Genomic DNA, 57671 nt, shown 5'->3' on the forward strand with positions numbered 1-57671 from the left:
AAGTCCTATTCTATCCCTTATTTGACTGGAGTATCCGCCACTAATTCCATTTCATTAATCGCATTTTTTGGATTATTCGAAGCGATATCCGTACTATAATATTTCACTCGTTTATTCACAGCGGTAATTTGATTCCCAATTAAAGTTGGGAAAACAAATGCTTGATCATGAACATATTTTTGCCATTCTTTATAATACTCAAAATTTTTAGCATCATCGAATGCACTTTCAGAATTAATTTTATTGAAGATAGCTGTTTGTTCTTTACTTACAAAACGAGTATAGTTATACTTCGCGTCTTCCCCATATAACCCTGTTGGATCTGGGTCAAAACCAGTATTCCATCCTGCAGTAAACATATCAATTTCTGGGTCATTTGCTTCTACCTTATCATAGAAACTATTCACTTCCATTGTACGTCCGTTTACTAATTGAACATCTAATCCAATTTCTTTCCACCATAATAAATATTGTTGAATTAATGATTCATTCGCATCATCACGCGTACGAGCCACAAAGTTAATCGTTAATTTAGAACCATCTTTATTTTCTCTTAATCCATCACCATCTACATCTTTATATCCTGCATCATCTAACATTTTTTTAGCTTTTTCTGGATTATACGTAAATCCTTCTTGATCTTTGTTATAAACATCTTTGAAGAAAGGGATGATTAAAGAATTCGTTCCTCTTTGCAATCCGTTATACAAACTCTTTCCTGCTTGATCAATATCTAATGCATAAGCAATCGCTTGACGTAAAACTGGGTCAGACATTTTGGCATTTGGATTCATGACATTTTTACTAATTGATTCATCCCATTTTCCTAATTGGAATGCAATATATTCATAAGCAGAATCCTCGCTACCTAATAAAGTAACATTCGTTAAATCTTTATAAGTATCAAATTGAGCTCTTGGCATAGAAGCAATATCATATTTTCCTGCTTTCATTTCAGAAACAATACTATCTGGAGAAACAAGTTCTGCTACTATCTTATCTAATTTTGGTCTTCCTTTATAATAGTACTCATTTGCTTTATAAGTCACTGATTCACCTGGAACAATCGATTCAATGGTAAAAGCGCCTAAGCCTACTACTTTTGTTCCACGAACATAATCACTTTGTTCCCAATCTTTTACAGGAATCGTTGAAAAAATATGTTTAGGCATAATGTAAGAACTAATTGGTCCACCTGCTAATTTCATGGATGGAGTCATTTCTTTATAATGAATTTTTACTGAATAATCATCAATTTTTTCTAACCCTGAAATACTAGATGCTTGTCCATTATGAAATTCTTCCATTCCTTCGATATTTTTATAATTCGCATCATAACGAACACCTGTATAATCTTTATCTCCAATCCCTTCATAAGCAAAGATATAGTCATCTATAGTAACCGGTTGCCCATCAGACCATTTATAATCTTTAGAATTTAATGTTACTTTAACAGTCTTACCTGGAACATCAAATTCTAACGATGCTAAACCTGAATTGACTAGTTTACGATTTGCATCATATTCAAACATTGTTCCATCAACATAGCCTGTTAAAGCCGCATCTGTTGAATCTGAAGCTAATTCATCAATAAAAAGTCCACTAAAAGGAGATGCACTTACGATGGCATATTTTAATGTTCCACCTTTTATTGGTGTTCCTTCATGAGTAACTTCCTTCGCAAATATTCTATCCTTTGCGTTTGAGTCATTTACCCCATCTGTAGAGTTCTTCGGAGAACATGCTCCTAAAACAGCAACTACTGCAAGTGAGGATAAGATTGCCTTGCTTTGTTTTTTCATGATTTTCCACCCTTTTTGGTTTATTTTTTATCACTATTATTTTAGCACACTGACCCACCATTTCAACCGCTTACAAATATTTCTTCCCAAATTCTAATAAACTCCTCATCGATTTCTATGAAAATCTCATATAAAATTCTCTTACAATACGAACAAAAAAACTCGACTCAATATCTTTCATTGAGTCGAGAAAAAACGTGGGCTTATTTAACTGGTTCATTTGCAGTTAATTGCAATTTAGCCATAGAAGATTTTTCGTTGTTTGATCCAAGTTTTGTATCAAAGTATTTCACACGTTTGTTAACAGCAGTAACTTTCTCACCAGTAATAGTTGGGAAAATAAACGCATTATCGTGTACATATTTTTGCCATTCTTTATAGAATTGAATATTCTTAGAATTATCAAATGCTTCAGTAGAAGAAATTTTCTCCATAAGGGCATTTCCTTCAGCACTTGTATAACGTTGGAGATTGAACTTAGCTTTTTCTCCGAATAATCCTGATGGATTTGGATCGTAACCAGTTGACCAACCACCAGCAAACATATCAATTTCAGGATCATCAGTTTGAATTTTTTCGTAGAAGCTGTTTACTTCAATTGTACGTCCTGTATACAATTGAACATCCAATCCAACTTCTTTCCACCATAATAGATATTGTTGAATTAATGATTCGTTCGCATCATCACGCTTACGAGCTGCAAAGTTAATGGTTAATTTAGAACCATCTTTGTTTTCACGTAATCCATCGCCATCTACATCTTTATAACCTGCATCATCTAAAAGTTTTTTAGCTTTTTCTGGATTATAAGCAAATCCTTCTTGATCTTTGTTGTAAATATCTTTGAAGAATGGGATGATAATTGAGTTTGCACCATGTTGTAATCCATTATACAAGTTTTTACCTGCTGTATTTGGGTCAATCGCATAAGCAATTGCTTGACGTAAAGCTACATCACCCATTTTTGGATTTTCACTTAACACATTCTTACCTTGTTCTTGATCCCATTTACCAAGTTTAAATCCAATATATTCATAAGCTGATTCTAAAGAACTTACAAAAGTAACATTTGTTAAATCTTTAAATGAATCGTATTGAGCTCTTGGCATCTCGGCAATATCGTATTTACCAGCTTTCATTTCTGATACGATACTATCTGGAGAAACTACTTCCATCACTAGTTTATCAATGTTTGGACGACCTTTGAAGTAGTTAGGGTTAGCGACCATTGTTACAGATTCACCTGGTACCATTGATTCAATTGTAAACGCTCCTAGACCAACGAATGATTTACCACGAACGGCATCACTTTGTTCCCAATCAGCTACAGGAATTTTAGAGAATACATGTTTTGGCATAATAAAACTACATACTGCACCTCCTGCTAATTGCATTGAAGGTGTCATTTCTTTGTAGTGAATTTTCACTGTGTAGTCATCTAATTTTTCTAAACCAGAGATTGTTGAAGCAGAACCATTGTGGTATTCATCCATTCCTTCAATGTTTTCATAATCTCTATCATAACGTACACCTGTGTAGTCTTTGTGACCAATTCCTTCATAAGCGAAGATGTAGTCATCGATTGTTACTTTTTCTCCATCTGACCATTTATAGTCTTGAGAATTTAATTTAACAGTTGCTGTTTTACCTTCTACATCAAATGAAATAGAAGCTAATCCTGAGTTCACTAATTTACGATTATCATCATATTCAAACATTGGTGCATCAATCATATCTCCAACAATTGAATCTGTAACATCTTGTGATAATTCATCCATAAACACGCCCTTTAATGGTGATGATGAAACAATCGCATAATTTAATGTTCCACCTTTAATTGGTTCACCATCGTGAGTAATTTCAGAAACAAATTTTGATTTATCTGCTCCCTCTGTTGTTGTAGTTGGTGTTGTTGTTTTCGAACCACATGCTGCCATCGTCAATGCTACTGCTGCAGTTGGTAACCAAAGCCATTTTCTTTTCATCGTTTTCATCTCTCCTTAATAAAATCTTCTTTAAAAATTCATTTTTTAATTAAGATATTATTATATTAACATAAAAATAGGATTTTGCAAGACTTTTTTAATCTTTTTTTAATTTGTTTTCATTTTATCTCATTTTTATGCAAAAAAGACTTCTCTCATCGGCATTACCGATAGAAAAGTCTTAATAAATATTATCATTTAACTTGAGTATCCGATACTACTTCTAATGGAGTTAAAGCGATAAATGCATCGATTGACTCTGCTACTTCTGCTAATGCTTTCTTCCAAAATTCTGGAGTACTTACATCTACTCCTAAAACTTTAGCAGTATCTTCTACACTTGATACAGTAGTTGCACGAAGTAATTCTTGATATTTTTCTACAAAGCCTTCTGGTTGTTCTTGGTAAATGGCATATAATCCTTTAGAGAATAATCCACCAAATGCATATGGGAAGTTATAGAAACTTAATCCAGTACTATAGTAATGCGGTTTACATGCCCACATATATGGATGTAAGTAAGATTGATCTAGTCCGTCACCATACGCTTCTTTTTGTGCAGACAACATCATTTCTTCTAAATCTTTAGAGAACATAAATGATTGTTCACGATTTTCAAAAACAGCTGACTCGAATAAATAACGAGAATAAATATCGACAATAATTTGTGTTGTATCTTGTAATTGAGATTCAATTAATGCAATTTTTTCTTCATCACTTGCTTCTTTAATCGCTGTATTCATAATGATGTTTTCATTAAATGTTGAAGCTGTTTCTGCAACTGGCATTGAATAGTCTTGGTTTAATGGACGATGGTTTTCAATATGTAACCCATGATATGCATGTCCTAATTCGTGCGCTAATGTTACAACGTCACTTAATGAACCAGTGAAGTTTGTTAAAACACGTGATTGCTTAATCATTGGTAAGTTTGAACAGAATGCTCCACCAACTTTCCCTTTACGAGGGTAGAAATCAATATAGTGTTTATCAAAGAATTCTTCTGTCATTTCTGCTAAATCAGCTGAGAATGTCTTGAAGTTTTCAATTAAGTAATCTTTTGATTCTTCCACTGTAAATGTACGACTGCTGTTTCCAACTGGTGCAAATAAATCATAAAATGGTAGTCCATTTTCATGACCTAATAAAGCTGCTTTATGGCGTAAATATTTTCTAAAGTTTGGTAAATATTCACGGATTGCTTCTAATAATGCCTCTAAAGTTTCACGACTCATACGAGAAGCTTCTAACGTATGCGCTAATGGCGATTCAAATCCACGTAAGCTAGAAGTTGTTAATACTTCTTTTTTAATATGGTTTAATGAAAACGCAATTGGTTCTTTAATCGCATCATACATTTTCAACTCTGCTTCATACGCTGATTTACGTACTTCTGCATCGCTATCATAGGCTTTCCCACGAATTTCACTTAAAGTAACTACTTCGCCTTTATATTCGCCTTGAGCGCTCGACCACATAAAGTCAAACAATTGAGACCAAGCTTTTCCGCCACTAATGGACATTTTTGCTAAAACTTCTTCTAACTCATCACTTAATAAGTGAGCTGCATCTTTTTTAGCTTCTTCAAAATAATAACGATATTCTGCTAAGAAAGGATCGGTTGTAATATCTGTTTGAATCGTTCCTAAAAATTTTGAAACTTTTGCATAAGTAGCTTGTAAATCAGCTGAAACTCCTGCTAATTGTACTTCTACTTGTGTCGCCGTTTCATGCGTTGTATCTGTCGCTAATGTTAAATGAATATAATTATATAAACGACCTGTTAAAACTGTTGATTCTTCTAATAATTTTACAACCTTTGTAATTCCTTCAATCGAATCTTCTAGTGTTAAACTTTCAAATTTACCTTTTAACGCTTTATAAGCTTCTACATCTTGTTTAAATTCTTGACTTTCAAATGATGGGTATAAATCTTCTAATGTCCATTCATACATCTTTCATTCCTCCTCTTTTTGTGTATCTTTCATTATACTATATCTAGTACACTTTTTCCATGATAGGATTAATTTTTCAATGATTGTACAGGAGCTGGAATACGTCCTCCACGGTTGACAAATAAGTCACAATTTCCCTCTTTTACTGGCATAATTGGAGCATAACCTAACAATCCACCAAACTCTACAGAATCTCCGACTTTTCCACCAGGAACAAGGATTATACGTACAGCAGTTGTTTTTGTATTGATCATACCAATAGCAGCTTCATCCGCTATAATTCCTGAAATCGTAGTAGCAGAAGTGTCCCCAGGTACAGCAATCATATCCAATCCAACGGAACATACTGCTGTCATCGCTTCTAATTTATCTAATGTTAAAACACCGTTGGCAGCCGCTTCAATCATTCCTTCGTCCTCAGAAACTGGAATAAATGCTCCACTTAATCCACCAACTGCAGAACTAGCCATCATACCACCTTTTTTCACAGCATCATTTAATAATGCTAAGGCTGCTGTTGTTCCATGAGTTCCTGTCACTGACAAGCCCATTTCTTCTAAAATACGAGCCACTGAATCCCCTACTGCAGGAGTTGGTGCAAGAGATAAGTCTAAAATCCCAAATGGAATTCCTAACATTTGACTTGCTTTTTGACCAATCAATTCTCCAACACGAGTAATTTTAAACGCTGTTTTCTTAACGATTTCTGCAATTTCTGTTAATGTTTCAGCTTCATGATTTTCAAGGGCTGCTTTTACAACCCCAGGTCCAGAAACTCCAACATTAATCACGGCATCTGCTTCTCCACTACCATGGAAAGCTCCCGCCATAAATGGATTATCTTCTACTGCATTACAGAAAATTACGACTTTGGCACAACCAAATCCTTCTGGAGTAATTTCAGCTGTTTCTTTAATGATTTCTCCGACTAATTTTACAGCATCCATATTAATTCCGGCTTTTGTAGATCCAATATTCACAGAGCTACAGACAATGTCGGTAACCTTCATCGCTTCTGGAATCGAACGAATTAACACTTCATCTGAAGGACTCATTCCTTTTTGAACTAAGGCAGAAAATCCACCAATAAAAGATACGCCAATGGCTTTGGCTGCTCGATCTAATGTTTGTGCAATAGATACATAGCTATCTGCTTTTGTAGCTGCTGCAATTTGAGCAATCGGTGTTACAGAAATTCGTTGGTTTACAATTGGCACACCATATTGCAACGATAATTCGTGAGCAGTTTTCACTAAATCTTTTCCGATACGAGTAATTTTGTTGTAAATATTTTGATTTAATACATCGATATCTGGATGAATACAATCATGTAAATCAATTCCAATTGTAATTGTACGAACATCAAAGTTTTGTTCTTTTACCATCGAAATTGTTTCTAAAATTTCACTATGTTGAACCATTCCTTCACCTAACCAATCCGATGCATCGCTTCAAAAAATTCATGATTTTGAATGCGGATATCTAATGCTAAATTTTTTCCATGTTCGCGAATATAAGGAACCAATTCTACAAATGGCATTTTGCTTGCTGATACATCTACTAAGATTAACATGGTAAAATATTCATCCATAATTTCTTGAGAGATATTTACAATATTAATATTTTGTTCTGCTAATAATTTTGATACTTCATAAACAATACCGACACGATCTTTGCCGACAACTGTTACGACTGCTTTCATTTTCTCACTCCTTTTATAAAGTTGTTTCTATTGTATCGAATTTTTCAAAAAAATCCTAGTCAAAACTGTATTTTTCATTTTCTTCTTTTTCTTTCCAAGCTCTTTTAGTGTATACTACAAGAGAAGAATGAAAAAGGAGACGCTTATGAAATACGAAGAATGGTTACATTTATTTCCAAATTCTAAAATCATGCATCATATTCCACAAGATACGAAGGATTATGTTATTTCTATAGAAGAGAAGACTTATTTACAAATTCCATATGAAGAATTATCCAGTCGTGAATTAGCTTTAATTGAAACCTTAACAAAAATGCCGGTAAAAATGGCAACCCAACTTCCACCTTGGCAACAGTATTTAGAACAAGGAGGGCAATGCCCAGTTCAATTGGAAAATATTCAATTCATTCACGTTTGTTTAATTCAAAAAAATAATGATTTTAATGAACAAGAATGGGTGGAAATGATGCAAGAGATTTTCGGAGATGTCATCACGAGTTTTTCTTGTTTTCCAAAGCATTATACGATTGTGAGAAAGACGGATGTTGAGAAGATTTCGACTCAGGAGTTGCAAGCAATCCATGCAACGGTTGAGGAAGATTTTGCGGTTTCTATGAAGATTTTGATTGGGAATGTTTGGAAAATGTCAGAGGAAATTCCGGGGATTTATCAAGCGGAGAAAGCTTTATTTGTGGCGTATTTGCATGAGTCGAATAAGCAGACTTGTTTGGCATTTGCGCCAATGGTTTTATGGGGATTCACTCAGAAAAAGTTAGATTTTTCACCCATTCCTGAGACTTTGTATGCGCAAATGGTTCAGGATGAGTTTCCGGATTTAATTGAGGCGTTGTGGCAAGAGCGTGGGACTTTGACGAAGGCGGCTACTCGTTTGTTTATTCATCGTAATACGTTGCAATATCGGATTGATCGGTTTGGGCAGTTGACGGGATTGGCATTGAAGAATATGGACGATCTGACTCTCTGTCATTTTCTTTTGATGCAACAGGAATACTAAAAAATATAAATCCTCTCACCATTTCTTTGATAGTGAGGTCGCAAGCAGCCACCGATGGTGTCTCATTGCTAAAAATAATTTAAAACAACACTAGCCTCGCTTTCGCGAGGCTATCCATTACTTTTCATCCATCATTACACAAGAACAGGAGTTTTTACAGCTTTTTCTTTTTTCTCTTTCCCTTTAATGGTAATTTTCCCTTTTGTGGCACCAATAGTAACTTGTTGTCCGAAGCGGATTTCTCCCCTTAACAATGCTTCACTTAATGGATCTTCAATTTTCTTTTGAATCGCACGGCGAATTGGTCTTGCTCCGTATTCTGGATCAAACCCTTCATTTGCTAGTACATCTAATACTGCAGAAGTAATTTTCACTGTAATATTCAATTCTTGTAATCTTGAAGTAATTTCTTTTGCCATAATGCCAACAATTTGTCTTAATTCTTCTTTTTGAAGTTTATGGAAGACAATTGTTTCATCAATACGGTTTAATAATTCTGGTCTAAATGAATTTTTCAATTCTTCACGAATTCGTTTTTCCATTGCATCATGGTTTTGTTGAACCGTTTTCGCACCGAATCCTACCGATTTTTCTTCACGAAGAGCGACAGCACCAAGGTTTGACGTCATGATGATTACTGTATTTCTAAAGTCCACTTTTCTTCCTTTTGAATCAGTTAAATGTCCATCATCTAATACTTGTAATAAAATATTAAACACATCTGGATGAGCTTTTTCAATTTCATCTAGTAAAATCACGGCATAAGGACGTTGACGAATTTTTTCAGTTAATTGACCACCTTCATCAAATCCAACATATCCTGGAGGCGAACCTACTAAACGGCTAACGGAATGTTTTTCCATATATTCAGACATATCAATTCTGACTAATGCATCTTGTTCTCCAAACATTGCTTCTGCTAAAGTTTTCGCTAATTCTGTCTTCCCAACACCAGTTGGCCCTAAGAATAAGAAGGAACCAATTGGACGACGTGGATCTTTTAAACCACTTCTTGCACGACGAATCGAACGAGCAACCGCACTAACGGCTTCCGATTGTCCAATGACACGTTTGTGTAAGACAGATTCTAAGTTGATTAAACGTTCGCTTTCTTTTTTCTCCATTTGTTGAAGAGGAATTCCTGTCCATTGAGAAACAACTTCTGCAATATCCCCTTCTCCAATCGAAGCAATATAATCTGTTTTTGGTGAAGCTTCTAATTTTTCGATTAATTTTTCAAGTTTATCTCTTTTCGCTAATTCTTTTTTACGGAATTTGGCTGCTTCATCAAAGTTTTGGTGTTGAATCGCTTGGTTTTTCAATTGTTCAAACTGTAAAATTTCTTCTTCTAATAATACGATTGGAGAAACTTTTGTTGTCACATCTAAACGTGCTTTTGCAGCCGTTTCGTCCATTAAGTCAATGGCTTTATCTGGAAGACGTCTTGAAGTGATGTAACGAACGGATAATTGTACAGCTGCTTGAATCGCTTCATCTGTAATTTCAACATGGTGATGCGCTTCATATTGTTTTCTCAAGCCTTTTAAAATTTGAATACTATCTTCAGCAGTTGGTTCTTCTACATGAATAGAAGCAAAACGACGTTCTAAGGCAGCATCTTTTTCAATGTATTTTTGATACTCATCTAAAGTCGTTGCACCAATGACTTGTAATTCACCACGAGCTAAGGCAGGTTTTAAGATATTCGAAGCATCAATGGCTCCTTCTGCTCCACCTGCACCAATAAGTGTATGTAATTCATCGATGAATAAAATCACATCTTGCTGCGTATAAATTTCTTCAATGATTTTCTTCATACGTTCTTCAAATTCACCACGATATTTTGTTCCTGCTACTAAAGCACCCATATCTAACATCATTAAACGTTTGCTAGCAATTTCTTCAGGAACTTCACCATTGACCATACGTTGAGCTAATCCTTCTACAATAGCAGTCTTACCAACACCAGGCTCCCCAACTAATACAGGATTATTTTTTGTACGGCGGCTAATCACTTGAATCATACGACGAACTTCTTCATTTCTTCCAATTACTGGATCTAGTTTCCCTTGTCGAGCTAAGGCTGTTAAATCTCTTGATAAGCTATCCAATGTTGGGGTTTTATCTTTGGCATTGCCACCAGACACTTGACCTTTTGTTGAACGAGCTTTTGAAGGTTGAATGCCAATTTTTTCATAAATTGTCTTCATTAATTCTTCTAATTCAATTTGATGATCACGCATAATTTTCGTTGCTAATACTTCTTCTTGAAGTAAGCCTAATAATAAATGCTCTGTTCCTACTTGAGGAATTTTCAACCGTTTTGCTTCTTCTGTCGCTGCAACCACTACTTTTTTAGCTCTAGGAGAATAAGGCATTAAATAGGGATCGATTTCTTTACGATTGCTTCCATATCCTGTTAATGCTTCAATTTCTTGACGAACACTCTCAGCTGTTAACCCTCTTTCTCTTAAAAGGATTCCGGCAATCCCTTCTTGTTCAATGACTAGACCTAATAATAAATGCTCCGTACCCACTGCTTGATGCCTAAAAGAAATTGCTTCTTGAGCAGCGAATACCATAGCATTCCGTGCTTTTTCTGTAAACATTTCACTCATTCACGTCACCCCTACTTATACTTTAAACTGGTTAATATATTTTTCATCATATTACTACGAAGTTGATTACTACATTGCTCTGCTTCTGTTAATGATTCTTTCGACATTGCAATAGACAATAATTGTGCTTCTCTTTTTGAGAGGAGCTCATTATCATACAGATTTTGTAAAATATGATTGGCTTGTTTCATCGATAATTCTTCTGGAACTACTTCCAATAAGGCATCAATCATATCCATATCATCTACTAAATTGACTTTCATAATACGGATATACCCACCACCACCACGCTTACTTTCCACAACATATCCTTGTTGAACCGTAAAACGTGTATTAATCACATAATTGATTTGTGATGGCACACAATTGAAACGATCCGCAATTTCACTGCGGCGAATCTCAACTTTTTCTTGTGCTAATAAGACATTTTTTAAATATTCTTCAATAATATCCGACATATTTGACGGTTGCATACAAACGCTCCTCCCTTTTGACTTTCTTTGACTTTCATTATACAAAATAAATTTCTCTTTGCCAATAAAAAGTACTCCATCTGAGAAATTTTGTTACATTTATTTCAAAAAATCCTGCCAGTGATTTCTCACCAACAGGATGTAACTATCTCCATCTATCCAACGATCCTACTTTAAATTTGGAAACAGACGTCCCGCTTCAATTAACCCGTCAAGTACTGCAAGGATATTTATTGGACTGATTTTCTTTTCTTGTAAAAAATGCCTTAACTCATTCGTAGAAACAATTGGTTTGTTACTCATATATTCCAATGCCATCGAAAGTGCAGATTGTAACTCTTCTAATTCACTTTCTATAAAGGAAGCTTTTTTAGATTTTTCATGAAAATCTCTTCTTTCACGAAGTGCTTCAGATAAGTTGAAAACATTACAATCATCAAAATCATCAAAATCATCGAAATCATCGAAATCATCATACGGAACATCAGAAGTCATCAAGTGAAACAGCTCTTCATGAGAATACAGATCAATAAGAGATCTTTCTGTACTAATTGTAAACGGAATTTTAAAAAATTCCATCATTGGATCTAAGCACTCCTTCAAGAATGGGGCAAAAATTCCTCTTGTCACCCATCTTTCCGGAGTCATTGGTGCATCATTATAAAAACCTAATAACGTATTTTGGATAAATTCAGGATCTAATTGATACATTGGCTCAATAAGCGCTATTTCCATATCCGTTGTAATGATTAAAATATATTGAGGTCCATTTTTCTCATCATCACCATAAAAATGAGATGGAGAAAGCATTAAACGGATTTCAAATGTGTCCGGTATCGAAAATTGAATGCTTTTTTTCGTACGATAAAGAGATAATTCCGGCACATACAGTTTTGGTTTTTCTCCTTTATACCCAATAAATTCTTCGTAAGTTAGTTCTTCCTCAAAGGGAAGAATATCTCCTTGTTCATAGACACTTTCTTGTTTTTTTGGATTGTACGTAATCTTTGGTAACGTATTTCTTTCAGTTGGTTTTGTAGTAGAAGCAAGTAAGGCAAGATTTCCTTCTTGTGTTAACCAATCTAATACTTTTTTACAGAAATTCACTTCTGACACTTTTAAATCTCTCGATAATAATTTAGAATCATTTAAACTAAACATTAATGGATATAATTTCTTTCTTTTACGAGTAATCCCTAGGTCTCTTAATGTCATTTTTTGACTTTTCGGAATCAACTCTAATGGAACAAAGACAATTTGAATGCCTTTACGTAATCCTTCAATTTCATCTAACTCTTCTTCCGTTTCCGCTATTGCAACAATAGCCTCTTCTGCTTTCATTCTATGTTGATATTCACGAACAGTTTTATAAAAAAATGCCGAAAATTGCCCTTCCTTATGATGCATCAATTGGACAATAAACTGTACTTTCCCAGCTTTATTACAAACTGCTGCTACCATTGACTCACAATCAATCTCCGCTAACGCTGCTTGAACTTGATATAATCCATTGTAAATCTCTTTCATGTTCACCACTCCCATTTTTGTATACACTTACATTGTACTATGCTTTGATTAAAAAGACCATAGCTTCCTTATAAATTCAAATAATCGAAAAAATTTCTGCGATACTGCTAAAACAAAAAGTGCATCAGATGAATCCGATACACTTCTCTCTCTATTTAATGGATATACTTCTAACTTCTCCATGAGGAGTAACTTGCATTTCAACCAGTTGTTCTTTTTGTACAAATGGTAATCGATTTTGAATCGTAGCTGGTGCACGATAAACGTTATCACCCACTAATAAATAGTAAATCGTATTTCCATTGATAACAACTCCTTGAATATCTTGAACTTTACCCGTCACACTTGTTAGATGATCATCACTTTCAGTTCCAACTTGTTCCGTTGGTGCAGATTGTTCATATTTTTGAATTAAGCGACTCACGCTTGTTTCAACATAAACGTTTTGATAATTTTCCACATCGATTAAGGCGTATTTTTTAATCAAACCTGAACCATCTTTTAAGGATAGAATATACATCGGTTTGCCATTTAAACTAATCAGTAGTGGGAAGGTTGCTTTATAGCCTGTTTCTTGGACACTACCTTCTGCTGAGCTCATTGCTGAGAATTCTTCTGCTGCTGATACTGGATACATTTTTGCTTCTTTTGTACGTGTATTGACTAAGACGAATCCAATATTTGAATTGTCTGAAGCTACTGAAGTAATTCCTGTATATAGGTAAATATCATCATTCATTGGTAAGTAATTATACCCTTTTGTAGGAACAGTTACTCCTTTTTTAGAAAAAATCGTATTCCAGAATCCTAATTTATATTTCCCATTCATTTCTAACTGATGTAAAATTAATTCCGCACTATACACACGGTCTACCCAATTAGGAATTTCTTGTAAATTATAATGCTTACTTTCACCTGTTAAAGCGTTCACCGTAATTAAACCATTCACTTCAGGTTCTCTTAAGAAAAAGTTACGACGATAAGTTGAAGCAATATAATAAGGTGTCCCTTCATCATCTACTTCAAAACTTGGACTACCAAATAATGTAAATGGATGATTGAAACGTAAATGACGATGAATATTACGGTTGAAGTACTCTGCTTCACTATAACGAATCGGTTGATCCGGTTTCTTCACTTCTACATCCCCAGTCACCATATCGACTTGCATATAATTTGGAATTCCATCTTGATGATTGGAGAACCATTTCCAAAATCCAGCATATTTTAATGGAGAAACACGATACGGATGATTTTGAATATTGATTTGTGTATAATCTTCTGCCACTTCGAATTGAGAAACTAAATCTGTTAACGCACCAATGCGACGATTCCCTAATCGTGAAGCTGTATCACGATCAATCAATGGAATTTGGTTGACATCTGTTTTCGGAAAATCTGTCGCAAAATCCGCATTTTTCACTTGAATCATGTTAGAATAAGATGCCGCAAAAAATAATGGCGATAAAATAAAGTAACTTGCCGCAGCAATAATGACTAAAAATCCAACAATAGAGAGTACAATTTTAGAAACAAAGTGACTTCTAGACTGATTCGCTTGTTCCCATGAAAACTTATTCGTTGTCGTTTTAAAAGCAATACTACCGCCTGTCACCCATTCAATTGCTCCAACTAATCCTAAAATCAACGCTAAAAACACCCAAAAAGCAGGTGAAGCGTAGTGAATTGGTGGTAGATTTTTATAATAGTACAGTGCAATAATCATTACTGCAACAACATATAAAATTGACTTTGAAACATTCAACCGAAGGATCTTCCCTTGTTGATTGCTCGCACTTCGATTGGCACTATTCGTTACATCTTTCATTTAAATTCCTCCTTTTATTGTCTTCATTATAAGGTTCTCTTTCAGAACTGTCCATACAACTTTGGGATGATTTTGCTGTCTGACGGGAATTTTGGAAAACAACGATTCATTGATAAAAAATACCGCCTCTCAAAATGATCATTGGAAAGCGGTATTTTCTATACTTTGACATATTGAGCGATGTCATGCAATGATGATACAAAAAATTTTTCAAAGGTCAAACAATGTGATTTTCTGCGCATTGCACTGTTATTTCCATTTCGTTTATGGTACACTCTCACCGTAGAAAGTTTTAAAGCGGTGGCAATCTCTATAAAGGTAGGTGATGCTTATGAGCATCTTTTCAAAATCTATCGAAAGGAGGTTGCATTTTGTCAGTCTATGAAGCTTTGACATTGCTGTGTTCTTTTGCGACTTTACTTGTTGCATTAGTGGCACTCATTGTTAAACTGATAGAAATCAAGACAAAAAAATAACACCGCTCTAACTTTGGAAGGTTAGCGGCGTTATTTTAACGTCAAAATCTTGCCACCGTCTTTTCAACGGTCTACATCAGAGTCGAGTTGACGCTCGGCTCTTTTTGTATCTTTATTATATCAGAACTCCATAAAAATTCAAACAATGTGATTTTCTGCGCATTGCACTGTTATTTCCATTTCGTTTATGGTACACTCTCACCGTAGAAAGTTTTAAAGCGGTGGCAATCTCTATAAAGGTAGGTGATGCTTATGAGCATCTGTTTAAAATCTATCGAAAGGAGGTTGTATTTTGTCAGTCTATGAAGCTTTGACATTAGTGTGTTCTTTTGCGACTTTACTTGTTGCATTATTGGCACTCATTGTTAAACTAATAGAAATCAAGACAAAAAAATAACACCGCTCATAACTTTGGCAAAATGAGCGGCATTATTTAATGTCCTATAATTAGCCACCGTCTTTTCAATGGTCTACATCAGAGTCGAGTTGGCGCTCGACTCTTTTTGTATCTTTATTATATCAAAAACAAAATGAATTGCAAACTTCAACAACCATAAAAAACTTATTTAATTGGATACTCCCAACCACATTATCCCTTGTTGAGAAATCTTACGATTTGTCTATCTCTCACCACTAACCGTTGTAGTTGTAATTGAATCCGTATTCGAACCTACTTCTTTTTCTACACTTGAACTACCTGCAGCTATTTCTGGAGTTCCAAAAGTCGTAGGAGTCACTTCCTCTACTGAATGTTTCGGATTACTTGAAGAATGATTTTCTTCATTCGCTTGTTTTTCCAGAACTGATGATGTATTCGCAGCTTCTTTACGATGATCACTTTCAGTGTGAGTGTATCTCTGCGAATTCTCAACCGTTGTTCGCGCTTTTTTAGTCTCTTTTTGAACTTTCTTCACTTCTTGAGGGATATCTTTTAGCCATACACCTTTCGCATCGACTGTGTATCCATCCGGTGTTTTTCCACTCTTCACTAATTCTCCATTTGCTTTGAAGTAATACCATTGACCATCGATTTCAGTCCAGGCATCTTTTGCTTTCTCTCCTGAAGCTCTATAATAGTAGTTTCCATTCCAACCTGTTAACATATGTCCATCATTGGCTAGTACGTACTCATGTTTCTCTAACTGTAATTCTCCAGTTTTCATCTTGCCATCACTATCTAGATAGTACCAATTATCCTTATATTTGACCCAACCTGTCTTCATCTCACCTGATTCAGCTAAATAATACCAAGCCTTGTCAATCCATTTCCAGCCTTTTTGCATATCACCATCTTTGGATAAGTAATACCATTGACCATCAGAAATAGCCCAATCTGTTTCCATCTGACCATCGTTATTGAAGAAATACCATGAATCATGAATAAACTTCCATTTTGTTACCATTTCTCCAGAATCTTGGAAATAAAACCAACGATTACGCCATTTCTTCCATTGACTTTCTAACATTGCTCCATTCCCTTTGAAGAAATAATAGCGCCCACCGATTTCACTCCAAGCAATCGCATGTTCGCCTGTTGCATATCGATACTTCCAAACATCATCTTCTATATACCACTTCGCAGTAAAACTAGGAATTCGAGGATATTGTGTTGAAATATTCGTAAAACCATCCGTACGAATATCAAAAACTGTTGCTTCATATTCTGCACTACTCGCCTTAATCAGTTGTGCTCCAAAAGATTTTAACTGATTGATAACATCCGTAGCTACATGATGATTCTTCCAAGGATCATTGCAAGACGTTAATACCACAATAGAAGGATGTAGATTTTGTAGGAAATTCGTTGTATTCGAAAATTCCGCTTCAAAATGATGATTAAATTTCATCATATCGACTTTTCCAATCATTGGACCATAACGATCTTCATTCCCATAATCTAAGTTATTCAAATCTCCTGCAGTAAAAATTCTCTTACCATTCACTGTAATGACACTAATAATCGAATTCGAATTATCATCTACAACTGGAGTTAACTGTCCGTTCGTATACTGATTTTCATAATTGTAAAGTTGAATATCCATATCCCCTAAAGAAAAATGGGCTTGTTCTTTTGAAATATCCTGAATCACTGGAATTCCTTTTTGGCTCGCAACAGCTAACACTTTGTCATAATGATATTGACTATCCCAAAGTCTCTCCTTATCAGTAATTCGACTATCACTATAACGCTTCATATAGACTTTATTGACATTAAAATTCTCCATTAACTCATCTGCATTCCCAATATGATCCGAATGAGCATGCGTAATTAAAATAAAATCTAATGTTTCTACGCCTATATTTTTCAGATGACGCATCACACGTTCTGTCATGACATTACGATAATCGGTATTATCCCCATCACGATATGGATAACGAGAATCACTTCCGTCCGGAAAATCATAATCTTCCCCCGTATCAATCATCGCATAATGCCCATTACTTTCTAATAGAATCGCATCACTACCTGGATTCGTTGGGGACACATTTATAAAATGAATCTTGTTTCCGTTTCCTTCTTGTGCATGAATCGGATTCACAATACCAAGAAATCCAAAAATTGATACTAGTACTCCTACTTTCCACTTGTTCATTGAATATACCTCCCTTATGTAGTTTAGTATATACTATTATTACTGAAATCTCAAATATTCTTAAAAAGTTAAGCAAAAAGCGGCTCATCGACAGGATTTGTCGAACAACAAAAAAAAAGAGAGCTTTCGCTCTCTTTTTTAAGTTCGTTTAAATATTAAACCCATTCACCGTTTTCGTTTACGTTGTATTCGCCAACAGTTGTGTTTACTGATAATGCACCTGATTCATTAACGTGGTACCATTTTCCACCAACTTCGAACCATTGGTTAGCTTTCATAGCACCTGATTCTTCTAAGTAGTACCAAGTTCCGTTATCTTGTAACCAACCAGTTTCCATTACTCCTGAACCGTTTAAGAAGTACCAAGTTCCGTCAACGTTTACCCACCATTTTTGCATTACGCCTTCTTTGTTTAGGTAGTACCAAGAACCACCATCGTTAATCCAACCTTTTTTTGTAGTACCTTTAGAGTCTACAACGTAAGTCCATTCGCCTTTATCGTTTTTATTCCAACCGAATTTTGTAACTGGTTCTTGAGCTGGTTCGTCAGCTACTAATAACTCATCTAAATTAAATGCTACATTTTGTTTTGCAAATAAATCTTTTGTTTCTTTTAATTTTGTTTCATAAGTACTTTTCGCAGTTCTAGCTTCTAATCTTGCATTAGTATAGGCTTCTTGTGCAGTAGTCACCGCAGCTTTTGCAGTATTCACATTTGCTTCTAACTCAGCTAGTGTTTTTCCATCAATTTTTCCATTGTCTGCTAAATCTTCTAAATCTTCACTTGCTTTTTTTAGAATATCAAGTTCTTTTTCTGCAGTTTTTTGTTTTTCTTCTAATTTTTTAATTTCTTTTTCTTTATCAGCAATTTCATCTTTTTTATCAGTTACTTTTTTCTCGGCATCTTTAACTTTTTTTGCTAAACGAGCAAGTTCTTTTTTATGAGATTCTTTTTCTTGTTCATTTGCGCCATCAAGTAATTTTCTGCCAAGTTCTGCTTCATATTGATCCTTCGCTGTTTCTAATTCACCTTCTAAAGCTTCTAATTGTTGTTTCAAGCCATCTGGTGCTGCATTAGTACTATCATTTTTTTGTCTAATGCAATTTTAGCATTTTTCAACTCTGTATCTTTTGTACCAGGATGTGCAGAATCTCCTGAAAATTCAGCTTTTATTTCAGCAATTTTAGCATCGATTAATGCTTTTTTGCTTTGTGCACTCATTTGAGAATCTTTTGCTGCTTCAGAGATTTTTAATGCATCATAATATTCTTTTTCTGCTTTTTCAAAATCTGCAAAAGCTTTTTCAACTTTTTTGTCTGCTTTTCCTAATGCTCTATGCGCATTACGCAATTCATTAACTTTATTTTGACGTTGAACATAATTCTCATGCGCAACTGTTGCTTCTGGTGCTCCGTTCGCAATATTTAAAGCTTCATCTACAACGTTGTCCTCAGCACTAGCTGTATTGTACGCTGCAAACAATGTTAAAGCTGCAACGCTTGATAATAATAATTTTTTCTTCATAATATTCTACCTCTCTTTATTTTTTTTGGTTTTTATATTATAAGATAATGCTACCTCACTGATTGTCCATTGTCAAGCTATTTTACGAAAAAAGTTGTTTATTTTACTTTTTAGTGATGGTTATGATGGTCATCCGTTCATAACTTGTCATAGCAACCTGTGTATTCACAATACTTACAATATTGTTTTTTAAACACATACATCATAACACTTCTCTATAACTGGTGCAAGTCATGTTATATTACATTTTTTTTACAAATATTTTGTTCATTTATTACAATATAGATACTATAACTGATTCTGAATGAATAAGTTGTTTTATGATCTTTGTATATTTTATTTTCAGTCATTTCATGTGTCTTATTGAACCCTGCTTTTTCAGCGAACACATGAATGAAACCTAAGCGCCGTTCTAAGCAACTGAACTTCTTCCATTGTTATTTCTTCTGAACCAGCTGCTTTTCCATTCTGACTCTAAATCTAACAAACGTCTATACGCTGTTGATAGCACAATAAATACTACAATTCCAGAAATAATTGGCTTTGTAACTATCTAAAATAAAAACCAAAAACTCGATCGTGATCCATTAAAAGTTATGATAAACTATCTGTAGCAATGGAAAGGGCAATCATATTAATCTCAAATTTCATAACATCAAAAAAGAACAGCCTCTCTATAATGACTGTTCTTCCTGTCACTCCTATTCCATTTCTTTCCTAAACGCTTCAATTTCTTCCACTGACAATCCTGTATGCTTTTGGATTTCTTCCATTGGTAAGTTCATTTTGAAGCAGATCATGACTTGCCCTTTTCGTTCTCCGAGAGCTACGCCTTGTTGACGTCCGATTTCAATTCCTTCTTCCAATTGGTGTTTCATGACTTGATAGTATACATCTTCATATTTTTCCATTAGTGTCGCAAGCCTCCGTTCTTCACCTGATAGATTTGAGAAGTTCACTATTTTTTGTGCTTCTTTTAATCCTTTGCTTGATTTCGATGTAATTGTACCATTTTTTAGAAAGTCTCGCCACTCTGATAAATCTGTATTTTCTCCTTCTATAATAGCTTTATCTGTTAAGTTTACTAAATAGATTCGCCAATAAGGTTGATGTTTTTTATTTTTAATTTCTCTATGACAAGCCAAGTTGGTTAATCCAATCTCTACTCGTGCTTCTTGAAATTCTGAAAATACTGTAAAATTGGTAACAACAATAGAAATAATTGATTTTGCAGTTTCTGCTTTATAATTTTGCGTATAAGTGGTTGCCATGTAGTTAAAGATACGTTCAAAAAAATCTTTATGCTGATAGAGTTGCATTTCTATCATAATTTCCATTCCATCGTCTGTAGTAGCTACTACATCAACAATCGTACTATACATAACAGGATTTAGATTTTCTATCTCTTTTTGATAAGATTCTATCTGATACGGATTTGTTGGTCGAACATTTGTTAGTTTCATTCCCGTAACTGCCTCGATAAATTCTTCGAGAATATATTCCTTTCCTGTTGTTGTCATCATTTTTTTGAAGAGTAGGTCATTGGTTGGTTTGATTTTCATATTGATTCCTCCTTTATTTGTCTCTCCACCTATATATACGCAAAAAATGGCGAAAAATATTTTTCTAACGTGACAAAAAAGCCGAAGAGTTTCCCCTTCGACTTCTTACGCTCGTTCTATTTCAATCTATTCTTCTGTTTTGAACACTTTTGTCACGGTACGATCAACATAGGATGCAGATACAACACCTTCATATTCTTTCTTACCTGCTTTTTCAAAAGCATGTGTGTTAACGATTTTTTGCATCGCTGCTTTAATGGTTGCTTCATCCAAGTTTTCTACTGGTTTTGCAATGACCAAGTTTTTGTGTTTTCCATCTGCATTTTTGAAGACTAATGTTAATTCTTTTGTTGTTGTCATAGTTTTCCTCTCCTTTTCTTATTAAGCCATTGTGTGACGGTAATGTGTAACAACTGTTACGTAGCTCACTGGATCTTTCATCAATGTTTTTAATGCTTCTCCAATTTCTTTTACTGATTGTTCGTCAGCTGTTTCGATAAGGTTTGGTAAGCTTTTAATACGTTTTGCCTTTCCTTTATCCTCATCCATATGAAATACTTCTAATGTTGCTTTTTGAAATACTTTTGCCATTTTCTTTTTCCTCCTGTTTGTTTTCTTTTTTGTAGTGTCATGACTTCCTACACTATATAAAGAATTTTCTCGATTATTTTTACCCCTATTCGTTTAATGTTTGATTGACGATTTCTTGAATGGCATCATAGTCGTATCCCGCTTCTTCTAGGAGGTGTTTTCGTTCTGCTCCGTTTCCCCATAATCCAAGGATTACTTCCTTAGCTAGTGATTCATTTGTGGTAATAGCATCATTATTAGTAAGTTCTGTATCTCCTTCATCTGCAGATGGGACTGTTTTTTGAAAGTTCTCATCCACTGCTTCAGTAGATCCTTTTTGTTCGCTAATTGTTTCGAGCATTTCCTCTACTGTACTTCCTAATTGTGCCAACTCGTTCATTCGGAAGACGAAATATTCTTTGACACTTTCGGTTGTACCTCCATGTAATGCTAGACTTCTATGTGGGCATGAAGTCGGAACAAATTCATGATGAAGTCTTACCGTATCCGTTGTTATCGGTAGTCCATAATAGAGTAAATCTTCCGTTGCCTGCATGAGAGTGATGTCTTCATTTTCTAAAAACTCTTCATCCGAGACTTTCATACTTTCACAGACTTCATAACCAATCGAACGGATATTGCTCCACCAATCTCCAGTGTGATAGGCAATGTGATACGTATCTACTACTCTAACAATCGTGTTGCGATTACAATAATAATGGGCAATTCCTAATGATTTTTCACGGTATCTTAGCCATTCGATATATTGCACTGGTGTCATAGATCCTGCATCATTATGAATCACGACAAATTCAACTCCTACTAATCGTCCACTATTTTCCATTAACGTTTCATTGATTTTTTCTACCATTTGACTCTCCTCCTTGAATATATTGTTGATATTTCTTTTGAATGGCTTGTCGATCTCGGTAATATTTACTCTTACAACGTCCTTCTAGCTTTGCTAATTCCTTAATGGAATCGGATTGTTCTAAGAACAGCTTCAGCGTTTTCTTCTGTCTTGGAGTTAGTAACGTGTACAGTTTTTTCAAATCTTCCCTTGTCTCTAGTTGCGTTTGAACATCACTATCACTTCCTAGCATAAATTCCAAGCTTTCATCACTACACTCTCGCATTTTTTGCTGATTTTCTTTTGAAAATTCTCGTAAACAAATCCAACTAAACCCTCGTTTAATATACGCAGCGTAAATATACCGTTGTTCTTCTAGAGGATTCCCTCCTAATTTTTGAAAAGTTTCTAACATTAAGATTCGTCCTAATTGTAATAAGTCTTGATACTCTGAATTTGTATTGGCTACATGATATCCTCGTAATACAGAATGTAATACTGGTTCGAATGTTTGAAGATATTCTTCGCTCCATTCCGGTGGCATATCCCAATATTCCATACTCCTCTCTCCTTTGTGATTTTCTACAAGATCTTGTTGCTTAAACTGTATAATAAATAGTATAGAAAGACAAAATCCGTCTTCAGAGATTTCGAGGTTAAAATGGCGTTTTACGACTTAATTCCTTATTATTTTTATGTTTTTCTTATTTTTTTGTGATATTTTTCTCTTTTTAAATTTATTTTTTATCAATATAGGTGTATAATAAAATAAAAAAGCGTTTACAGGAGGTTTTATTATGTTAAACAAAGTTATAGATTTCAATCGTAGTTGTGAGGCTAGTATTTTCGAAACTTGTATTCAACATCAAGTTCCTGAAATGACACGAGATATCGTTTTGCTTTATGATGTTAGTGATGATTCTCGAACCGACTGCAATAGCATCATTGTCACCTGTTCTGGGCAGTGGTACCTCACTCGTCAAACTACCTCACAATTATTCGGCTTATTACAAAATAATATTTCTATTTCTTACACTCTTTCAAAAGAAATTACAAAAAAACTTTCTGCTGTTCGCAAAAAGATTCCCTATGCTTTTGATGATTTCCTATACTTTCCGATTTATACCTCTACTCCTCATCATCACTGGTGTGGCTATCATCACAATATTGATAAACAAAAAGTAGAAGATACACTCCACTTATACTTCGACCAATCATTAGAAATTATTTTACCTTATAAATATTCAACTGCTATGATGCATACACAGATTTTTGATGAACTGATTAAAAGTAACAATGAATTCAAAATCCATTTTTATAAAAAGTATCCTACTCATCATTCTTCTACTAAGGAAGAACTCTCTATCACTGAATTTTGTCATTTTTTCATTCCGATTATTTTAGAATATATTGATAAAGTGTCTCCTGATGAATTAGATGAAAAAACATGGGAAGAAGTCTTGAAGCATTTTGAAGCTTGTTAAGATATGAATGCACAAAAAAAGATGCCTAACACGTTTTAGTGTTAAGCATCTTTTCGCTTTCTCTCACATCTTATTTTTTACGTAGACGTTCGATGTCTCTTGCGATTTCTACTTCTTCATTCGTTGGAATGTTTAATACTGTTACTTTCGCATTGTCTGATGAAATGATTGCTTCTGAACGAGTGTTGTTACGTTCTTTGTCAATATCACATCCAAACCATGTAATTCCGCTAATAATTAAGTCACGGATTTTAATGGAATTTTCACCGATACCAGCAGTAAATACAATCGCATCTACTCCATTCATTACGGCAATATATTGACCAATGTATTTTTGAACACGATCCACAAAGATTTCCATTGCTACTTTAGCATCTTCATTTGTTTCTGAAGCATTGTCAATATCACGCATATCGCTTGATAAACCTGATAATCCTAATAAACCTGATTTTTTATTTAAAATATCAACCATTTCGTTAATATCTGTAATGTTTAATTTGTTCATTAAGAATGCTACTAATGAAGCATCAATGTCTCCAGAACGAGTACCCATTGTAACCCCTGCTAATGGAGTGAATCCCATAGATGTATCTACTGATTTACCACCATCAACGGCTGTAATAGAAGCTCCATTTCCTAAGTGACATGTAATGATTTTTAATTCTTCAATTGGTTTTCCTAATAATTCAGCTGCACGATGTGAAACATAACGGTGGCTAGTTCCGTGTGCTCCATATTTACGTGCTTTGAATTGTTTGTAGTATTCTAATGGAACACTGTATAAGTATGCTTTTTTAGGCATTGTTGTATGGAATGAAGTATCGAATACTGCAACACTTGTAATATCTGGTAAGATATGTTTGAATGCACGCATTCCGATAGCTTCTGCTTTATTGTGTAATGGAGCAAATTCTGCTAAATCTTCTACTTGTTGGATTACTGTATCATCTACTAAAGCTGAATCTTTGAAGATTTCTCCCCCAGCAACTACACGGTGTCCAACACCAGTAATTTCATCAAATGAAGCAATAATGTTTAATGCTACTAATTGCTCTAATAATTTTTCTACGGCTACTTCGTGGTTTGGAATATCTTCTACCACTTCATATTTTTGATTATCTCCGTAGCTAATTGAGAAGATTGAATTTTCTAATCCAATACGTTCTACTAATCCTTTTGCCACAACTTCTTCTTGAGGCATGTTAAATAATTGGAATTTCAAACTTGAACTTCCGGCATTAATTGCGATTGATTTTGACATAATTTGTCTCCTTTGTGTGATAATGTTCTTCTTTTGTGAAAAATACTGTACAATTTCCCTTTTAAAAGTTCCATCATTCAGCATTTCTCGCATCTCATTTATTTTAGCATAACTAAGTACAGATTGAAATAATAAAACCTTGGTTCTACAGAAAATTAACTCTCAAAGAATATGTCTACTCTTATCTTTTTAGTCCTACACTGTCTACGAAAGTTCTTTCGCCCATTTTTCAAATGTTTGTGTAAACTGTCTGAACTTATCGATATTTTTCATATCCGGAATGTCGCCCAACAATACTTGACGAGCTTGTTTTGCACCTTTTCCTTTTTTCTGGAAAATAAGTAGCGACTTACTATATTGTTGATTTTTAAATAGTGTTTTAGGAAAAGCTAGCATCGCTTGAACAAAAGATTCTTCTTGTAACTGTTCTAATAATGACACACTTTCTTCTGTTTCAAATAAATTTGTAGGGACAATCATCAATCCAAAACCGCCTGGTTTTAAATAATTCAAATATTGTTCGATAAATAAATGATGCACATAAGAATGTCCCTCTTTTGCATGAGTCTTAAATTTTTTAGCACGTTCATCGACAGGATAATACCCCACTGGCAAGTCGGATAGTGCAATATCAATTGGATCGACTAATAAATCACTTAATCCATCTTGCAACATCACTCGCACCTTTAAACTTTCCAACGCAAAAGCTTGCAGCGCTAAATGCACTAATACTTCATCATTATCGATTGCGGTCGTATGAATTGTTTTGCCACTTTCTTGTAAAAATAACTGAACCGTACTTAATAAATTCCCACTTCCACAAGCAAAATCAGCGAGTACTAGTATTTCTTTACTTTCTGTTAAACGTTCCACCATAAAGGCTACTAATAAACCAATGGAATCTGGTGTCATTTGGTGATTCGTTTGTAAACCATCTTCTTTAGCAGCTTTTAGAAAAGTATATTGAATCATGCGACGAATTTGTTCTTTTGTAAAGCTTTCTAGTGCTAGTTCTTGATAAACTTCATTTAATTGTGCAATCGTTGCAACATCTGGTTGTCCTTCTACTTGCTGCGCTTGATTTCCTGAAGCAATATTTTGCAATGTTTCCCCTAATGCCTCTACATACGAATACTCTATCGCTTTTTGGAGTACTTGAACAGCCTCCCATAATTTTTCAAAACTATGAATTTCTTTATTTTCCTGTTCCATCAAATTCCTCCTTTCAGATAAAAAATAAGAGACAGGACAAAGTCCTGCCTCCGCAAATTCCATATTATTCAGCAGCTGCTACTGGGTAAACAGATACTTGTTTTTTGTCACGGCCTTTACGTTCGAAACGTACTACGCCATCAACTTTAGCGAATAATGTGTCATCTCCACCGATTCCTACATTGTGACCTGGATGGATTTTAGTTCCACGTTGGCGGAATAAAATTGAACCACCTGTAACAAATTGTCCATCAGCACGTTTAGCACCTAAACGTTTAGACTCTGAGTCACGTCCGTTTGATGTAGAACCGCCCCCTTTTTTGTGGGCGAATAATTGTAAATTCACTTTTAACATGAGAGTGCACCTCCTTGATAGGTTAATCAACTTGAATGGTTAGATAGTTAGGATATTCTTCTTGAATTCCTTCTAACCCTAGTAATAGACTATTTAATAAAATTTGTGTTGTGTGAGCTTGAACTTTCGTTACATCTCGTACAACTTCGACATATAAATACCCACCTTCGACTTCATCAACATCAACAATCGGTTGATAGCCTGCTAGTTTCTCGATACTATTGACAGTCGTAATCGCTAATACAGAAACGCCTGCACAAACAATATCTTCCCCATACTCGCCAAAGCCAGCATGACCTGTCATTTCAAAAGAAACTAACTCATGGTCTTTTTTATGAAACGTTACTCGTATCATCGTCAAAATTAAGCGTTGATTGCGTTAATCACAACTTTTGTATAAGGTTGACGGTGACCTTGTTTACGGTGAGAGTCTTTACGACGTTTGTATTTGAAAGTTACAACTTTCTTTTGACGGCCTTGTTTTTCAACAGTTCCTTCAACAGTTGCACCTGCTACGAATGGAGCACCAACTTTAACGTTTTCTCCACCTACAAATACTACTTCTTCGAAAGTCACTTTGTCGCCAGCTTCTGCGTTTAATTTTTCAACGTAGATTGCTTGACCAACTTCAACTTTCACTTGTTTACCACCAGTTTTTACGATTGCGTACATATTGCACCTCCTATATTTTAGACTAAGACTCGCCAGTTTAAAGTGCCGATTCCGGTCTTTTGTACTCTAATCCGAGCGGTTGTAGCTGTGGTGCTTCACAATTACAACATGAATAGTCTAACAGAGATTTTTATTTAAGTCAAGCAAAAGCTCGGGCAATTAAAATAAAAATTAGCCGAACCATTCTATTAAGAATCATTCGACTAATGTCTCTTTAACGATTTAACATCTTTTCTAATTCTACTTGTGTGAACGGTGTTGCTTCATCTTCATGAACACGTTCAATATTTGCGCCTAATGCACGTAATTTATGATGGAATTGATAATACCCACGATCTAAGTATTTTAACTCAGTTACACGTGTATAGCCTTTTGCCACCATACCTGCAATAATTAATGCTGCTGCTGCACGTAAGTCAGTTGCTTTTACTTGAGCACCTTGTAATTGTGACACTTGATTCATTACAGCTGTTCTACCTTCAATCATAAACTCCGCATTCATGCGACGTAATTCTTCCAAATGATTGAAACGATTTTCGAATACTGTTTCTGTCATTGTGCTGACACCTGAAGCTAGTAATTGAACAATCGTCATTTGTGCTTGCATATCAGTTGGAAAACCTGGATGTGGTAATGTCTTCACATCTGTTGGTTTTAATGTTTCCGGTCCAATGACACGAATTCCATTTTCTTCTACAATGAATTGAACACCCATTTCAGATAATTTTGCAATTAGGGGTTGATTATGTTCTGCAATCGCATCTTCTACAAAAACATCTCCTGCTGTAACTGCTGCAGCAACCATGAATGTTCCTGCTTCAATTCTATCAGGAATAATCGAATGAATCGTTCCTTCTAAGTGGTCTACACCTTCGATACGAATGTTAGTCGTACCCGCACCAATAATTTTTGCACCCATTTTGTTTAAAATATTCGCTAAATCAACAATTTCAGGCTCTCTTGCTACATTTTCTAATAAAGTTGTTCCTTTCGCTAGAGTCGCTGCCATCATTAAGTTTTGAGTAGCTCCAACTGATGGGAAATCCATATAAATTCTTGCACCCACTAATTGTTCCGCACGTGCTTCTACATAGCCATCTGCTTGGGTAATTGTTGCACCCATTGCTTCGAAACCTTTTAAATGTAAATCAATCGGACGAGTTCCAATTGCACAACCTCCCGGCATCGCAACACGAGCATGTCCAAATCTTGCTAACAATGGTCCCATTACAACAATTGACGCACGCATTTTACTCACAAATTCAAATGCTGCCGTTGTTTGAATATTTTTTGTAGCATTTAACGTAATTGATTTTTCTTCTTCATCAAAAGTACTTGTGACATTTAAACTATTTAATACTGCTAACATTGTATGCACGTCCGATAAATTCGGTACATTTGTTAGATGTGTTACTCCATACTCTGCTAAGATACTTGCTGCTAAAATTGGAAGCACAGCATTTTTGGCTCCCTCTACTTTTACTGATCCATTTAGACGTGTACCACCTTGTACAATCATCTTTTCCATTCTACAAACCCCCAAGGTTACTTACTCGTAATTATTTGAACAATCGAATTGATAGTATCTGATATGAAGAAAATTGCGTTAGAAACTCCCACTCCTAGAAGAAGTGCTACTAACAGGATGAATAATCTTGCTTGCTCTATTCGATTTTTTAATATGATTTTTTCTAAATTTATACACTGTAATGACCAATACGCAACTATAATCATTGCTAAAGTCATGATTAATTTAAAAGCTTGTGTCATTTCTATCACGTTGGTCTCCTCATCTCCACATATTGCAAGAGAATCTGCTTTTATATCTTACCATAATTAACCTGAAATTTAAAGGAGTGAATCAAATTTGGTCATTGTAATAGATGGTTGAATTTTTTACAAAAAAAGAGGCTGGGCAAAAAGTCTCAAAAATAGAAGAAAGCACGTCCCGATTTTGACTGAAATCAAAATTAGGACGTGCTTTTTAATAAATTCAGTAAAATCAAGGGGGATAAACCACCCTTGATTCATATTATTTAAGATATATTTCCTTAATCTCTGCAAATTCATCCCTAAAAAGAGCAGACCAATGTTATTATGAACTGCATTTTTACCTCTAACATGAGTTCTGCGCATGCCAAAATTGCGCTTCATTTGACCGAAAACTGGCTCAACTTCAATTTTTCGTTGAGCATATATACTACTTCCACGGTCACTATGTAACGCTTCTTTAATCGTTTCTTTATAAGATTCCCAAACTTGGTTTACACGGATTTGACGTTGTTGTCCAGTAGGAGTTTTCGCTAATTCATCCAATGCTTCTGTTTCTTGAATTGAATCTGTCTCATACACTTTAAATCTACGAGTAAATCCATTCTTATCGTTTCTTGTTGAATAATATTTAAAACTAAATTTTACACCTAAATGATCAATATAATAATCTTCCTCTTCATTGTAATACCAATTTTGTCTATTAGATGGATCATTTTTAAATTTCTTCGTTTGTTCTTTTTCGTACATTGTGTAAGGAATCAAAGGTGTCTTTTCATACTCTTCAAGAATCAATTGATAGTTTTCTTCACTACCGTATCCAGCATCCGCAATAATAATAGAAAATTTGTCTAATAGTTTAAATGAATTTAAAAATGGTTTAAGAGTACGCATATCTGTAGGATTAGGAAATACATCAAAACCTAAAACATATTGATGATTCGTTGCGATTTGAAGATTATAGCCAGGTTTTAATTCTCGATTTTTCATGGCATCTTCTTTCATACACATAAAAGTAGCATCGTTATCTGTTTTAGAATAACTATTCCGGTTATCAAATGTTTCCTTAGCTATCGTATATTTTTCTTTACGAGGCAGAAAATCTTTTTCAAGTTGACGTTTAAAAGAATTTAACAAGCGTTTTTTCTGTTTGTTTTTAGAACCACCAACAATATGTTTAGGTTCTTCTTCAATGAGTTCTTCTAACTGTTCTAGAGAGTTATTAGTAGCTTCAATCATGGCATGAACACCATATTCAGTAATTTTTTCTTCTTCTGATAAAGCAATATTCACTTGATTTTGAATTAATTGATCATATAATGTACTAATTTTTTCATTTAAAGCTTCATCATATCTTTCAATAGCTTTACGCCATACAAATGAATAACGATTGGCATCTGCTTGAACTTTTGTACCATCAATAAATAAACTATCTGAATCAATAATATGATAGTGTTGGAGTAATAAAGTAAAGTATACGAAAATGTTTTTAATGATAGAGGAAAACTGTTCATTACTTCTAAAATTATTAATAACATGGTAACAGACATAAGTTTGTTGAGAAAGCCACTGCATCGGAATATTTTCTTCATTTAATTGAACAATTTTTCTACCACTATACGTAGAACGAGTATAAGCGAAGAGAATCATTTTTAATAACATACGAGGATGATGAGCAGGTCTACCCATTTTTGATGTTGTATTAGGAAAGATAATAGAATCTGGAATAGAATCTACAAACTGATTAATAAATTGAGCAATGTGGTTTTTAGGGACGGTTAATGTAAAATTTAGTTCTAAAGTATCTGTTGGTGTGGTATAATTTTTGTACATAGGAGTCACCCTTTCTTATTTTATTTCATTCAAACTTATTATAACAGAGGTAGACTCCTATGTTTAATTTATAAGACTAAAAAGCACTATAAAATCCTGTTTCAGAATTTTATAGTGCTTTCTTCTATTTTTGAGACTTTTTGCCCAGCCTCTTTATCAAACAATTTTTACATAATTATATCCATTCGCCATCTTCATTAACTTGATAACCATCTGGTGTTGTTGTATTCGTTAATAAAGATCCAGACTTGTCAGCATAGTACCACTTACCATTTACTTCAAACCAGCCTGTTTGCATTGAGCCTGAATTATTTAAGTAATACCATGTGCCATTAGTTTGTACCCAACCTGTTTGCATCGAGCCTGAACGACTTAAATAGTACCATTCACCATTAACTTGAACCCATCCTGTTTGCATCGAGCCTGAATGGTTTAAATAATACCATGTACCATTATCTTGAATCCAACCTGTTTGCATAGCTCCTGAATGATTTAAGTGATACCATCTGCCATTATCTTGAATCCAACCTGTTTGCATAGCTCCTGAATGATTTAAGTGATACCATGTGCCGTTATCTTTAATCCAACCTGTAGCTTTCGTTCCTTTATCGTCTACAATATAGGTCCATTCACCTTTAGCATTTTTAACCCATGTTGATGGTTTTGAAGGTTTTTCTGTTTCCACAACATGATCCACACGATTCAAATTAGCTAATTTCACTTTCAAATCATTCAATTTTTCAGTAGCTTTCTTTAATCTTTCGTGTTTTTCACGTGCATCTTGTTGTTTATTTTGTAAATCAGCTTCTAATGTTGTCAATGCCTTTTGTTCTTGAACTAATTTTGCCTTCAAATCATTTAACGTTGCAATCGCTTGTTCATTTTCTTTAATTTCTTTTTCTAATTCTTGTACACGAGTAGTTGTTTGGTCAATCTTAGTTTGTAACTCTGTCACCACTTTTTGTACGTTCGTCAATTCTTCTTGAGCAACCGTTAAAACTTTTTTAGCTTCAATCACTTTTTTAAATAATGCTACATTTGTATTATGCTCTTGTTGTAAACGAGTGATTTCTTGTGTTAATGTTGCAATTTTCGGTTTTGCTTCATCAATCGCTTCTTGTTTTTCTTGAATACTCTTCTCTTTTTCTTTAACAGTTTCTTCTAATGTTGTTTTTTCTTTTGTTAATTCAGTGATTTCTCGTTTAATTTTTGGAATTAGATTAATAGTGTAGTAATCTTTGTCACTGATAAAAAATTTCATTTGTTCTTTTAACTTCGTTAATTTCGCTTCTTTTTCCTTTAAAACTTCCTTTGCCTGTGTGAGTTCTTGTGTTTTCGTTTCTACTTCACGTTGCAACGCTTCTAACGATTTGTTCGCTGCTGGTGTTGCATTAGCATCACTACTTGCACCACTTTGTGCATTTTCTAAATCTTGTTCCGCTTTTTCTTTTGCTTGAATTTTACTATTTACTTCGTTTTTTGCAGCATCTACTTCTTTTTGTGCTGCAGTAATTTCTGCTTGGTTTTCTTTAATTTGTTCGTCTCTTTTTGCTATAATATCTTTTAAATGTTCTGTCTCTTCTTTTTTTGTCGCAATTGTTGCTTTAATTTTTTCTAACTTAGCACTTGCTGCTTCTTTAGTTTTTGTATCTTCTTCAATGGCTTTTTTATTATGAGCGACAAGTGTTTCGTTTGCTTCTTTTTCTGATTGTTTGTTAGAAATTTCTTTTTCTAATGTTTCAGGACTTTTGAAGTTTTTAACTTTTTCTTCTTCATCTTTTACTGTTTGTTCTGCAGTAGCAACTTTTGCTTTAAACTTTTCTACATCTTTTTGTTTTTCTGCAATTGTAGCTTTATCCATTTCATTTTGTTTCGTTAAAGTTTCTTTTTCTGTTTTCTTATTAGGAAGTTCTTTTTCAACCTTTTCAACACGGTTTACTTCTTCTTTCGTTTGATTCACTTCAGCTTCTTTTAAAGTTTTTTCAGCTTGTACTTTTTTTGCTTGCTTATCCGCTTCTTCCGTCTGTTTTGTCAAAACCTGAACATCTTTTTCATTTTTTGCAATTTCAGACTCTAATTGTGCTTTAGTTGATACACTATTTCCTACAACAGACTTCAGAACTTCTTCTGCTTCTACTCCATGAGATAATCCTGTTACTGTCACCACCGTTCCTAGTAATGCAGCTCCTGCTATTATCGTTTTCTTTTTCATTTTACAAACCTCTTTCCGAAATAACTAAAATATTCTTTTTATATCTAAAAATAGCTTATCATAAGCTCCATTTACATTACAAATAAATATTGAACAATTTATTTTTTTGCATAAATTATTCATATAATATTCATAAACGAAAAACCAGAACCGCCTTTTGGTACATATTTCGCCAATAAATTATCCATACAATATTCATAAATGAAAAACCTCAAAAAAAGGAATTAAGTAGCCATAAGCGGGAGTTTGACACTTGTGAAAGAAAAAATAAGGCTTCTGTAAAGTGTTAAACTCAGAACCATCATTAACCTGAAATTTAAAGGGGTGAATCAAATTTGGTAATTGTAATGGACAGTTGAATTTTTTACACAAAAAAACCTTTCTCGAAATCGAGAAAGGTTTGAGAATTGTCTTCTTATTTGAGACCGTATTTTTTGTTGAAACGATCCACACGTCCGTCTGCTTGTGTGAATTTTTGACGACCTGTATAGAATGGGTGAGAATCTGAAGTAATCTCAACACGTAATAATGGGTATTCGTTACCATCTTCCCATTGTACAGTTTCGTTTGAAGATTTTGTTGAACCTGATAAGAATTTGAATCCAGTAGTTGAATCCATAAAAACAACTGGACGATATTCTGGGTGAATTCCTTGTTTCATTTTCTATTCCTCCTGCCCTGAATTATTGCCTAATCCAGAGTTATTTATTTTTATGCATAAAGCAACACAAGTATAATAGCATGCTTAGACCTAGAATGCAACTATTTTTGTTAGGTTTGATAGATTTTCTTAGTATAAAATTTCCAACCGAACTCTCCCTAATCTCCTAGTTCTAAACCAGGCATTGCATTCACATCCATCGTGGCAAAATCTTGTTCTAACCATTTTGAATACGCAGCCGCACCAATCATTGCAGCATTATCACCACATAAATTCATTGGTGGAATTGAGAACGTTACAGTTGGATAATGACTTTGCATCATCTCTTGTAATCCCGTTCTAAGTCCACGGTTTGCTGCAACTCCTCCTGCTAAGACAAATTGTTTCACAGGATATTCTTGCAGGGCATGTTTACTCTTTTCCACTAATACTTCTACGACACTTGCTTGGAAACTTGCCGCAACATTTTCCGGCACAATTTCTTCGCCTTTTTGTTTCGCATTATGAATACGATTGATGACGGCTGACTTTAATCCACTAAAACTAAAGTCATAATGATCTTCATGAATCATCGCTCTTGGAAAATCATAGACATCTTCTCCAATATGCGCTAATTCATCCATTTTCTTCCCACCTGGATAAGGTAAATTTAAAATTCTACCAATCTTATCATAAGCTTCTCCAGCTGCATCATCTCGTGTTTCTCCAATAATTTCAAACTGTCCGTCCTGTGGCATATAGACTAATTCTGTATGTCCACCGCTTACGACTAATGCCATTAATGGAAATTGTAAAGGTTCAATTAATTGGTTTGCATAAATATGTCCTGCCATATGATTAACGGCAATTAATGGTTTGTTCGCTGCTAGTGCTACTGCTTTTGCAGCTGAAATACCGATTAGTAAAGCTCCTACTAATCCTGGACCAATAGTCACTGCTACTGCATCGATTTCTTCCATTGTTTTGCCAGCTTGCACTAATGCTTCTTCAATCACTTGCGTAATTTGTTCCACATGGTGCCGGCTTGCTATTTCTGGTACAACCCCTCCAAATCGCATATGACTTTTGATTTGAGAAGCGACAATGTTTGATAATAACGTACGACCATTGACAACAACTGCTGCACTTGTTTCATCACAGCTACTTTCAATGGCTAAAATAACGACTTCCTTTGTCATTGTTCACATGCTCCTTTTTTGAGTTCTAATCGATAGAGTAAGGCATCTTCTAATGGATCTGTATAGTAATCACGTCTTCTATGATAACACTCAAATCCTAAAATTTCATATAATTGTTGAGCACGATGATTAAATTCTCGTACTTCTAAAAATACTGTTGAAACTTCTTGCATTCCTAAATCATAACACGCCATTTGCCATAAACGTTGGGCAAGTCCTTTTCCTTGGAATCCTGTATGAATCACAATGTTTGTAATCGTTGCTTCATCTAGAACGACTTGCATCCCAACAAATCCAATTAAGGTATCTACATGATACACGCCATAATAAGCTCCATGTTCAGAAGCAATATCTTCTTGGAAAGCTTTTGCGCTCCAATGTCCAGGATGTTCATAATGTTGTTGCACTAATTGGTATAACTGTTCTGCCACTTCATCTTCATCCGTTAATCGTTTAAACGAAAACTCTGATGAGGAGAAAGATTCTGGTGTTTTAGGGGGTAATGGATAAGTCATCAGTACCGCATCCTCTACTTCATTTTTATAATATTTTTCTTTATATCCTGTTTGAATAAATCCAAATTTTTCATATAAACGTATCGCCTTTTTATTAGAGACTCTAACTTCAAGCGAAATGGACTCTTTTTCTAAAAATCGTGCATACTTTTCTAATTGCTTCATTAATAGGGTCGCACATCCTAAAAATCGTACATCCGAATGAACAGCAATATTCGTAATATGAAGATCCTCCGTTGTCACTCTTGCACCAATAAACGCATGAATTTCGTCATCTATTTCAAGAACGATATAAACGGCTTTTGTATTATACGTTACATCTTCTGCAAAAGCGTCTCTCTTCCAAGGTGGATTTCCCATATATGCTTCTTCTTCAACAGAGGCAATTGCATCTATGTCTTCGATAGTTGCAAGACGAATGGTCGCAATGAATCCATTAGATAAAGGGATTCGTTTTGATTGCTGTGGCAATTGCGTTACGATAAAGTCTCCTTCAGTAATTGCTTGATCTGCTAATTTTCCTAATTGTTGCCATAAAGATTGCGTCCAATCCTTACAGACGCTCCACATAGTTTGACTCCTGTTCTTCTTGATGGCTCGCTTTCCAATTTTCTTCTGCCTCCGCTAATTTTAAATAGGTTGGCACAAAAATATCTGCATCTTCTTTTGGTGCATCTTGTGCTAATTTACCAAAAAATCCTGCATGAGCAATAGCATCACTTTCTTTAGTAAATACCACTTTATCTCCTAATTTTTCTACAACCAACTCTTTTTGTGCATTTGTCAATTGTCCTACAAAATAAAGAGGAGCTTCATAAGTAACTAACTCTTCTAACCAATCAACCCAAGAAATATGACGTTCTGGGGCTATCAATTGTGGAAACTGTTGGTTCACTTGATAAAGACCTGTAAAAACATTATCTCTTCGAGCATCAAAAAATGGAACAACATAGGTTCCTTCAGGAACAACTTCTACAACATTTGCGACAATCGCTTGTAAACTGGAAACAGCTTTTAGCGGAATATGCAATGTCTTCGCAAGAGTTTTTGCAACTGTTACTCCAATTCTAAGTCCAGTATACGAACCTGGTCCTTTGGCAACAATCACACCTGTTAGTTCTTGCATACTGACTTGACTTTCTTGAAGTACTGCTTGAATTGCCGGCATTAGTTTGACACTATGTTGTAAAGTGTCTGGAACTGTTTGTTCAACAATCGTTCCCTCATCTTTGACAATGGCAACCGATAAAGTTTTATTTGAGGTATCAATAGCCAATACGGGCATAGAGCACTTCCTTTCTAGTTTTTTGTTTCAAAAGTGTGAAGGAGGGCAAAGCGTGCTACTCTTTACACTTTTATCCTCTTCAATCATTGATTCGAATGTTCTTTCTTCACACATTGTTTGAATACGGCTTCTGAATTTCGTATTAGTACGCTCTTGCAATCCATACAGTTTGTGTTGCTGGTTTGCCTGAAACGATACATGTTTCTTTTTTCACTGGTGGGTTGAATGGAATATTACGAGTCGTAAATCCAGTTTCTTCTTTAATTTTTGCTTCTGTTTCTTCTGTTCCATCCCAACCAACTAATACCCAACCAGGTACTTCGCCAGCTTCACGTTTTGCTTCAATATGAGCTTTCAATTCATCTAAAGTATCAATAGTTGTATATTCATTAGAAGCACGCATTGCACGAGCTGTTTCTAATAAACGTCCTTGCATTTTTTCTAATTCAGCTTGAATTGTTTCTACTAACACATCGAAACCTACTGCAACTTTTTCATCTAAGTCACGCATTTTTGTCATTACTTGATTATTTTCTAAATCACGTGGACCACATTCAATACGCATTGGAACTCCACGTAATTCCCATTCATTGAATTTGAATCCTGGTGAGTTATCTGTGTCATCAATTTTCACACGTAAGCCTGCTGCTTTTAATTGTTGTTGTAATTCTTCTAATTTTTCTAAAATAGCAGGATTTTTCTTCCATGGTCCAACTGGAATTAAGACTACTTGTGTTGGAGCTACTTTTGGAGGTAATACTAATCCTTGTTCATCTCCGTGTGTCATAATTAACGAACCGATTAAACGAGTAGAAACTCCCCAAGAAGTTGTATGTGCGTACACATGTTCATTTTCTTTTGTTAAATATTTAATATCAAATGCTTCCGCAAATTTTGTACCCATATAATGAGAAGTTCCAGCTTGTACAGCTTTTCCATCTTTCATCATTGCTTCGATTGAATAAGTATCTACTGCACCTGCAAAACGTTCTGATGGAGTTTTTTGACCTTCATAAACAGGAACAGCTAATACACCTTCTACTACTTCTTTATAAATGTCTAACATTCTCATTGTACGACGACGTGCATCTACTTCATCTGCATGAGCTGTATGTCCTTCTTGCCATAAAAACTCAGATGTACGTAAGAATGGTAAAGTTTTCTTTTCCCAACGGAATACATTTGCCCATTGGTTTACTTCATATGGTAAATCACGGTATGAATTAATCCAGTTTGAGAATGCAGTCCCAATCATTGTTTCACTTGTTGGACGTAATGCTAAACGTTCTTCTAATTTTTCACCGGCTGCTTCAGTTACCCATGGTAATTCTGGTGCAAAACCTTCAATATGATCTGCTTCTTTAGTGAAGAAACTTTCTGGAATTAGCATCGGGAAGTAAGCATTACGAATTCCTTCTTCTTTAAAGCGACGGTTAAATTCTTCTTGGATATGTTCCCAAATTTCAAATCCGTCTGGTTTAAAAATCATACATCCACGCACTGGTGAATAATCCATTAAATCAGCTTTTTGAATGGTTTGAATATACCATTTTGAGAAATCTTCTCTTTGTAAGTTTGTTTTTTCTGCCATAGTAGCACTCCTTTTCTAACGATTGTGGAACAAAAAAGCCATTCTCCCTATAAAAAGGACGAATGACTCGCGGTACCACCTTTAATTACATTTCATGTTAAATGTCTCTTGGAACGTGATAACGGTACGCAAACCGGATTATTTTAATAATCAATATTCTGGTAGGTTCCATTCTAAAAGCGGGGGTTCTCTCTCAGCCATGAAGAACTTTCTGTACCCATTAAAGAACTTACTATTCCATTCATTATACTACCGAAAAAATAACTAGAAAGCAAGTGTTATGTCTATTTTCTAAGATAAATCCACTTGCTGAATTGTAAAATGAAGTGCAACCAAAATACTTTGTATAGTAGCACTAGCAATGAGACAGCCATAGCTGGCTGCTGGCGTCCATCTGCTACTATCACACAAAGCCAATCTCATAAACGCACTCTCATAATTATCCGTAAAAATAGAAATGACTTTTCGCAGTAGCAACAGTCCTATAAGCCACAAAGGCTTATAGGGCAGGAAAAATTGAGACCCTTGGCTCAATTTTTAGGCATGAGACCGTAGGGCTGCTGCCGTCCTAAGCTACATTAGAAAAGTCAATTTCTATTAACATTAGTTTCGGAAAATCTTAGCCTCCAAGAACAGGTCATTATACAACCCTAACAACTCAGAACCTAGATTCTCATACACTTCCATATGCTCCATCTGCTCATCCGTAGGATAAAAAGTCTCATTATTCGTTACCTCTTCTGGTAACAACTCTAACGCATCCTTATTCGGAGTTGAATACCCAACATATTCTGCATTTTTAGCAGCCACATCTGGTCTCAATAAAAAGGAAATAAAGCGATACGCACCATCATAGTTTTTGGCCGTTTTTGGAATGACAATATTATCAAACCATAAGTTCGTTCCCTCTTTCGGTAAGACATACGCTAAGTCTTCATTTTTCTCCAACATTTTCGCAGCTTCCCCAGAGAATGAAACGCCAATGGAAGCTTCCCCTTGCGCCATATACGTCTTCATTTCATCCGCAATAATCGCTTTAGCATTTGGCATTAATGTTTTCAAGAATTTACCAGCTTCTTTTACAACTTCAGGATCCTTTTCGTTCAAAGAATACCCTTGTGTTTGAAGCGCAATTCCCATCATTTCTCTAGCTCCATCAATAAATAAAATGGAATCTTTGTAGTCTTCTTTCCATAAATCAGACCATTTCGTAATTTCACCTTCAGCAATATTTTTAGTATTATAAATAATTCCTAAAGTTCCCCAGAAATAAGGAATACTATAACGATTATTTGGATCAAAACTCTTATTCAAGAATTTTCCATCTAAATGTTCGATTCCTTCAATTTTAGAATAATCTAGTGGCACTAATAAATCTTCTTTTAACATTTTATGAATGGCATATTCACTTGGAATCGCCACATCATAATTTGTACCACCTTGTTTGATTTTTGTATACATCGCTTCATTTGAATCAAATGTTTCATAAATTACTTTATAACCTGTTTCTTCTTCAAACTGAGTAATTAAACTAGGATCAATATAATCTCCCCAGTTGTAAACAATAATCGTATCAAGGCTACCGGCAGTAGCTGTTTCAAAATTTTTTCTAAAAAGAAACAATCCCAAACTTGCGACTAAAATTGCTCCAATAAACATCATTAATCGCTTCATAACGCTACCCCCTTCACTAAATCATTCTCATCATTTTTTTGATTTAAACGTTTTGCTTGATATTGTTGAATGAAATAATATCCAATCACTAACACTAATGAGAACAAGAACATTAAAGTACTTAATGCATTAATTTGTAAACTAATTCCTTGACGGGCTCTTGAATAAATTTCAACCGCAATTGTTGAGAATCCATTACCTGTTACGAAGAACGTTACCGCAAAATCATCTAATGAATACGTAAACGCCATAAAAAATCCACTCAAAATTCCAGGTGTAATCGATGGTAAAATAATTCGTGTTAACACTTGCGAACTTGTTGCACCTAAGTCACGTGCCGCAGTAATCATTGAACGATTCATTTCTGTTAATTTTGGTAAAACCATTAATACAACAATTGGAATATTAAACGCAATATGCGAAAGTAGTACAGACCAAAATCCTAATTTAAATCCAATAAAGGTAAATAAAATTAATAAACTTGCCCCGATAATAACGTCTGGAGAAACTAATAAAATATTATTCATCCCAAGCACAAATTGCTTTCTTCTATTTGAACGAATAAAATCAATCATAATTGCTCCGAGAGTTCCAATAATCGTTGCACATAGTGCAGATAATAAGGCTAAAATTAAAGTATCAATAACGATTCCAATTAATCTAGTATCTCCAAGAACCGCTTGATAATGTTCTAAAGTAAACGATTGGAAATCGTTCATTCCTCCACCACTATTGAATGAATAATAAATCAAATAGAAAATTGGAGCATATAGTACTGCAAACACAAATACTAAATAAGCATTTGATAACCAATGATTTTTTTCTAATTTCATTATGCTTCTCCTCCATGTCTACGATCTCGTGTGACAAACATTAAGACAATCATCGCCACAATTAAGACAACCCCAATTGTTGAACCCATTCCCCAGTTTTGTGTCACTAAGAAATGTTGCTCTACAGCAGTTCCTAATGTAATCACACGATTTCCTCCAATTAAACGAGTTAACATGAATAGTGATAGTGAGGGAATAAATACTGCTTGAACGCCACTTCTAACACCACTCATTGTTAATGGAATGACAACATTTTTTAATGTTTGCCATGGAGTCGCACCAAGATCTCGACTTGCTGCAATTAGCGAACTTGGCAATTCTTCTACTGCATTGAAAATTGGTAAAATCATAAATGGTAACTCAATATAAGCAGCTACTGTTAAGAAACTAAAATCCGTAAATAGAAATTCTTTTGGCGCAATTCCAAATAATGATAAAAATTGATTGACAGTACCCGTTTGGCTAAAAATTCCAATAAAAGCATAAGCTTTTAATAATAAATTGACCCAAGTCGGTAAGATGATTAATAATAGCCATAAATTTTTATGTTTAGTTTTACTTAAAAAGTAAGCTGTTGGATAACTCACGACTAAAGTCACTAATGTTACTAAAAAGGCATACCACACTGAGTTAAATGTCATTTCTAAATAATTACCAGAAGAAAAATAATTCGTATAGTTTCCAATCGTTAATTGATTATTAATATCAAAAAATGACTTATAGAAAATCATCGCCAAAGGCGCTACTACAAATAATGCCAACCATAACAGATATGGAATGGAAAAGCACATGCGAGAATTTTTACTCATTGCTATCGTCCTCCACTTCCTCATAGCTTTCTAGACGTGCATCAAATTCTTCTTCACTTTCTCCAAAACGCATTACGTGAATATCTTGTGGCTCGAAGTATAATCCAACTTTAGAACCAACTTCTGCTTTTTTCGTTGAGTGAATCATCCACTCATTTTTATTTTCGTCATAACAAATAATTTCATAGTGAACTCCACGGAATAATTGTGTATCCACTTCAACAATTAATTTTCCTTTATCCACACTTGTTAGAGATAAATCTTCCGGACGAATAACGATTTCAACTTTTTCATTTGGACGCATACCAGCATCGGCACATTCAAATTCTTTACCAACAAATTCTACTAAGTAGTCTTCTTTCATCACACCAGCAACGATATTACTTTCTCCGATAAAGTCCGCAACGAAACGGTTAATTGGTTCATCATAAATATCAACTGGAGTCCCAGATTGAATAATTTCCCCACCATTTAATACGAAGATTTCATCACTCATCGCAAGAGCTTCTTCTTGGTCATGCGTCACGAAAATAAATGTAATTCCTAAACGTTGTTGTAATTCACGTAATTCATACTGCATGTCAGTTCTTAATTTTAAGTCTAATGCTGATAATGGTTCATCTAATAATAGAACTTCTGGTTCATTCACTAATGCACGAGCAATCGCTACACGCTGTTGTTGTCCTCCAGACATTTGAACAATCTCACGTTTTTCATACCCTGATAATTGAACTAATTTTAATGCTTCAGAAACTTTTTGTTTAATCGCATCTTCAGGTAATTTTTTCAAACGTAAACCGAATGCAATATTTTCAAATACATTCATATGAGGGAATAATGCATAGTCTTGGAATACAGTATTTACTTTACGTTTATTTGGTGGTAAATCCGTTACATCTTCTCCATTTAGTGTAACTGTTCCAGTTGTTGCATCAGTAAAACCAGCAATAATACGAAGAATGGTAGTTTTTCCACATCCTGAAGGGCCTAATAATGTATAAAATTTCCCTTTTTCAATTCCAAAGTTAATATTTTTTAAAACTTGAGTATCATCATAAGATTTTGTAACATTTTCAAATGTAATAATTGTATTGTTAGACATGTTTTGTACCAATCCTTCCTTTTTATAAATAAGAATTTGTTGCAACAATTAACACCTTACTTGTTTCATTGCCAGCATTTTTAATTTGGTGCTTAGCAGAAGCTTCAAAATAAAATGATTCTCCTTTTGAGACAATTTCTATTTGTTTTCCTACTTTCACCTGAACTTTACCTTCTAGAACATATCCAAAAGTTTCGGATAATGATGGTTCGAACACTTTGTATTCGCCTTTCGGTTGAAATTCCAATATTACTGGTTCCATCTCATGTTCATTTGAATCTGGATTTAACCAAGTCACGATTGTTTTATGTTTTGGATTCTCCATAACAGTCATATCTTCAGGTCCATAAACGATTAAAGCTTCTTCCGGTCCATCTTCAAAGAAATCCTTTGGCGCACATCCTAATACTTCTAAAATATCAAAAAATGTGTCCATCGAAGGTGAACTTAGATCATTTTCTAATTGGGATATATATCCTTTTGATAAATCCGTCCTCTCGGCTAATTCTTCTTGGGTCAGTCCTTTTTGAACACGAAGTGCTTTTAATTGACTCCCTATTTCCATATTATCCCTCCATTTTTAAACTAAAAGTTTAATAACACTATGACTTATTATACTCTAAGTTTAGTAATAGTCAACAAACAAATCTCAGAAAAATAAAAAAAGAACCCTATACAATGGATAGAGTTCAGACAAATAGATATAAAAATTAAGATGCAAAGTAATGAAACCAAAGGTTTGCTGGCGTCCATTACTACGGTATAAGAAGTCAGTTATTATTAACGTTCAGAAAGAGTCTTCGCCATTGCTAAGCATCCAATTGTTGCTGCATTATTCCCTAAAGCTGGAGTTTGTATATACTCATCAACAGAAGGATAACCAACATAACCATTCATTAATTTCTCAAATTCTTGCTTAACTTTCTTTAATAAATGAGACTGTTGCATCACTCCACCACCTAAAACAATCACTTCAGGTGCTAAAATTAATGTTGTATTATAAATACATTGTGCAGCATAATAAGCTTCAATATCCCAAATTGGATCAGTTGGCTCTAATTCAAATGCAGGACGTCCCGCTTTCTCTTGTAAGGCTGGTCCAGCTGCTAAACCTTCTAAACAGTCAGAGTGGAAAGGACATACACATTTTGCATTATCTTCAGGATGACGTTTGACAATCATATGACCCATTTCAGGGAAGTTCATCCCACCTACAAACTTACCACGTTGGATAGCTCCACCACCAACACCGGTTCCAAATGTATAATACACTAAACTTTCTAAATCTTTTCCATGACCAAAATAGTATTCGCCATAAGCTGCTGCATTTACATCAGTTGTCCAATTCATTGGTACATTTAAATGACGTTTCAATTCACCAATGAAATCAAAATTTTGCCATGCTAATTTTGGAGTAGAAGTAATGTATCCAAATGTTGCAGATTTTTTATTACTATCAATAGGACCAAAAGCACCCACACCCACCGCTTCTAATTCTTGTTCATACTTTTTAAAAAATTCAAAAACTTTCGGTAAAGTTTCCTCTGGAGTTGTCGTTGGAATTGAAATTCTTTCTAAAACTTCCATATCATGATTTCCAATGGCACAAACAAACTTTGTACCACCAGCTTCGATACTACCTAATACCATATAAAATTCCTCCAATTTGTTAATAATTATATTATAAACAAAAAAAGACAAGTAAGCTAGTACTTACTTGTCATCTAATCGGGAATACAGGATTCGAACCTACGACCCCTTGGTCCCAAACCAAGTGCTCTACCAAGCTGAGCTAATTCCCGATAATGCACCCAACAGGAGTCGAACCTGTAACCGCTTGATTCGTAGTCAAGTACTCTATCCAATTGAGCTATGGGTGCTACTTATTTACTTATATATAGAAAAAATGCACCCAACAGGAGTCGAACCTGTAACCGCTTGATTCGTAGTCAAGTACTCTATCCAATTGAGCTATGGGTGCAAATTTTATTCAATTATATTGAAAATGCCGAGGGCCGGGATCGAACCGGCACGGTCATCACTGACCGCAGGATTTTAAGTCCTGTGCGTCTGCCAATTCCGCCACCCCGGCATGGGCCATGGTTTATCATTGGCAAAGCGGAAGACGGGGTTCGAACCCGCGACCCCCACCTTGGCAAGGTGGTGTTCTACCACTGAACTACTTCCGCAAATTTATTCATTTAAATGCCGGCTAAAGGACTTGAACCCTCGACCCTCTGATTACAAATCAGATGCTCTACCAACTGAGCTAAGCCGGCCGAAACTTAATAGTGCGGGTGAAGGGACTCGAACCCCCACGCCTCTCGGCGCTAGATCCTAAATCTAGTGCGTCTGCCAATTCCGCCACACCCGCGATTTCTCGCTTGAGAATGAGTGATACAGGGCTCGAACCTGTGACCCTCTGATTAAAAGTCAGATGCTCTACCAACTGAGCTAATCACTCATGATTCATGGAGGTTAACGGGATCGAACCGCTGACCCCCTGCTTGTAAGGCAGGTGCTCTCCCAGCTGAGCTAAACCTCCATAATATTTGAAAAGCGTGGCAACGTCCTACCCTCACAGGGGGAAACCCCCAACTACTATCGGCGCTAAGAAGCTTAACTTCTGTGTTCGAGATGGGAACAGGTGTATCCTTCTTGCCATCGTCACCACACTTCTCTCTTGAAAAAGCTCTCGCTCTCTCAAAACTGAATCTATATCCAATTCCTTCCTCATTTACCTTCAACCTTGGTTAAGTCCTCGACCGATTAGTACTAGTCCGCTCCATGCCTCACGGCACTTCCACTCCTAGCCTATCTACCTGTTCGTCTCTCAGGGGTCTTACTCACTTAAAATGATGGGAAATCTCATCTCGAGGGGGGCTTCACGCTTAGATGCTTTCAGCGTTTATCCCGTCCACACATAGCTACCCAGCGATGCTCTTGGCAGAACAACTGGTACACCAGCGGTGTGTCCATCCCGGTCCTCTCGTACTAAGGACAGCTCCTCTCAAATTTCCAACGCCCGCGACGGATAGGGACCGAACTGTCTCACGACGTTCTGAACCCAGCTCGCGTACCGCTTTAATGGGCGAACAGCCCAACCCTTGGGACCGACTTCAGCCCCAGGATGCGATGAGCCGACATCGAGGTGCCAAACCTCCCCGTCGATGTGAACTCTTGGGGGAGATAAGCCTGTTATCCCCAGGGTAGCTTTTATCCGTTGAGCGATGGCCCTTCCATTCGGTACCACCGGATCACTAAGCCCGACTTTCGTCCCTGCTCGACTTGTTGGTCTCGCAGTCAAGCTCCCTTCTGCCTTTACACTCTTCGAATGATTTCCAACCATTCTGAGGGAACCTTTGGGCGCCTCCGTTACACTTTAGGAGGCGACCGCCCCAGTCAAACTGCCCGTCTGACACTGTCTCCCACCTTGCTTCTAGGTGCGGGTTAGAGGGTTCATGTAACAAGGGTAGTATCCCACCATTGCCTCCTTGGAAACTGGCGTTCCCATCTCTTCGGCTCCTACCTATCCTGTACATGTCACACAAACACTCAATATCAAACTACAGTAAAGCTCCATGGGGTCTTTCCGTCCTGTCGCGGGTAACCTGCATCTTCACAGGTACTATAATTTCACCGAGTCTCTCGTTGAGACAGTGCCCAGATCGTTACGCCTTTCGTGCGGGTCGGAACTTACCCGACAAGGAATTTCGCTACCTTAGGACCGTTATAGTTACGGCCGCCGTTTACTGGGGCTTCAATTCAAAGCTTCGCCCTAATGGACTAACCTCTCCTCTTAACCTTCCAGCACCGGGCAGGCGTCAGCCCCTATACGTCATCTTTCGATTTTGCAGAGACCTATGTTTTTGATAAACAGTCGCCTGGGCCTATTCACTGCGGCTGGTATTTCTACCAGCACCCCTTCTCCCGAAGTTACGGGGTCATTTTGCCGAGTTCCTTAACGAGAGTTCGCTCGCTCACCTTAGTGTTCTCCACTCAACTACCTGTGTCGGTTTGCGGTACGGGTTCTGTTAATCTCACTAGAAGCTTTTCTCGGCAGTGTGACGTCAGTTGCTTCGCTACTTTTTTTCGCTCCCCTTCACAGCTTACCCCGTTTGTGACAAGCATTTCACTCATCAGCGGACTCGCTGCTTGGACGTACTTTTCCACTCGTACGCTCAACTTAGCCTCCTGCGTCCCTCCATTGCTCAAACAATTAACAGAAGTACAGGAATATCAACCTGTTATCCATCGACTACGCCTTTCGGCCTCGCCTTAGGTCCCGACTAACCCTGGGAGGACGAGCCTTCCCCAGGAAACCTTAGTCATTCGGTGGACGGGATTCTCACCCGTCTTTCGCTACTCATACCGGCATTCTCACTTCTAAGCGCTCCACATGTCCTTACGGTCATGCTTCTTCGCCCTTAGAACGCTCTCCTACCACTCAGTTATTATCTGAATCCACAGCTTCGGTAATCTGTTTAGCCCCGTTACATTTTCGGCGCAGGGTCACTCGACTAGTGAGCTATTACGCACTCTTTGAATGATGGCTGCTTCTAAGCCAACATCCTAGTTGTCTGTGCAACCCCACATCCTTTTCCACTTAACAGATATTTTGGGACCTTAGCTGGTGGTCTGGGCTGTTTCCCTTTCGACTACGGATCTTATCACTCGCAGTCTGACTCCCGGACATAAATACATGGCATTCGGAGTTTATCTGAATTCGGTAACCCGAGATGGGCCCCTAGTCCAAACAGTGCTCTACCTCCACGATTCTTCATTCCGAGGCTAGCCCTAAAGCTATTTCGGAGAGAACCAGCTATCTCCAAGTTCGATTGGAATTTCTCCGCTACCCACACCTCATCCAAGCACTTTTCAACGTGCCCTGGTTCGGTCCTCCAGTGCGTTTTACCGCACCTTCAACCTGGACATGGGTAGATCACTTGGTTTCGGGTCTACGTCAACATACTCTGCCGCCCTATTCAGACTCGCTTTCGCTACGGCTCCGACTCTTCATCTTAACCTCGCATGTTAACGTAACTCGCCGGTTCATTCTACAAAAGGCACGCCATCACCCATTAACGGGCTCTGACTACTTGTAAGCACACGGTTTCAGGTACTCTTTCACTCCCCTCCCGGGGTTCTTTTCACCTTTCCCTCACGGTACTGGTTCACTATCGGTCACTAGGTAGTATTTAGCCTTGCCAGATGGTCCTGGCGGATTCCGACGGGATTCCTCGTGTCCCGCCGTACTCAGGTGCTCTCTTGTGCCAACTTTCTGTTTTGCATACAGGACTGTCACCTTCTTTGATCCTGCTTTCCAACAGGGTTCTGCTACAGATTGTCATACACGTTGTTGAAAGTCCTACAACCCCAGTGTGCATGCACACTGGTTTGGGCTCTTCCCGTTTCGCTCGCCGCTACTCAGGAAATCGATTTTTCTTTCTCTTCCTGCGGGTAATGAGATGTTTCAGTTCCCCGCGTCTACCTCGTCATAAGCCTGCGCTTATGCGTAACACCCCATCACGGGTGTTGGGTTCCCCCATTCGGAAATCTCTGGATCTTAGCTTACTTACAGCTCCCCAAAGCATATCGGTGTTCGTTCCGTCCTTCTTCGGCTCCTAGTGCCAAGGCATTCACCGTGCGCCCTTATTCACTTAACCATTATGGTCGCGTTGCTTCTTGTTAAAAAACTCTTTTTCGTTAGATTTCTCTAACTCTCGGTAAATTTTTGGTTTTCATTTGTGATATAGTATTCAGTTTTCAAAGGTCGAGTTTCTATCCTTTCGGATAGTATGGAGACTAGCGGGATCGAACCGCTGACCTCCTGCGTGCAAAGCAGGCGCTCTCCCAGCTGAGCTAAGCCCCCATTAAATTCGAAACTTATGGGCCTAAATGGACTCGAACCATCGACCTCACGCTTATCAGGCGTGCGCTCTAACCAGCTGAGCTATAGGCCCGTTCGGATTTAGACTTATTGTTTTGAGAGTTAACCTCTCAAAACTAAACAAAGATTTCAACCTGTAGGGTTCCGTGTTCATCTAACGTCGAAACATTAGATGTTATCCTTAGAAAGGAGGTGATCCAGCCGCACCTTCCGATACGGCTACCTTGTTACGACTTCACCCCAATCATCTATCCCACCTTAGGCGGCTGGCTCCGTAAGGTTACCTCACCGACTTTGGGTGTTACAAACTCTCGTGGTGTGACGGGCGGTGTGTACAAGACCCGGGAACGTATTCACCGCGGCGTGCTGATCCGCGATTACTAGCGATTCCGGCTTCATGTAGGCGAGTTGCAGCCTACAATCCGAACTGAGAATGGCTTTAAGAGATTCGCTTACCCTCGCGAGTTCGCTGCTCGTTGTACCATCCATTGTAGCACGTGTGTAGCCCAAGTCATAAGGGGCATGATGATTTGACGTCATCCCCACCTTCCTCCGGTTTGTCACCGGCAGTCTCACTAGAGTGCCCAACTCAATGCTGGCAACTAGTAATAAGGGTTGCGCTCGTTGCGGGACTTAACCCAACATCTCACGACACGAGCTGACGACAACCATGCACCACCTGTCTCTTTGTCCCCGAAGGGAATGCTCTATCTCTAGAGTGGTCAAAGGATGTCAAGACTTGGTAAGGTTCTTCGCGTTGCTTCGAATTAAACCACATGCTCCACCGCTTGTGCGGGTCCCCGTCAATTCCTTTGAGTTTCAACCTTGCGGTCGTACTCCCCAGGCGGAGTGCTTAATGCGTTAACTGCAGCACTGAAGGGCGGAAACCCTCCAACACTTAGCACTCATCGTTTACGGCGTGGACTACCAGGGTATCTAATCCTGTTTGCTACCCACGCTTTCGAGCCTCAGCGTCAGTTACAGACCAGAGAGTCGCCTTCGCCACTGGTGTTCCTCCATATATCTACGCATTTCACCGCTACACATGGAATTCCACTCTCCTCTTCTGCACTCAAGTCAACCAGTTTCCAATGACCCTCCCCGGTTGAGCCGGGGGCTTTCACATCAGACTTAATTGACCGCCTGCGCTCGCTTTACGCCCAATAAATCCGGACAACGCTTGCCACCTACGTATTACCGCGGCTGCTGGCACGTAGTTAGCCGTGGCTTTCTGGTTAGATACCGTCACACGCATAACAGTTACTCTATGCGCTGTTCTTCTCTAACAACAGAGTTTTACGAACCGAAATCCTTCTTCACTCACGCGGCGTTGCTCCGTCAGACTTGCGTCCATTGCGGAAGATTCCCTACTGCTGCCTCCCGTAGGAGTTTGGGCCGTGTCTCAGTCCCAATGTGGCCGATCACCCTCTCAGGTCGGCTATGCATCACGGCCTTGGTGAGCCGTTACCTCACCAACTAGCTAATGCACCGCGGGTCCATCCATCAGCAGAAGCCGAAGCCTCTTTTCCTTCTTCAGTCATGCGACTAAAGAACCTATGCGGTTTTAGCATCCGTTTCCGAATGTTATCCCCCTCTGATGGGCAGGTTACCCACGTGTTACTCACCCGTTCGCCACTAGATTGACCTGTGCAAGCACCGGTCGCTCTCGTTCGACTTGCATGTATTAGGCACGCCGCCAGCGTTCGTCCTGAGCCAGGATCAAACTCTCATGAAAATACATTCATGAGCTTTTGAAAGCTCATTTAATTACTGACTTATTGTTTTTCTCCTTAGAGAAAAGAAATTGTTGTTTCTTCACTTTTGTGAAGTCCCTACACATTTGGTTTGTCTTCTTTGTTTAGTTTTCAAAGGTCAACGTCGCTTTATCGCGACAACTCCTATATATTATCACAGGCGTTTTTTTCTGTCAACTACTTTTTAAAATTTATTTTAAATTTATTTTTCGCAATCGTTTCAAAGGCGAACATTCGTTAACAGTGTTTATAATTTACCATAGCTTTTTATTCTTTGCAAGTCTTTTTTAAAACTTTTTTATCTTTTAAAAAAATGTTTTGAAGCTCTCACTTCAAAACATTTTCTTACTCACACTACCTTGAGCTATTGTTTTCGATAGGTTAGTTGACAATAACGTTCATACCATAAGTCAACGTACTCTGGTGAAAATGGACCTTTTTTATTGTTAATCCAATCGACTAGAATTTCAACATTCGCCTTCAAAATTTGATCAATCTCTTTTGAATAATGCATTTTTCGGCGGTGTTGTTCATATTCGTCGACATCTAATAGTCTTTTTTCACCATCCGGGAATATTTTAATATCTAAATCATAATCAATATATTTTAATGCTTCTTTATCTAATACATAAGGAGAAGCTAGATTACAATAGTATGATATTCCTTTTTGACGAATCATGGTTACTACATTAAACCAGTAATGCTTATGATAGTATAACAGCGCTGGTTCTCTTGTTAGCCAACGTCTTCCATCCGCTTCGGTTACTAATGTATGATCATTACAAGCGATAATTGCTTGGTCACTTGTTTTTAACACCATACTATCTCTCCACGTACGATGAAGACTGCCATCATGTTTATAACTCTTGACAGTGATGAATTCTCCTTCTCTTGGATTTTGCATCACGAGTCCAACCTTCTATATCGATTTTAGAAAAGCTCCCTTTTCTTAATATACACATTCGACTGTAGTATAGCATATTTCGTTGCTTCTGTGAATATCTACAGCGTATTATTCTTTTCTTGTTGAATCACGTGTTCCCATAATTTTGTTTGCACTTTTGAAAATGGCATTTTATGAAATTCTTCCGCTTCTGCCCATTTTAATTCCCTATCATTTGTTTTTTCAAGTGATGTATTTCCTTGAATATTGTATTTTGATAATTTAACTTCCCATTTTTGGTGACTGAAAATATGTTTTACTTCCCCTTTAAACGTCTTTTCTTTTTCAATCTTTAATTGATAAATTGTTTCAAATTGAGTTTCCATTGGAATATTTTTATTCGGATACTCTTCTACTACTTCTGCAATCTCATCTAATAAACTCAACTGTTTTCCTGTTGGTGTATAGTCTCTTATTAATGGGAAATGCCAAAATCCACTTAATAAATCTGCATATGTATTTTTCTCTAGTAAATATTGTCCTTTTTCATTTTGTATCACAAATGCTTCCCATCTCATTGGGATTGGCTTTTTCTTTGGAATTTTTACTGGATATAAATGCATTGTTCCATTCAGATAAGCCGCACTAAATTCTTTTACCGGACTATCTTCTGGATGTGGTGTTGCTGGTGACTCAATATCTGACCCTAAATCCATCAATGCTTGGTTAAAATCACCAGGTCGTTCTTTTGAAATAATTTTTTCTGCTACTGCTTGGAACACTTTTCTGTTGGATGGATTACCGATATCTAATCCTATTTCAAATAATCGACTAATCACCCTCATTAAGTTTCCATCTACTGCTGGCTCTGGTAAATCAAAAGCAATACTAGCAATCGCACCCGCTGTATACGGACCAATTCCTTTTAATGTTTGAATTTCTTCCATTGTACTTGGAAACTCACCGCCATATTGCTCCATAATTTGTTTAGCTGCTTTTTGCATATTTCTGACTCTGGAATAATATCCCAACCCTTCCCAGACCTTTAATAAGGATTCCTCCTGTGCATTTGATAAAGATTCAATTGTTGGAAAAGTTTCTAGAAAACGATGGTAGTATGGAATCACTGTATCGACTCTTGTTTGTTGAAGCATTATTTCACTCACCCATATATGATAAGGATTATTCGAATGTCTCCAAGGTAAATCTCTTTTTTCTTTGTCGTACCATGCTAATAATTTTTCTTGAAATGAAGCAATTTTCTCTTCGGACCACATTTTTATTCCATATTGTTCTAAATCCATTCTTCACTCTCCCATTTTAATTTTTCAATCGCTTCATCAATGGATGAACTGCTGAACCCTTTTTGATATAACTTCCCTTTTAAGAGATACCAAACTTGTGAATCTGTTATTTCATATTTTGAAAGTAATGTTTTTAAAATTCTCTCGCTTTGTTTCATGACTAATTCTTCTTCATTCTCTTCTTGTTTCACAAATGTTAATGATGAAATTACAGATTGAACGATATCTAACTCATAACCTTTTTGCATTAAAAAGCCATACACTTTTTGTTTCACTGTCTTAACAGGTACATTTCCTTGTCGGTCGACATATTTTTGTGCAATTTCAATCGCTTGATCTAATTGTGTTGCTTCATCAAACTCTGCTAACGCCTTTTGAATAATGAAGTCATTGACACCTTTTTTCTTTAATTCAAACGCTACAGCTTTAGGTCCCTTTTTCTGTAACACAAAATTTTCTCTCACATAACTTTCTGCGTAAAATTGGTCATTGACGAAGCCATGCTCCATTAATTGTTGCAAGACTTGGTTAATCACCTCATCAGACACTTCTAGCTTTTCGAGTTTTTCATATACTTCTTTGGCTGTTCTTAATTTAAAATTCAAAAAATGCAATGCTTTTTGATAGGCATTTTGATACTGTGTTTCCTGTTCAATTTCACGGATTGTATCTTGCGTTAATTCTGTTCCCTTTGTTAATGCAAACTTTAATAAAGTAGCCTCATCTACTCCAAAGGCAAATTCATCATTTATGTAAATATTAAAACGATTTTTCTTTTTCTTTTGTACTTCAATTTTAGTGATTTGCATGATATCCCTCCGTTCTTTCTTTATTATTGTAACAAAAAACTATTACTTATCCAAAAAATCCTGTTCGCATTCTTAATAGCAAACAGGATTTTCATTTACATTATATTTAGTATCCTTGAGGATTATTTTTTTGCCAATTCCAAGAATCACGAACCATATCGTTTAGGTCTTTTTCAGCAACCCAACCTAGAACTTCTTTCGCACGAGTTGCATCTGCATAACAAGTTGCGATATCTCCAGCACGACGTGGGCAAATTTTATATGGAATGTCTACATTATTTTCTTTCATAAATGCATGAACTAAGTCTAATACACTATAACCAATTCCAGTTCCTAAGTTATACACTTTAGCTCCAGGATTTCCAATGTTGTCTTTCACTGCAAGAACATGTCCTCTCGCTAAATCCACAACGTGAATATAATCTCGAACTCCTGTTCCATCATGTGTATCATAGTCATCCCCAAACACGCTTAACTGTGGTAATTTACCAACGGCTACTTGTGTAATATATGGCATTAAGTTATTTGGAACTCCATTTGGATTTTCCCCAATTAATCCACTTTCATGAGCACCAATTGGATTGAAATAACGTAAGTTCGTTACAGACCATTCTTTATCAGAAAATGCTAGATCATTTAAGATTTGTTCTAACATCACTTTTGTATATCCATAAGGATTAGTTGCACTTGTTGGCATTCCTTCTTTAAACGGTACCGTATTATTCATTCCATAAACCGTTGCACTTGAACTGAAAACAATATTTTTCACTCCGAAGTTTCTCATGACATCTAATAACACTAATGTACCTGTAATATTATTATGATAATATTCTAACGGTTTCGCTACTGATTCTCCCACTGCTTTGAATCCTGCAAACTGAATAACACAGTCAATTTTTTCTTTTGAAAAAACTCCTGTTAAAAAGTCGTGATCTAAAATAGATCCTTCATAAAATGGAAATTCTTTTCCAGTAATCGTTGTTAATCGTTTTAACACTTCAGGTGAACTATTAGAAAAATCATCTAAAATAACAACTTCATACCCCGCTTTATCTAGTTCTACTACTGTATGAGAACCGATATACCCTGCTCCCCCTGCAACTAAAATAGCCATTGCTATTCCTCCTTATACTTTTATAATACGTCTTCTGTATGATCGGGTTGTAATGTTAAAATACGTGGGCCATCTTTTGTAATCGCTAATGTATGTTCAAATTGACAACTTAATCCACCATCTAATGTGTGAGCTGTCCAACCATTACTTTCCATTTCTGATTTCCACGTTCCCGTATTAACCATTGGTTCAATTGTAATAACCATTCCTTCTTTTAAGCGAAGACCTTTTCCTGGTTCGCCATAATGTGGAACGGATGGACTTTCATGAATCGTTGGTCCAATTCCGTGTCCGATGAATTCACGAACAACTGAGAAGCCTTCTTTTTCTACATAAGTTTGAATCGCATGACCAATATCTCCAATACGATTGCCCACTTGCGCTTGTTGGATTCCTAAATATAATGCTTTTTTTGTTACTTCATATAAACGATCTAATTCTGGAGTAGTTTCTCCAACAATATAACTCCAACAAGAATCGGATAAAGCTCCTTTTAAGTCTACACAGAAATCAACTTTTACTAAATCACCTGATTTCAATGCTTTACGGCGAGGAAATCCATGACAGATTTCGTCATTAATGCTTGTACAAGTGGCATATTTATATCCTTCATATCCGATTTGAGGAGCTGAACCACCTGCTTCTTCAATTTTCTTTTGAACAAATTCATTAATCTCCCAAGTTGTTACTCCCGGTTTAATAAAGTCTCGTAATGCAACGTGAATAGAGGCTAATAAAGCACCTGATTCATTCATCGCTTCAATTTCACGATTTGATTTTAATGTAATCATATTTTATTTCCTTTCTTTTTATACTCTAGAATATTATAGCATAGCTTTTAAGAAAATGTTTGAAAGAACATCCATTCTAAACTTTTCTTTTCATTTCTTTAATAATTCCTTTAAAAAGCAAAACGAAGTTACTAAAATCGTAACTTCGTTTTACCTCTTGGAAGAAAAGATATAAGAAAAAAGCTTATAGAATGGCTAAAATAATGAAGTTCAAGATGAACAACCCTGTCGCTACCCATAAAATTGGGTGAACTTCTTTAGATTTGCCTGTTAATGTTTTAATGAAGCAATAGAAGATAAACCCTGCTGCAATTCCGTATGAAATGCTGTAACAAAGCGCCATAAAGATTCCCGCAAAGAATGCTGGAACTGCTTCTTCTAAATGATCCCATTGAACATCTGCAAAAGATGATAACATCATAACCCCTACAACAATTAAAGCAGGTGCTGTTGCTGCTGCAGGAACGATTCCTACAAATGGTGCTAATAATGTTGAAGCTGCAAATAATGCTGCTGTTGTTACGGCTGTTAATCCAGTACGTCCCCCAGCACCGATACCTGCTGCACTTTCTACATAAGTTGTTGTATTACTTGTTCCGAAAATTGCTCCGATTGAAGTTCCAATCGCATCTGCAAATAAAGCTTTATCCATTTTAGAAGAGAAGCCTGAACCTTCTTCTAACATTCTTTCATCTTCTTCAGAGAAGATTCCTGTCTTACGACCTGTTCCAATAAAAGTTCCTAATGTATCAAATGTATCTGATAAACTAAATGCAAAAATTGTCATTAATACTAATGGTAATTTCGCAGGATTTGAGAATAATTTACCCATTCCTTCTGGACCAAATGCTGCAAAAATAGTTACTTGCAAATCCGAAAACGCAGAAGCTAATGAATTTTGAGACCAATTTACTGTTGATAAATCAACTACTCCCATTGGGATTGCTAATAGAGTTGTAGCAATAATTCCAATTAATATAGCTCCACGAACATTTCTAATGACTAAAATGACTGTAATTAATAAACCAATTAACGCTAATAATGCATCGCTTTGAGTAAAATTCACTAAAGAAGGAACTACTCCACCGTTAGAAGTAACAGCGAAAACTCCACCTTTAAAAACTTCTGTAGTTGCTTGAAACGGTTGATTATTAATGGTTGTAATTGTTTTAGCATCAGTTAAGAAACTTAATAAGTTTGCATTTTTCAAACCAATATAAGCAACGAACACTCCAATCCCGCCACCGATGGCGTGTTGCATACTGACTGGAATTGCTTGAATAATCATTTTACGAATTTTTGTCACTGTAATAAATACATTTAATAATCCACAAATAAATACCATTGCTAATGCTTCTTGCCAAGTAAAGCCTAATCCGAATACGACAGTAAATGTAAAGAAGGCATTCAATCCCATTCCTGGTGCTAATGCGTAAGGTACATTGGCAAATAGTCCCATCACTAATGTACTAACAACTGCTGCCACAATTGTGGATAGGAAGACTGCTTGGAATGGCATTCCCGTTTGACTAAGAATACTAGGGTTTACGAAGATGATATAAGACATCGCAAAAAATGTTGTAAGTCCCGCTAAAAGTTCCGTCCCAAAAGTTGTGTTATTTTCTTTTAATTTAAAGAAATTTTCCATGAAGTTTCGAGCTCCTTTTTGTTTTTTTATTAAGAATGAGGTAAGTATACTTCATTTTTGATAGAAAATCAATAAGAATACGTATGTTTTTTATTCGTTCTTCAAAAAATATACGTGTTTTACATTTTGTTTTGTTTTTAAATATGAAAATTATTCTTTAAAAGTAAAATAAAACGAACAACTGACACCTTTAACGGTGAAAGTTGTTCGTTTGGAGAAAGATGACTATTTTTCTGCGTTCCACACTGGGAAATATTGTCCTGGTCCAATTTCATTCATTTTCTTCGCTACATCATCTGCTTGGAATAATGCAACAATTTTTTTGTATGTTGGATTTTCAGCATCTTTTGCGTTTGTAGCAATGATATTGAAACGATCTTTTGGAATTGTTTCTAAGTGATCAGCATCTGTGAAGATATAATCTTCAACTTTTAATCCTGCATCTTGAGCTATTGAACCATTAATTGAAGCTGCATCTACATCTTGTAATAAACGAGGTGCTTGTGCTGATTCTGCTTCAATAATTTCTAAGTTACGTGGATTGCTTGT

Annotated in this window: 48 protein-coding genes, 11 tRNA genes, 3 rRNA genes and 2 other annotated features (1 of these 64 only partly in view); of the genes, 4 read left to right on the top strand and 58 right to left on the bottom strand. The window is 36.1% G+C overall.

The window, feature by feature from the left end:
- Positions 1–17 precede the first annotated feature (17 nt).
- The 5 genes from LK443_RS00285 to LK443_RS00305 all read right to left on the bottom strand — a co-directional run bounded on the left by LK443_RS00285 (position 18) and on the right by LK443_RS00305 (position 7444).
- The gene (locus LK443_RS00285) at positions 18–1802 is read right to left on the bottom strand and encodes an oligopeptide ABC transporter substrate-binding protein (RefSeq protein ID WP_227931674.1); all 1785 of its coding nucleotides are present in this window, start codon (positions 1800–1802) and stop codon (positions 18–20) included.
- Between the two features lie 203 nt (positions 1803–2005).
- Positions 2006–3787 (bottom strand): oligopeptide ABC transporter substrate-binding protein, encoded by a 1782-nt coding sequence (locus LK443_RS00290; RefSeq protein WP_227931675.1) that lies wholly within the window; start codon positions 3785–3787, stop codon positions 2006–2008.
- A 194-nt stretch (positions 3788–3981) separates the two neighbouring features.
- Entirely contained in the window at positions 3982–5742 is a 1761-nt protein-coding gene (locus LK443_RS00295) for a M3 family oligoendopeptidase (protein ID WP_227931676.1), read from the bottom strand.
- Between the two features lie 68 nt (positions 5743–5810).
- A complete protein-coding gene (locus tag LK443_RS00300) occupies positions 5811–7163 on the bottom strand; it encodes a PFL family protein (RefSeq protein WP_227931677.1) in 1353 nt (450 codons plus the stop codon).
- 8 nt (positions 7164–7171) lie between these two features.
- On the bottom strand, positions 7172–7444 hold the full coding sequence (locus LK443_RS00305; protein ID WP_227931678.1) for an ACT domain-containing protein: 273 nt from the start codon (positions 7442–7444) through the stop codon (positions 7172–7174).
- Between the two features lie 145 nt (positions 7445–7589).
- Between LK443_RS00305 and LK443_RS09420 the strand changes: the two genes are divergently transcribed.
- Positions 7590–8459 carry a helix-turn-helix domain-containing protein gene (locus LK443_RS09420; protein ID WP_322563562.1) on the top strand — a complete coding sequence of 290 codons (870 nt, stop codon included), beginning with the start codon at positions 7590–7592 and terminating at the stop codon, positions 8457–8459.
- Between the two features lie 134 nt (positions 8460–8593).
- Here the strand turns inward: LK443_RS09420 and LK443_RS00315 are convergent, their stop codons facing one another.
- From LK443_RS00315 to LK443_RS00330, 4 genes are all read right to left on the bottom strand, one after another.
- Positions 8594–11077, bottom strand: coding sequence for an ATP-dependent Clp protease ATP-binding subunit (locus LK443_RS00315; protein ID WP_227931679.1), 2484 nt, complete (start codon positions 11075–11077; stop codon positions 8594–8596).
- An 11-nt stretch (positions 11078–11088) separates the two neighbouring features.
- A complete protein-coding gene (locus tag LK443_RS00320; RefSeq protein WP_227931680.1) occupies positions 11089–11550 on the bottom strand; it encodes a CtsR family transcriptional regulator in 462 nt (153 codons plus the stop codon).
- 168 nt (positions 11551–11718) lie between these two features.
- Positions 11719–13077 (bottom strand): hypothetical protein, encoded by a 1359-nt coding sequence (locus tag LK443_RS00325; RefSeq protein ID WP_227931681.1) that lies wholly within the window; start codon positions 13075–13077, stop codon positions 11719–11721.
- Positions 13078–13228: 151 nt separating this feature from the next.
- Positions 13229–14905: a hypothetical protein gene (locus LK443_RS00330; protein ID WP_227931682.1), complete on the bottom strand. Its 1677-nt coding sequence runs from the start codon at positions 14903–14905 to the stop codon at positions 13229–13231.
- 395 nt (positions 14906–15300) lie between these two features.
- Between LK443_RS00330 and LK443_RS09495 the strand changes: the two genes are divergently transcribed.
- Both LK443_RS09495 and LK443_RS00340 read left to right on the top strand, forming a co-directional pair.
- Entirely contained in the window at positions 15301–15381 is an 81-nt protein-coding gene (locus LK443_RS09495; RefSeq protein WP_416217870.1) for a putative holin-like toxin, read from the top strand.
- A gap of 292 nt (positions 15382–15673) precedes the next feature.
- Positions 15674–15778, top strand: a complete 105-nt coding sequence (locus LK443_RS00340) for a putative holin-like toxin (protein WP_227931684.1) — start codon at positions 15674–15676, stop codon at positions 15776–15778.
- Between the two features lie 223 nt (positions 15779–16001).
- On the opposite strand, the gene LK443_RS00345 is transcribed toward LK443_RS00340, so the two are convergent.
- From LK443_RS00345 to LK443_RS00380, 8 genes are all read right to left on the bottom strand, one after another.
- Positions 16002–17975 carry an MBL fold metallo-hydrolase gene (locus LK443_RS00345; protein ID WP_227931685.1) on the bottom strand — a complete coding sequence of 658 codons (1974 nt, stop codon included), beginning with the start codon at positions 17973–17975 and terminating at the stop codon, positions 16002–16004.
- A gap of 155 nt (positions 17976–18130) precedes the next feature.
- Positions 18131–19033: a hypothetical protein gene (locus LK443_RS09500; RefSeq protein WP_416217251.1), complete on the bottom strand. Its 903-nt coding sequence runs from the start codon at positions 19031–19033 to the stop codon at positions 18131–18133.
- A complete protein-coding gene (locus tag LK443_RS00355; protein WP_227931686.1) occupies positions 19030–19500 on the bottom strand; it encodes a hypothetical protein in 471 nt (156 codons plus the stop codon). Before LK443_RS00355 ends, LK443_RS09500 begins: the two co-directional genes overlap by 4 nt.
- 701 nt (positions 19501–20201) lie before the next feature.
- The gene (locus LK443_RS00360; RefSeq protein WP_227931687.1) at positions 20202–21062 is read right to left on the bottom strand and encodes an Rpn family recombination-promoting nuclease/putative transposase; all 861 of its coding nucleotides are present in this window, start codon (positions 21060–21062) and stop codon (positions 20202–20204) included.
- Between the two features lie 126 nt (positions 21063–21188).
- Positions 21189–21422 (bottom strand): DUF2922 domain-containing protein, encoded by a 234-nt coding sequence (locus LK443_RS00365; protein WP_227931688.1) that lies wholly within the window; start codon positions 21420–21422, stop codon positions 21189–21191.
- 21 nt (positions 21423–21443) lie between these two features.
- Positions 21444–21653 carry a hypothetical protein gene (locus LK443_RS00370; RefSeq protein ID WP_227931689.1) on the bottom strand — a complete coding sequence of 70 codons (210 nt, stop codon included), beginning with the start codon at positions 21651–21653 and terminating at the stop codon, positions 21444–21446.
- Between the two features lie 85 nt (positions 21654–21738).
- Positions 21739–22503 carry an N-acetylmuramoyl-L-alanine amidase gene (locus LK443_RS00375; protein WP_227931690.1) on the bottom strand — a complete coding sequence of 255 codons (765 nt, stop codon included), beginning with the start codon at positions 22501–22503 and terminating at the stop codon, positions 21739–21741.
- Positions 22484–23041 carry a hypothetical protein gene (locus LK443_RS00380; protein WP_227931691.1) on the bottom strand — a complete coding sequence of 186 codons (558 nt, stop codon included), beginning with the start codon at positions 23039–23041 and terminating at the stop codon, positions 22484–22486. The genes LK443_RS00375 and LK443_RS00380 overlap by 20 nt, the downstream gene beginning before the upstream one ends.
- 238 nt (positions 23042–23279) lie before the next feature.
- On the opposite strand from LK443_RS00380, the gene LK443_RS00385 reads away from it, so the two are divergent.
- Positions 23280–23966 (top strand): hypothetical protein, encoded by a 687-nt coding sequence (locus LK443_RS00385; RefSeq protein WP_227931692.1) that lies wholly within the window; start codon positions 23280–23282, stop codon positions 23964–23966.
- A 70-nt stretch (positions 23967–24036) separates the two neighbouring features.
- Here the strand turns inward: LK443_RS00385 and LK443_RS00390 are convergent, their stop codons facing one another.
- The 41 genes from LK443_RS00390 to LK443_RS00590 all read right to left on the bottom strand — a co-directional run.
- Positions 24037–25227, bottom strand: a complete 1191-nt coding sequence (locus LK443_RS00390; protein WP_227931693.1) for an acetate kinase — start codon at positions 25225–25227, stop codon at positions 24037–24039.
- A gap of 204 nt (positions 25228–25431) precedes the next feature.
- The gene (locus tag LK443_RS00395; protein WP_227931694.1) at positions 25432–26439 is read right to left on the bottom strand and encodes a class I SAM-dependent methyltransferase; all 1008 of its coding nucleotides are present in this window, start codon (positions 26437–26439) and stop codon (positions 25432–25434) included.
- A 64-nt stretch (positions 26440–26503) separates the two neighbouring features.
- Positions 26504–26794 carry a 50S ribosomal protein L27 gene (gene rpmA / locus LK443_RS00400; protein WP_227931695.1) on the bottom strand — a complete coding sequence of 97 codons (291 nt, stop codon included), beginning with the start codon at positions 26792–26794 and terminating at the stop codon, positions 26504–26506.
- 22 nt (positions 26795–26816) lie between these two features.
- Entirely contained in the window at positions 26817–27149 is a 333-nt protein-coding gene (locus LK443_RS00405; RefSeq protein ID WP_227932501.1) for a ribosomal-processing cysteine protease Prp, read from the bottom strand.
- A gap of 8 nt (positions 27150–27157) precedes the next feature.
- Positions 27158–27466, bottom strand: coding sequence for a 50S ribosomal protein L21 (gene rplU / locus LK443_RS00410; protein ID WP_020991443.1), 309 nt, complete (start codon positions 27464–27466; stop codon positions 27158–27160).
- Positions 27467–27481: 15 nt separating this feature from the next.
- Positions 27482–27557 (bottom strand) — a sequence feature (ribosomal protein L21 leader region).
- A gap of 123 nt (positions 27558–27680) precedes the next feature.
- Positions 27681–28994, bottom strand: coding sequence for a UDP-N-acetylglucosamine 1-carboxyvinyltransferase (murA, locus tag LK443_RS00415; protein ID WP_227931696.1), 1314 nt, complete (start codon positions 28992–28994; stop codon positions 27681–27683).
- Between the two features lie 17 nt (positions 28995–29011).
- Positions 29012–29236 carry a DUF1146 domain-containing protein gene (locus LK443_RS00420; RefSeq protein ID WP_227932502.1) on the bottom strand — a complete coding sequence of 75 codons (225 nt, stop codon included), beginning with the start codon at positions 29234–29236 and terminating at the stop codon, positions 29012–29014.
- A 126-nt stretch (positions 29237–29362) separates the two neighbouring features.
- On the bottom strand, positions 29363–31069 hold the full coding sequence (locus LK443_RS00425) for an IS1182 family transposase (RefSeq protein ID WP_227931697.1): 1707 nt from the start codon (positions 31067–31069) through the stop codon (positions 29363–29365).
- A 175-nt stretch (positions 31070–31244) separates the two neighbouring features.
- Positions 31245–33281, bottom strand: a complete 2037-nt coding sequence (locus LK443_RS09425; protein ID WP_322563563.1) for a hypothetical protein — start codon at positions 33279–33281, stop codon at positions 31245–31247.
- Positions 33282–33696: 415 nt separating this feature from the next.
- Entirely contained in the window at positions 33697–33942 is a 246-nt protein-coding gene (locus tag LK443_RS00435; RefSeq protein ID WP_227931698.1) for a type B 50S ribosomal protein L31, read from the bottom strand.
- A gap of 158 nt (positions 33943–34100) precedes the next feature.
- A complete protein-coding gene (gene tsaD / locus LK443_RS00440; protein WP_227931699.1) occupies positions 34101–35120 on the bottom strand; it encodes a tRNA (adenosine(37)-N6)-threonylcarbamoyltransferase complex transferase subunit TsaD in 1020 nt (339 codons plus the stop codon).
- Positions 35117–36205, bottom strand: coding sequence for a ribosomal protein S18-alanine N-acetyltransferase (gene rimI, locus LK443_RS00445; RefSeq protein WP_227931700.1), 1089 nt, complete (start codon positions 36203–36205; stop codon positions 35117–35119). The genes tsaD and rimI overlap by 4 nt, the downstream gene beginning before the upstream one ends.
- Positions 36189–36920 (bottom strand): tRNA (adenosine(37)-N6)-threonylcarbamoyltransferase complex dimerization subunit type 1 TsaB, encoded by a 732-nt coding sequence (gene tsaB / locus LK443_RS00450; protein WP_227931701.1) that lies wholly within the window; start codon positions 36918–36920, stop codon positions 36189–36191. Before tsaB ends, rimI begins: the two co-directional genes overlap by 17 nt.
- A gap of 142 nt (positions 36921–37062) precedes the next feature.
- Entirely contained in the window at positions 37063–38511 is a 1449-nt protein-coding gene (proS, locus tag LK443_RS00455) for a proline--tRNA ligase (protein ID WP_227931702.1), read from the bottom strand.
- 51 nt (positions 38512–38562) lie between these two features.
- Positions 38563–38765: a binding site (T-box leader), on the bottom strand.
- A gap of 349 nt (positions 38766–39114) precedes the next feature.
- A complete protein-coding gene (locus LK443_RS00460) occupies positions 39115–40185 on the bottom strand; it encodes an ABC transporter substrate-binding protein (protein ID WP_227931703.1) in 1071 nt (356 codons plus the stop codon).
- A complete protein-coding gene (locus LK443_RS00465; protein WP_227931704.1) occupies positions 40182–41018 on the bottom strand; it encodes an ABC transporter permease in 837 nt (278 codons plus the stop codon). Before LK443_RS00465 ends, LK443_RS00460 begins: the two co-directional genes overlap by 4 nt.
- Entirely contained in the window at positions 41018–41827 is an 810-nt protein-coding gene (locus LK443_RS00470) for an ABC transporter permease (RefSeq protein ID WP_227931705.1), read from the bottom strand. Before LK443_RS00470 ends, LK443_RS00465 begins: the two co-directional genes overlap by 1 nt.
- Positions 41820–42929, bottom strand: a complete 1110-nt coding sequence (locus tag LK443_RS00475; protein WP_227931706.1) for an ABC transporter ATP-binding protein — start codon at positions 42927–42929, stop codon at positions 41820–41822. Before LK443_RS00475 ends, LK443_RS00470 begins: the two co-directional genes overlap by 8 nt.
- Positions 42930–42951: 22 nt before the next feature.
- Positions 42952–43494 (bottom strand): helix-turn-helix domain-containing protein, encoded by a 543-nt coding sequence (locus LK443_RS00480; protein ID WP_227931707.1) that lies wholly within the window; start codon positions 43492–43494, stop codon positions 42952–42954.
- A 215-nt stretch (positions 43495–43709) separates the two neighbouring features.
- Positions 43710–44579, bottom strand: coding sequence for an ROK family protein (locus tag LK443_RS00485; protein ID WP_227931708.1), 870 nt, complete (start codon positions 44577–44579; stop codon positions 43710–43712).
- Between the two features lie 78 nt (positions 44580–44657).
- Positions 44658–44731: transfer RNA gene (locus tag LK443_RS00490), tRNA-Pro, on the bottom strand.
- A gap of 4 nt (positions 44732–44735) precedes the next feature.
- Positions 44736–44809 (bottom strand) — tRNA-Arg (locus LK443_RS00495).
- 27 nt (positions 44810–44836) lie between these two features.
- Positions 44837–44910: transfer RNA gene (locus LK443_RS00500), tRNA-Arg, on the bottom strand.
- A 25-nt stretch (positions 44911–44935) separates the two neighbouring features.
- Positions 44936–45021 (bottom strand) — tRNA-Leu (locus LK443_RS00505).
- Between the two features lie 25 nt (positions 45022–45046).
- Positions 45047–45118 (bottom strand) — tRNA-Gly (locus LK443_RS00510).
- 17 nt (positions 45119–45135) lie between these two features.
- A tRNA-Thr gene (locus LK443_RS00515) sits at positions 45136–45208 on the bottom strand.
- A gap of 13 nt (positions 45209–45221) precedes the next feature.
- Positions 45222–45303, bottom strand: a tRNA-Leu gene (locus tag LK443_RS00520).
- 17 nt (positions 45304–45320) lie between these two features.
- Positions 45321–45393 (bottom strand) — tRNA-Lys (locus tag LK443_RS00525).
- Between the two features lie 8 nt (positions 45394–45401).
- A tRNA-Val gene (locus LK443_RS00530) sits at positions 45402–45474 on the bottom strand.
- Positions 45475–45488: 14 nt separating this feature from the next.
- A 5S ribosomal RNA gene (gene rrf / locus LK443_RS00535) occupies positions 45489–45604 on the bottom strand.
- 74 nt (positions 45605–45678) lie between these two features.
- Positions 45679–48595: ribosomal RNA gene (locus tag LK443_RS00540) — 23S ribosomal RNA — on the bottom strand.
- Between the two features lie 133 nt (positions 48596–48728).
- Positions 48729–48801 (bottom strand) — tRNA-Ala (locus LK443_RS00545).
- Positions 48802–48818: 17 nt separating this feature from the next.
- Positions 48819–48892: transfer RNA gene (locus LK443_RS00550), tRNA-Ile, on the bottom strand.
- A 112-nt stretch (positions 48893–49004) separates the two neighbouring features.
- Positions 49005–50554, bottom strand: a 16S ribosomal RNA gene (locus LK443_RS00555).
- The 16S, 23S and 5S rRNA genes sit together here with 11 tRNA genes alongside, the layout of an rRNA operon.
- Positions 50555–50937: 383 nt before the next feature.
- A complete protein-coding gene (locus LK443_RS00560) occupies positions 50938–51477 on the bottom strand; it encodes a DUF402 domain-containing protein (RefSeq protein WP_227932416.1) in 540 nt (179 codons plus the stop codon).
- Positions 51478–51575: 98 nt separating this feature from the next.
- The gene (gene mutY / locus LK443_RS00565) at positions 51576–52760 is read right to left on the bottom strand and encodes an A/G-specific adenine glycosylase (protein ID WP_227931709.1); all 1185 of its coding nucleotides are present in this window, start codon (positions 52758–52760) and stop codon (positions 51576–51578) included.
- Entirely contained in the window at positions 52751–53569 is an 819-nt protein-coding gene (gene recX / locus LK443_RS00570) for a recombination regulator RecX (protein ID WP_227931710.1), read from the bottom strand. The genes mutY and recX overlap by 10 nt, the downstream gene beginning before the upstream one ends.
- Positions 53570–53675: 106 nt before the next feature.
- A complete protein-coding gene (gene galE / locus LK443_RS00575; RefSeq protein WP_227931711.1) occupies positions 53676–54683 on the bottom strand; it encodes a UDP-glucose 4-epimerase GalE in 1008 nt (335 codons plus the stop codon).
- A 20-nt stretch (positions 54684–54703) separates the two neighbouring features.
- Entirely contained in the window at positions 54704–55474 is a 771-nt protein-coding gene (gene map / locus LK443_RS00580; RefSeq protein ID WP_227931712.1) for a type I methionyl aminopeptidase, read from the bottom strand.
- A gap of 184 nt (positions 55475–55658) precedes the next feature.
- Positions 55659–57122: an NCS2 family permease gene (locus LK443_RS00585; RefSeq protein WP_227931713.1), complete on the bottom strand. Its 1464-nt coding sequence runs from the start codon at positions 57120–57122 to the stop codon at positions 55659–55661.
- Positions 57123–57347: 225 nt separating this feature from the next.
- Positions 57348–57671: the 3' portion of a MetQ/NlpA family ABC transporter substrate-binding protein gene (locus tag LK443_RS00590; protein WP_227931714.1), read on the bottom strand. 513 nt of this gene lie beyond the right edge of the window; the window shows 324 of its 837 coding nt (coding positions 514–837); its start codon lies off the right edge, out of view — the gene reads right to left on this strand; the stop codon is at positions 57348–57350.

It is taken from the genome of Granulicatella elegans (assembly GCF_020735385.1).
Classification (GTDB): domain Bacteria; phylum Bacillota; class Bacilli; order Lactobacillales; family Aerococcaceae; genus Granulicatella; species Granulicatella elegans_B.

Bases quoted from the DNA above. Each gene is read 5' to 3' on its own strand.
- LK443_RS00285 (WP_227931674.1), bottom strand. From the start codon at position 1,802: ATGAAAAAACAAAGCAAGGCAATCTTATCCTCACTTGCAGTAGTTGCT.
- LK443_RS00290 (WP_227931675.1), bottom strand. From the start codon at position 3,787: ATGAAAAGAAAATGGCTTTGGTTACCAACTGCAGCAGTAGCATTGACG.
- LK443_RS00295 (WP_227931676.1), bottom strand. From the start codon at position 5,742: ATGTATGAATGGACATTAGAAGATTTATACCCATCATTTGAAAGTCAA.
- LK443_RS00300 (WP_227931677.1), bottom strand. From the start codon at position 7,163: ATGGTTCAACATAGTGAAATTTTAGAAACAATTTCGATGGTAAAAGAA.
- LK443_RS00305 (WP_227931678.1), bottom strand. From the start codon at position 7,444: ATGAAAGCAGTCGTAACAGTTGTCGGCAAAGATCGTGTCGGTATTGTT.
- LK443_RS09420 (WP_322563562.1), top strand. From the start codon at position 7,590: ATGAAATACGAAGAATGGTTACATTTATTTCCAAATTCTAAAATCATG.
- LK443_RS00315 (WP_227931679.1), bottom strand. From the start codon at position 11,077: ATGAGTGAAATGTTTACAGAAAAAGCACGGAATGCTATGGTATTCGCT.
- LK443_RS00320 (WP_227931680.1), bottom strand. From the start codon at position 11,550: ATGCAACCGTCAAATATGTCGGATATTATTGAAGAATATTTAAAAAAT.
- LK443_RS00325 (WP_227931681.1), bottom strand. From the start codon at position 13,077: ATGAAAGAGATTTACAATGGATTATATCAAGTTCAAGCAGCGTTAGCG.
- LK443_RS00330 (WP_227931682.1), bottom strand. From the start codon at position 14,905: ATGAAAGATGTAACGAATAGTGCCAATCGAAGTGCGAGCAATCAACAA.
- LK443_RS00345 (WP_227931685.1), bottom strand. From the start codon at position 17,975: ATGAACAAGTGGAAAGTAGGAGTACTAGTATCAATTTTTGGATTTCTT.
- LK443_RS00355 (WP_227931686.1), bottom strand. From the start codon at position 19,500: ATGAAGAAAAAATTATTATTATCAAGCGTTGCAGCTTTAACATTGTTT.
- LK443_RS00360 (WP_227931687.1), bottom strand. From the start codon at position 21,062: ATGAAAATCAAACCAACCAATGACCTACTCTTCAAAAAAATGATGACA.
- LK443_RS00365 (WP_227931688.1), bottom strand. From the start codon at position 21,422: ATGACAACAACAAAAGAATTAACATTAGTCTTCAAAAATGCAGATGGA.
- LK443_RS00370 (WP_227931689.1), bottom strand. From the start codon at position 21,653: ATGGCAAAAGTATTTCAAAAAGCAACATTAGAAGTATTTCATATGGAT.
- LK443_RS00375 (WP_227931690.1), bottom strand. From the start codon at position 22,503: ATGGTAGAAAAAATCAATGAAACGTTAATGGAAAATAGTGGACGATTA.
- LK443_RS00380 (WP_227931691.1), bottom strand. From the start codon at position 23,041: ATGGAATATTGGGATATGCCACCGGAATGGAGCGAAGAATATCTTCAA.
- LK443_RS00385 (WP_227931692.1), top strand. From the start codon at position 23,280: ATGTTAAACAAAGTTATAGATTTCAATCGTAGTTGTGAGGCTAGTATT.
- LK443_RS00390 (WP_227931693.1), bottom strand. From the start codon at position 25,227: ATGTCAAAATCAATCGCAATTAATGCCGGAAGTTCAAGTTTGAAATTC.
- LK443_RS00395 (WP_227931694.1), bottom strand. From the start codon at position 26,439: ATGGAACAGGAAAATAAAGAAATTCATAGTTTTGAAAAATTATGGGAG.
- rpmA (WP_227931695.1), bottom strand. From the start codon at position 26,794: ATGTTAAAAGTGAATTTACAATTATTCGCCCACAAAAAAGGGGGCGGT.
- LK443_RS00405 (WP_227932501.1), bottom strand. From the start codon at position 27,149: ATGATACGAGTAACGTTTCATAAAAAAGACCATGAGTTAGTTTCTTTT.
- rplU (WP_020991443.1), bottom strand. From the start codon at position 27,466: ATGTACGCAATCGTAAAAACTGGTGGTAAACAAGTGAAAGTTGAAGTT.
- murA (WP_227931696.1), bottom strand. From the start codon at position 28,994: ATGGAAAAGATGATTGTACAAGGTGGTACACGTCTAAATGGATCAGTA.
- LK443_RS00420 (WP_227932502.1), bottom strand. From the start codon at position 29,236: ATGACACAAGCTTTTAAATTAATCATGACTTTAGCAATGATTATAGTT.
- LK443_RS00425 (WP_227931697.1), bottom strand. From the start codon at position 31,069: ATGTACAAAAATTATACCACACCAACAGATACTTTAGAACTAAATTTT.
- LK443_RS09425 (WP_322563563.1), bottom strand. From the start codon at position 33,281: ATGAAAAAGAAAACGATAATAGCAGGAGCTGCATTACTAGGAACGGTG.
- LK443_RS00435 (WP_227931698.1), bottom strand. From the start codon at position 33,942: ATGAAACAAGGAATTCACCCAGAATATCGTCCAGTTGTTTTTATGGAT.
- tsaD (WP_227931699.1), bottom strand. From the start codon at position 35,120: ATGACAAAGGAAGTCGTTATTTTAGCCATTGAAAGTAGCTGTGATGAA.
- rimI (WP_227931700.1), bottom strand. From the start codon at position 36,205: ATGTGGAGCGTCTGTAAGGATTGGACGCAATCTTTATGGCAACAATTA.
- tsaB (WP_227931701.1), bottom strand. From the start codon at position 36,920: ATGCCCGTATTGGCTATTGATACCTCAAATAAAACTTTATCGGTTGCC.
- proS (WP_227931702.1), bottom strand. From the start codon at position 38,511: ATGGCAGAAAAAACAAACTTACAAAGAGAAGATTTCTCAAAATGGTAT.
- LK443_RS00460 (WP_227931703.1), bottom strand. From the start codon at position 40,185: ATGAAGCGATTAATGATGTTTATTGGAGCAATTTTAGTCGCAAGTTTG.
- LK443_RS00465 (WP_227931704.1), bottom strand. From the start codon at position 41,018: ATGAAATTAGAAAAAAATCATTGGTTATCAAATGCTTATTTAGTATTT.
- LK443_RS00470 (WP_227931705.1), bottom strand. From the start codon at position 41,827: ATGAGTAAAAATTCTCGCATGTGCTTTTCCATTCCATATCTGTTATGG.
- LK443_RS00475 (WP_227931706.1), bottom strand. From the start codon at position 42,929: ATGTCTAACAATACAATTATTACATTTGAAAATGTTACAAAATCTTAT.
- LK443_RS00480 (WP_227931707.1), bottom strand. From the start codon at position 43,494: ATGGAAATAGGGAGTCAATTAAAAGCACTTCGTGTTCAAAAAGGACTG.
- LK443_RS00485 (WP_227931708.1), bottom strand. From the start codon at position 44,579: ATGGTATTAGGTAGTATCGAAGCTGGTGGTACAAAGTTTGTTTGTGCC.
- LK443_RS00560 (WP_227932416.1), bottom strand. From the start codon at position 51,477: ATGCAAAATCCAAGAGAAGGAGAATTCATCACTGTCAAGAGTTATAAA.
- mutY (WP_227931709.1), bottom strand. From the start codon at position 52,760: ATGGATTTAGAACAATATGGAATAAAAATGTGGTCCGAAGAGAAAATT.
- recX (WP_227931710.1), bottom strand. From the start codon at position 53,569: ATGCAAATCACTAAAATTGAAGTACAAAAGAAAAAGAAAAATCGTTTT.
- galE (WP_227931711.1), bottom strand. From the start codon at position 54,683: ATGGCTATTTTAGTTGCAGGGGGAGCAGGGTATATCGGTTCTCATACA.
- map (WP_227931712.1), bottom strand. From the start codon at position 55,474: ATGATTACATTAAAATCAAATCGTGAAATTGAAGCGATGAATGAATCA.
- LK443_RS00585 (WP_227931713.1), bottom strand. From the start codon at position 57,122: ATGGAAAATTTCTTTAAATTAAAAGAAAATAACACAACTTTTGGGACG.